Annotated in this window: 55 protein-coding genes (1 of these 55 only partly in view); 23 read left to right on the top strand and 32 right to left on the bottom strand. The window is 47.6% G+C overall.

The window, feature by feature from the left end; genetic code table 11:
* The 4 genes from WCY20_RS07200 to WCY20_RS07185 all read right to left on the bottom strand — a co-directional run.
* Positions 1 to 539: the 5' portion of a TatD family hydrolase gene (locus tag WCY20_RS07200; RefSeq protein ID WP_345978183.1), read on the bottom strand. Its footprint begins 238 nt before the window's first position; the window shows 539 of its 777 coding nt (coding positions 1-539); its start codon is at positions 537 to 539; its stop codon lies off the left edge, out of view.
* A complete protein-coding gene (locus WCY20_RS07195) occupies positions 536 to 709 on the bottom strand; it encodes a hypothetical protein (RefSeq protein ID WP_345978182.1) in 174 nt (57 codons plus the stop codon). The genes WCY20_RS07200 and WCY20_RS07195 overlap by 4 nt, the downstream gene beginning before the upstream one ends.
* Positions 700 to 2,241, bottom strand: coding sequence for an AAA family ATPase (locus WCY20_RS07190; protein WP_345978180.1), 1,542 nt, complete (start codon positions 2,239 to 2,241; stop codon positions 700 to 702). Before WCY20_RS07190 ends, WCY20_RS07195 begins: the two co-directional genes overlap by 10 nt.
* Positions 2,242 to 2,322: 81 nt before the next feature.
* Positions 2,323 to 3,177, bottom strand: a complete 855-nt coding sequence (locus WCY20_RS07185; protein WP_345978178.1) for an NAD(+)/NADH kinase — start codon at positions 3,175 to 3,177, stop codon at positions 2,323 to 2,325.
* A 147-nt stretch (positions 3,178 to 3,324) separates the two neighbouring features.
* Here WCY20_RS07185 and aspS point away from each other — a divergent pair, with 147 nt between their 5' ends.
* On the top strand, positions 3,325 to 5,079 hold the full coding sequence (aspS, locus tag WCY20_RS07180) for an aspartate--tRNA ligase (protein ID WP_345978176.1): 1,755 nt from the start codon (positions 3,325 to 3,327) through the stop codon (positions 5,077 to 5,079).
* Between the two features lie 8 nt (positions 5,080 to 5,087).
* Positions 5,088 to 5,666, top strand: coding sequence for an adenylate kinase (locus tag WCY20_RS07175; protein WP_345978174.1), 579 nt, complete (start codon positions 5,088 to 5,090; stop codon positions 5,664 to 5,666).
* A 19-nt stretch (positions 5,667 to 5,685) separates the two neighbouring features.
* Here the strand turns inward: WCY20_RS07175 and WCY20_RS07170 are convergent, their stop codons facing one another.
* From WCY20_RS07170 to WCY20_RS07155, 4 genes are read right to left on the bottom strand one after another with little or no spacing between them, the layout of a single operon-like run.
* Positions 5,686 to 7,812, bottom strand: a complete 2,127-nt coding sequence (locus WCY20_RS07170) for an alpha/beta fold hydrolase (RefSeq protein WP_345978172.1) — start codon at positions 7,810 to 7,812, stop codon at positions 5,686 to 5,688.
* Position 7,813: 1 nt separating this feature from the next.
* Complete coding sequence (locus WCY20_RS07165; RefSeq protein ID WP_345978170.1) at positions 7,814 to 10,210, bottom strand: acyl-CoA dehydrogenase; 2,397 nt, start codon at positions 10,208 to 10,210, stop codon at positions 7,814 to 7,816.
* A 3-nt stretch (positions 10,211 to 10,213) separates the two neighbouring features.
* The gene (locus tag WCY20_RS07160) at positions 10,214 to 12,328 is read right to left on the bottom strand and encodes a 3-hydroxyacyl-CoA dehydrogenase NAD-binding domain-containing protein (RefSeq protein WP_345978168.1); all 2,115 of its coding nucleotides are present in this window, start codon (positions 12,326 to 12,328) and stop codon (positions 10,214 to 10,216) included.
* On the bottom strand, positions 12,328 to 13,602 hold the full coding sequence (locus WCY20_RS07155; protein WP_345978167.1) for a thiolase family protein: 1,275 nt from the start codon (positions 13,600 to 13,602) through the stop codon (positions 12,328 to 12,330). The genes WCY20_RS07160 and WCY20_RS07155 overlap by 1 nt, the downstream gene beginning before the upstream one ends.
* Positions 13,603 to 13,918: 316 nt before the next feature.
* Between WCY20_RS07155 and WCY20_RS07150 the strand changes: the two genes are divergently transcribed.
* The 4 genes from WCY20_RS07150 (at position 13,919) to WCY20_RS07135 (ending at position 16,984) form a co-directional block, all read left to right on the top strand.
* A complete protein-coding gene (locus WCY20_RS07150; RefSeq protein WP_345978165.1) occupies positions 13,919 to 14,662 on the top strand; it encodes a competence/damage-inducible protein A in 744 nt (247 codons plus the stop codon).
* Positions 14,662 to 15,810 carry a metallophosphoesterase gene (locus WCY20_RS07145; RefSeq protein ID WP_345978230.1) on the top strand — a complete coding sequence of 383 codons (1,149 nt, stop codon included), beginning with the start codon at positions 14,662 to 14,664 and terminating at the stop codon, positions 15,808 to 15,810. The genes WCY20_RS07150 and WCY20_RS07145 overlap by 1 nt, the downstream gene beginning before the upstream one ends.
* Before the next feature lie 116 nt (positions 15,811 to 15,926).
* On the top strand, positions 15,927 to 16,115 hold the full coding sequence (locus WCY20_RS07140) for a hypothetical protein (RefSeq protein WP_345978163.1): 189 nt from the start codon (positions 15,927 to 15,929) through the stop codon (positions 16,113 to 16,115).
* A gap of 56 nt (positions 16,116 to 16,171) precedes the next feature.
* Positions 16,172 to 16,984, top strand: a complete 813-nt coding sequence (locus WCY20_RS07135; protein WP_345978161.1) for a ferritin-like domain-containing protein — start codon at positions 16,172 to 16,174, stop codon at positions 16,982 to 16,984.
* A 49-nt stretch (positions 16,985 to 17,033) separates the two neighbouring features.
* Here WCY20_RS07135 and WCY20_RS07130 read toward each other — a convergent pair whose 3' ends face one another.
* The 3 genes from WCY20_RS07130 to WCY20_RS07120 all read right to left on the bottom strand — a co-directional run bounded on the left by WCY20_RS07130 (position 17,034) and on the right by WCY20_RS07120 (position 18,543).
* Entirely contained in the window at positions 17,034 to 17,519 is a 486-nt protein-coding gene (locus tag WCY20_RS07130) for a rhodanese-like domain-containing protein (protein ID WP_345978160.1), read from the bottom strand.
* A 161-nt stretch (positions 17,520 to 17,680) separates the two neighbouring features.
* A complete protein-coding gene (locus WCY20_RS07125) occupies positions 17,681 to 18,073 on the bottom strand; it encodes a hypothetical protein (protein ID WP_345978158.1) in 393 nt (130 codons plus the stop codon).
* A complete protein-coding gene (locus WCY20_RS07120) occupies positions 18,070 to 18,543 on the bottom strand; it encodes an ankyrin repeat domain-containing protein (RefSeq protein ID WP_345978156.1) in 474 nt (157 codons plus the stop codon). The genes WCY20_RS07125 and WCY20_RS07120 overlap by 4 nt, the downstream gene beginning before the upstream one ends.
* Before the next feature lie 212 nt (positions 18,544 to 18,755).
* Here WCY20_RS07120 and WCY20_RS07115 point away from each other — a divergent pair, with 212 nt between their 5' ends.
* Positions 18,756 to 19,952 carry a tetrahydrodipicolinate N-succinyltransferase N-terminal domain-containing protein gene (locus WCY20_RS07115; RefSeq protein WP_345978154.1) on the top strand — a complete coding sequence of 399 codons (1,197 nt, stop codon included), beginning with the start codon at positions 18,756 to 18,758 and terminating at the stop codon, positions 19,950 to 19,952.
* A 155-nt stretch (positions 19,953 to 20,107) separates the two neighbouring features.
* Here the strand turns inward: WCY20_RS07115 and WCY20_RS07110 are convergent, their stop codons facing one another.
* From WCY20_RS07110 to WCY20_RS07080, 7 genes are all read right to left on the bottom strand, one after another.
* Positions 20,108 to 21,655: an SH3 domain-containing protein gene (locus WCY20_RS07110; RefSeq protein ID WP_345978152.1), complete on the bottom strand. Its 1,548-nt coding sequence runs from the start codon at positions 21,653 to 21,655 to the stop codon at positions 20,108 to 20,110.
* A gap of 6 nt (positions 21,656 to 21,661) precedes the next feature.
* A complete protein-coding gene (locus WCY20_RS07105; RefSeq protein ID WP_345978150.1) occupies positions 21,662 to 22,327 on the bottom strand; it encodes a S24 family peptidase in 666 nt (221 codons plus the stop codon).
* Positions 22,328 to 22,600: 273 nt separating this feature from the next.
* Positions 22,601 to 22,753, bottom strand: coding sequence for a hypothetical protein (locus WCY20_RS07100; RefSeq protein ID WP_345978149.1), 153 nt, complete (start codon positions 22,751 to 22,753; stop codon positions 22,601 to 22,603).
* The gene (locus WCY20_RS07095) at positions 22,750 to 23,220 is read right to left on the bottom strand and encodes a tRNA (cytidine(34)-2'-O)-methyltransferase (RefSeq protein ID WP_345978147.1); all 471 of its coding nucleotides are present in this window, start codon (positions 23,218 to 23,220) and stop codon (positions 22,750 to 22,752) included. Before WCY20_RS07095 ends, WCY20_RS07100 begins: the two co-directional genes overlap by 4 nt.
* Positions 23,220 to 24,056, bottom strand: a complete 837-nt coding sequence (purU, locus tag WCY20_RS07090) for a formyltetrahydrofolate deformylase (protein ID WP_345978145.1) — start codon at positions 24,054 to 24,056, stop codon at positions 23,220 to 23,222. Before purU ends, WCY20_RS07095 begins: the two co-directional genes overlap by 1 nt.
* 69 nt (positions 24,057 to 24,125) lie before the next feature.
* The gene (gene leuB / locus WCY20_RS07085; protein WP_345978144.1) at positions 24,126 to 25,202 is read right to left on the bottom strand and encodes a 3-isopropylmalate dehydrogenase; all 1,077 of its coding nucleotides are present in this window, start codon (positions 25,200 to 25,202) and stop codon (positions 24,126 to 24,128) included.
* Entirely contained in the window at positions 25,202 to 25,705 is a 504-nt protein-coding gene (locus WCY20_RS07080) for a 3-isopropylmalate dehydratase small subunit (RefSeq protein WP_345978142.1), read from the bottom strand. The genes leuB and WCY20_RS07080 overlap by 1 nt, the downstream gene beginning before the upstream one ends.
* Positions 25,706 to 25,963: 258 nt before the next feature.
* Between WCY20_RS07080 and rpoD the strand changes: the two genes are divergently transcribed.
* Positions 25,964 to 27,820 (top strand): RNA polymerase sigma factor RpoD, encoded by a 1,857-nt coding sequence (gene rpoD / locus WCY20_RS07075; RefSeq protein WP_345978141.1) that lies wholly within the window; start codon positions 25,964 to 25,966, stop codon positions 27,818 to 27,820.
* A gap of 5 nt (positions 27,821 to 27,825) precedes the next feature.
* Positions 27,826 to 28,512: a hypothetical protein gene (locus WCY20_RS07070; RefSeq protein ID WP_345978139.1), complete on the top strand. Its 687-nt coding sequence runs from the start codon at positions 27,826 to 27,828 to the stop codon at positions 28,510 to 28,512.
* Between the two features lie 9 nt (positions 28,513 to 28,521).
* On the opposite strand, the gene WCY20_RS07065 is transcribed toward WCY20_RS07070, so the two are convergent.
* Genes WCY20_RS07065 through hemL form a run of 3 tightly spaced genes read right to left on the bottom strand, consistent with a single transcriptional unit; the run spans position 28,522 to position 30,651 of the window.
* Entirely contained in the window at positions 28,522 to 29,043 is a 522-nt protein-coding gene (locus WCY20_RS07065) for a hypothetical protein (protein WP_345978138.1), read from the bottom strand.
* Positions 29,027 to 29,365 (bottom strand): AtpZ/AtpI family protein, encoded by a 339-nt coding sequence (locus WCY20_RS07060; RefSeq protein ID WP_345978136.1) that lies wholly within the window; start codon positions 29,363 to 29,365, stop codon positions 29,027 to 29,029. The genes WCY20_RS07065 and WCY20_RS07060 overlap by 17 nt, the downstream gene beginning before the upstream one ends.
* Positions 29,365 to 30,651 carry a glutamate-1-semialdehyde 2,1-aminomutase gene (hemL, locus tag WCY20_RS07055; protein ID WP_345978134.1) on the bottom strand — a complete coding sequence of 429 codons (1,287 nt, stop codon included), beginning with the start codon at positions 30,649 to 30,651 and terminating at the stop codon, positions 29,365 to 29,367. The genes WCY20_RS07060 and hemL overlap by 1 nt, the downstream gene beginning before the upstream one ends.
* A 180-nt stretch (positions 30,652 to 30,831) precedes the next feature.
* Between hemL and WCY20_RS07050 the strand changes: the two genes are divergently transcribed.
* The 4 genes from WCY20_RS07050 to WCY20_RS07035 all read left to right on the top strand — a co-directional run bounded on the left by WCY20_RS07050 (position 30,832) and on the right by WCY20_RS07035 (position 37,531).
* Entirely contained in the window at positions 30,832 to 31,704 is an 873-nt protein-coding gene (locus WCY20_RS07050; protein WP_345978133.1) for a hypothetical protein, read from the top strand.
* A gap of 132 nt (positions 31,705 to 31,836) precedes the next feature.
* Positions 31,837 to 33,027 (top strand): efflux RND transporter periplasmic adaptor subunit, encoded by a 1,191-nt coding sequence (locus WCY20_RS07045; protein ID WP_345978132.1) that lies wholly within the window; start codon positions 31,837 to 31,839, stop codon positions 33,025 to 33,027.
* On the top strand, positions 33,028 to 36,174 hold the full coding sequence (locus tag WCY20_RS07040; RefSeq protein WP_345978130.1) for a multidrug efflux RND transporter permease subunit: 3,147 nt from the start codon (positions 33,028 to 33,030) through the stop codon (positions 36,172 to 36,174).
* A gap of 148 nt (positions 36,175 to 36,322) precedes the next feature.
* Complete coding sequence (locus WCY20_RS07035) at positions 36,323 to 37,531, top strand: TolC family protein (RefSeq protein WP_345978128.1); 1,209 nt, start codon at positions 36,323 to 36,325, stop codon at positions 37,529 to 37,531.
* On the opposite strand, the gene WCY20_RS07030 is transcribed toward WCY20_RS07035, so the two are convergent.
* On the bottom strand, positions 37,518 to 38,450 hold the full coding sequence (locus WCY20_RS07030) for an aldolase/citrate lyase family protein (protein WP_345978126.1): 933 nt from the start codon (positions 38,448 to 38,450) through the stop codon (positions 37,518 to 37,520). The two genes, WCY20_RS07035 and WCY20_RS07030, sit on opposite strands and share 14 nt — an antisense overlap.
* Positions 38,440 to 38,793 carry a cytochrome c gene (locus WCY20_RS07025; RefSeq protein ID WP_345978125.1) on the bottom strand — a complete coding sequence of 118 codons (354 nt, stop codon included), beginning with the start codon at positions 38,791 to 38,793 and terminating at the stop codon, positions 38,440 to 38,442. The genes WCY20_RS07030 and WCY20_RS07025 overlap by 11 nt, the downstream gene beginning before the upstream one ends.
* Positions 38,794 to 38,854: 61 nt before the next feature.
* Here WCY20_RS07025 and folD point away from each other — a divergent pair, with 61 nt between their 5' ends.
* The 8 genes from folD to WCY20_RS06985 all read left to right on the top strand — a co-directional run bounded on the left by folD (position 38,855) and on the right by WCY20_RS06985 (position 45,606).
* Positions 38,855 to 39,709, top strand: coding sequence for a bifunctional methylenetetrahydrofolate dehydrogenase/methenyltetrahydrofolate cyclohydrolase FolD (folD, locus tag WCY20_RS07020; RefSeq protein ID WP_345978123.1), 855 nt, complete (start codon positions 38,855 to 38,857; stop codon positions 39,707 to 39,709).
* Positions 39,709 to 40,527: a signal peptidase I gene (lepB, locus tag WCY20_RS07015; RefSeq protein ID WP_345978121.1), complete on the top strand. Its 819-nt coding sequence runs from the start codon at positions 39,709 to 39,711 to the stop codon at positions 40,525 to 40,527. The genes folD and lepB overlap by 1 nt, the downstream gene beginning before the upstream one ends.
* Complete coding sequence (locus WCY20_RS07010; protein ID WP_345978119.1) at positions 40,514 to 41,191, top strand: site-2 protease family protein; 678 nt, start codon at positions 40,514 to 40,516, stop codon at positions 41,189 to 41,191. Before lepB ends, WCY20_RS07010 begins: the two co-directional genes overlap by 14 nt.
* An 18-nt stretch (positions 41,192 to 41,209) precedes the next feature.
* On the top strand, positions 41,210 to 41,647 hold the full coding sequence (gene rpiB / locus WCY20_RS07005; protein ID WP_345978118.1) for a ribose 5-phosphate isomerase B: 438 nt from the start codon (positions 41,210 to 41,212) through the stop codon (positions 41,645 to 41,647).
* Positions 41,648 to 41,649: 2 nt separating this feature from the next.
* The gene (locus WCY20_RS07000; RefSeq protein ID WP_345978116.1) at positions 41,650 to 42,198 is read left to right on the top strand and encodes an adenine phosphoribosyltransferase; all 549 of its coding nucleotides are present in this window, start codon (positions 41,650 to 41,652) and stop codon (positions 42,196 to 42,198) included.
* The gene (gene trpB, locus WCY20_RS06995; protein ID WP_345978114.1) at positions 42,198 to 43,397 is read left to right on the top strand and encodes a tryptophan synthase subunit beta; all 1,200 of its coding nucleotides are present in this window, start codon (positions 42,198 to 42,200) and stop codon (positions 43,395 to 43,397) included. The genes WCY20_RS07000 and trpB overlap by 1 nt, the downstream gene beginning before the upstream one ends.
* 112 nt (positions 43,398 to 43,509) lie before the next feature.
* A complete protein-coding gene (locus WCY20_RS06990) occupies positions 43,510 to 44,946 on the top strand; it encodes a leucyl aminopeptidase (protein WP_345978112.1) in 1,437 nt (478 codons plus the stop codon).
* 36 nt (positions 44,947 to 44,982) lie between these two features.
* On the top strand, positions 44,983 to 45,606 hold the full coding sequence (locus WCY20_RS06985; RefSeq protein ID WP_345978110.1) for a methyltransferase domain-containing protein: 624 nt from the start codon (positions 44,983 to 44,985) through the stop codon (positions 45,604 to 45,606).
* Between the two features lie 56 nt (positions 45,607 to 45,662).
* Here WCY20_RS06985 and WCY20_RS06980 read toward each other — a convergent pair whose 3' ends face one another.
* Both WCY20_RS06980 and WCY20_RS06975 read right to left on the bottom strand, forming a co-directional pair.
* Entirely contained in the window at positions 45,663 to 47,585 is a 1,923-nt protein-coding gene (locus tag WCY20_RS06980) for a LapD/MoxY N-terminal periplasmic domain-containing protein (protein WP_345978109.1), read from the bottom strand.
* Complete coding sequence (locus WCY20_RS06975) at positions 47,582 to 48,232, bottom strand: transglutaminase-like cysteine peptidase (RefSeq protein WP_345978108.1); 651 nt, start codon at positions 48,230 to 48,232, stop codon at positions 47,582 to 47,584. The genes WCY20_RS06980 and WCY20_RS06975 overlap by 4 nt, the downstream gene beginning before the upstream one ends.
* A gap of 192 nt (positions 48,233 to 48,424) precedes the next feature.
* On the opposite strand from WCY20_RS06975, the gene ychF reads away from it, so the two are divergent.
* Positions 48,425 to 49,525 carry a redox-regulated ATPase YchF gene (gene ychF / locus WCY20_RS06970; RefSeq protein WP_345978106.1) on the top strand — a complete coding sequence of 367 codons (1,101 nt, stop codon included), beginning with the start codon at positions 48,425 to 48,427 and terminating at the stop codon, positions 49,523 to 49,525.
* A 115-nt stretch (positions 49,526 to 49,640) separates the two neighbouring features.
* Here ychF and WCY20_RS06965 read toward each other — a convergent pair whose 3' ends face one another.
* The 7 genes from WCY20_RS06965 to WCY20_RS06935 all read right to left on the bottom strand — a co-directional run bounded on the left by WCY20_RS06965 (position 49,641) and on the right by WCY20_RS06935 (position 57,137).
* Positions 49,641 to 50,138 carry an NUDIX hydrolase gene (locus tag WCY20_RS06965; protein WP_345978105.1) on the bottom strand — a complete coding sequence of 166 codons (498 nt, stop codon included), beginning with the start codon at positions 50,136 to 50,138 and terminating at the stop codon, positions 49,641 to 49,643.
* The gene (locus WCY20_RS06960; protein ID WP_345978104.1) at positions 50,135 to 51,088 is read right to left on the bottom strand and encodes a hypothetical protein; all 954 of its coding nucleotides are present in this window, start codon (positions 51,086 to 51,088) and stop codon (positions 50,135 to 50,137) included. Before WCY20_RS06960 ends, WCY20_RS06965 begins: the two co-directional genes overlap by 4 nt.
* Positions 51,089 to 51,460: 372 nt before the next feature.
* Positions 51,461 to 52,225 (bottom strand): DUF3137 domain-containing protein, encoded by a 765-nt coding sequence (locus WCY20_RS06955; protein ID WP_345978102.1) that lies wholly within the window; start codon positions 52,223 to 52,225, stop codon positions 51,461 to 51,463.
* Positions 52,226 to 52,357: 132 nt separating this feature from the next.
* Positions 52,358 to 52,891, bottom strand: coding sequence for a hypothetical protein (locus WCY20_RS06950; RefSeq protein ID WP_345978101.1), 534 nt, complete (start codon positions 52,889 to 52,891; stop codon positions 52,358 to 52,360).
* 100 nt (positions 52,892 to 52,991) lie between these two features.
* Positions 52,992 to 53,867, bottom strand: coding sequence for a TraB/GumN family protein (locus WCY20_RS06945; protein ID WP_345978099.1), 876 nt, complete (start codon positions 53,865 to 53,867; stop codon positions 52,992 to 52,994).
* A gap of 37 nt (positions 53,868 to 53,904) precedes the next feature.
* Complete coding sequence (locus WCY20_RS06940; RefSeq protein ID WP_345978097.1) at positions 53,905 to 55,242, bottom strand: SLC13 family permease; 1,338 nt, start codon at positions 55,240 to 55,242, stop codon at positions 53,905 to 53,907.
* Between the two features lie 122 nt (positions 55,243 to 55,364).
* Complete coding sequence (locus WCY20_RS06935) at positions 55,365 to 57,137, bottom strand: YgiQ family radical SAM protein (RefSeq protein WP_345978096.1); 1,773 nt, start codon at positions 57,135 to 57,137, stop codon at positions 55,365 to 55,367.
* A 213-nt stretch (positions 57,138 to 57,350) separates the two neighbouring features.
* On the opposite strand from WCY20_RS06935, the gene WCY20_RS06930 reads away from it, so the two are divergent.
* Positions 57,351 to 57,662: a NifB/NifX family molybdenum-iron cluster-binding protein gene (locus WCY20_RS06930; protein ID WP_345978094.1), complete on the top strand. Its 312-nt coding sequence runs from the start codon at positions 57,351 to 57,353 to the stop codon at positions 57,660 to 57,662.
* Positions 57,663 to 57,671 lie beyond the last annotated feature (9 nt).

Genomic DNA, 57,671 nt, shown 5'->3' with positions numbered 1-57,671 from the left:
ACACCACCGATGCCGAAATAGAAGTTCTGATCTGCAAGCGACAAGAGCTCTTCGTCGGCGTTATAGCAGTGCAATACACCCCCTACTTCACCTGCATCATGTTCTAGCAGCATCATTTTAGAATCATGGCTGGCGTCTCGAATATGGACGATCAAGGGTTTTTTAAAGCGTTTTGCCAATTCTATCTGTGCTGCAAAGACCTTCTTTTGGGCCGCTTTTTCCGCTGCCTTTTCTACGTCGGAGCCTTCTAGACGAAAATAGTCCAGTCCGCATTCGCCAACGGCGATACATTTGGGATGGTTGATATAACGTTCCAGTGCCGCTTCATCATACTGCTCTTTGTCATAGGGATGGATCCCTACGGCAAAGAAGATCGAATCGTACTCTTCCGAGAGCTCGACTGCGCGATCGAGTGTCGTTATGTCGGCGCCGGGGATGATAAAACGTTCAACGCCATTGTGCATGGCACGCTCAAGCACGTCATCAAGGTCATCTCTGTAACGTTCATCATCCAGATGGATATGGCTGTCAATGATCAATTCTCTTCTCCTTTTTTATCTTTCATCTTTTTGACCTGCAGGATATTTCGTATCATCAAAGCTGTAAAAAAGAGTGCGACTGCGAGCGCGATAAAGCCCGGCGTAGTGTTTCCGGCACTGAAGGCCGAAACGGCATAGACAATAGCGATGAATGCAATTATCAGGCACATTTAGAAGCACTTTCGAGCAGCTCTTTGGCAAAGCTTCTGGCTTCGCTTGTGATCGTCTCCCCGCTGATCATCCGGGCGATCTCTTCGATACGCTCGTCATGCGAGAGCTCGCGAACCCTGCTCTCTTCATCTTTTTCAATCAGAAAATGCTGTTGACCCATTGAAGTGAGTTGCGGTTGATGGGAGATGACAAAGATCTGAAAATGCCTGGAGAGCTGTCTGAGGACCCGTGCAACGCTCATCGACTCTTCACCGCTCAGATTGGCATCGATCTCATCAAGCATCAGCACGCCGCCCTGACCCTGCATCGATTCGGACTGCAGGGTCAAAAGAGCCAGACGAAGACGGTTGAACTCACCGGCACTTACCTTTTCCAGTGAGGCGCCTTTAAGATTGAAGTCCAGTCTGTCCTGACCGTTTGCAGTAAAATCGCCGTGACTAAGACTCAGCTCTGCGCCGCTGAGATAGAGCTGCTTCAGATAGCCGTTGATGGCACTGTTGACATCAAAAAGAGCGCTGGAGCGTTTTTGCGAAATCGTGCGGGCAAGGTCCGTCAGATCGGCAAAAAATCTATCGACCTCTTCGGTGAGCTGCTCTTTTTCATAATCAAAATTCTCATATTTTTCAACCTCTTTTGCCTTCTCCTCGCGGTACGCTATTGCCTCCTCTATCGAACCGTAACGACGTTTGAGCTCAGAGAGCTCTTCCAGACGGTTGAGCACCGATTCGATATCCTCATTCTCAAGTTCCTGAAAGTTCGAACGGGCCTGTTCAAAAATAGAACGCAGTTCATTCATCGCATCGTCAAAAAAGGCACTGTCGACGTCAAGGGATGAAAGTGCTTCGGAAACCAGATGTTCATTCTCAAAGAGTTTCTCGGCAAGCGTAATCTTCTCTTCCGCTTTCTCTTTTTGCGAAAGAGTGCGCTTGATCTCCATCAAGGCCTCGTATTCGCCTTCCTGCGGGCTGACGGCATCGATCTTGGAGAGTTCGAACGCCGCAAACTCTTTATGCTCTTCGATCCGTTTTTCCTGCGCTAAAAGCAGTTCGAGTTCATGTCTGCTTTTTTGGTAGGCAGTGAAGGTACGGCGGTATATCTCAAGTGTTTCTGTATGTGTCGGTTCGTTTTTACTGACCTGACTGTCAAGGATACTGAGCATATTGGCCTGTTCAAAGTCGCTGTAGTCTTTGAGACTGAGCAGTCTGAGGTGTTTTTTTGAGATCTCATGCAGCGATTTTTTAGAGATGCCCATTGCGTTTAAAAAATAGCGCACCTTCTCTTTTTTGACCTGTTTGAAGATATTTGTCTCTTCATTTTCAAAGCCGCTCGACTCCTCATCGACCTGCCAGCTGACGGATGATTCGCTCACTTCGGCGAGGGCATCGTCAAAACCGACTGAGCCCAGGATAGAGCGCATCAATACCGACTTACCGCTGCCGCTCGGTCCGGAAAAGACGATAAGCCCGTGTTGGAGTTCCAATGCCACCTCATTGAATGTGAGGCAGTTTTTGAGATAAAAACGTTCAATCATATGTTTATATATACCTGCTGTCTTGTTTTCGTTTTGAAACGATCCGCTTTATACGCTGCATCTTATGGATACATTCAAACGCTACTCGCCCCATCTCAGTTTCTCTTTAAGCACTTCAAAGTAGTTGAACTCTTTTCGGTGGATAAGCCGGGCCGACTCTTTGGCGAGATGGATCGTTATGCTATCGTCCTCGCCGAATTCATACATATCCTGCCCGTCAATAACGGCCAGGGCACTCTTGTCAGGGGTTTTGACTTCAATGGCATATTGGCCGGGAAGAACGACCGGACGTTGTGTCAGGGAGTGCGGCGAGATCGGCGTGATGACAAAGACCTGCGTTAAGGGAAACAGAACCGGCCCGCCGCAAGAGAGATTGTAGGCGGTCGAACCTGTCGGTGTTGAGACAATGACACCGTCACCGTAATAGGTGTTGAATGATCTGCCGTCGACATAGGTCTCAAGGTGGATCATCTTTGAAATAGCGTTGCGTGTCATGACAATATCATTAAACGCGACCACGTTCTTCTCTTCCCCTTTGGAATTGATAGTCACCTGCAGCATCGCTCTTTTGTCGATGCGGAAATCACCGCTTTTAAGTCTTGGGATGAAGGCATTGAGCTCATCCATATCGAAATCCGCCAAAAAACCGAGCTTGCCGGCATGTATACCAAGTACGGGGATCTTGTATTTAAAAGAGCGGCGCACGGCGGATATAAGCGTTCCGTCACCGCCGAGTGTTACCAGGATGTCGGCGTTTTGGCACATCATGTCGAACTCCTGTCCCATCACATTGATCATGCTGCCGCTGATATTGTCGATGATGACTTCGATCGCATGCGCTTCAAAAATAGACTTTAGCTGATAAAACGCATCTTTGAGTTCCGGTGTCGAAGGGCGCAGAATAACCCCAATGCTGTTTATTGTTAATGGTTCCAAATCAGTTGGCCTTTTGATTATTGTTCCCTGATTATAGCGAATTCTTCCAAATGCTTTGAAATAAATGGCACTTTGAAAGCTCTTCTCAATCATGCTTTTAAAGAGTTTTAGCTATAATCGCGAAAATTATTTTTGAGGATTTTCTCGGTGAGAAGTCATTACTGTACAGATTTAGACGAAAAAAATATCGGAGATAAAGTTGAACTTGCCGGATGGGCAAACAGCTACCGCGACCATGGCGGTATCATCTTTATCGACCTGCGAGACAAAAGCGGTCTTATCCAGCTGGTGTGTGACCCTGCTGACAATGCTGAAGCGCACAAAATAGCAAGCGAAGTACGTGACGAGTTCGTACTCCTTGCCAAAGGGACGATCCGTGCCCGCGGCGAAGGGTTGGTAAACCCTCGTCTTAAAACGGGTGCTATCGAAGTCGTTGTCGATGAATTGGTCATTGAGAACCGTTCTGCTCCTATGCCGTTCGTCATCGGTGACGAGAAGGTCGGTGAAGAGACCAAGCTCAAATACCGTTATTTGGATCTACGTGCAAAAAGTTCTTACGATACTTTTCTTCTGCGTTCAAAAGCAGCTATCGCTGCCCGCAATGCGCTTGATAAACTTGGGTTCCTGGAAGTCGAGACACCGATCCTTACAAAATCCACTCCGGAAGGCGCCCGTGACTACCTGGTACCGTCACGTGTCCATGACGGCGAGTTTTATGCCCTCCCGCAATCGCCGCAGCTTTTCAAACAACTGTTGATGGTCGGCGGTTTTGACCGTTATTTCCAGATCGCGAAATGTTTCCGTGACGAAGACCTTCGTGCCGATCGTCAGCCGGAGTTCACGCAGATAGATGTCGAGATGAGTTTCTGTGACCAGGAAGATGTGATCAGCGTAGCAGAGACTTTGATCAGTGAGATGTTCGAGGCATGCGGTCACAAGATCCAGACACCATTTGCACGCATGAGCCACAGTGATGCAATGGAGTTTTACGGTTCCGACAAACCGGATATGCGTTATGAGCTGAAGATGGTCGATGTCATCGACATCTTTGAACGCTGTGACAACGAGATCTTCACCTCTATCGCTTCGAACCCCAAGATGAACCGTATTAAAGCGCTTCGTGTTCCGGGTGCCGACCTTGTCTTTTCGAAACGCGAGATGAAGTCGTTTGAAGATTATGTACGCAAATTCGGTGCCAAAGGCCTGGGTTACTTCCAGCTTAAAGAAGATGGTCTTAAAGGGCCGCTTACGAAGTTCTTCTCCGAAGAAGATATTCAGCTCATTATCGAGCGTACGGAACTTGAAGTAGGCGATGTCGTCTTCTTCGGTGCCGGTGACAAGAAAACAGTCTGGGATTATATGGGACGCTTCCGAACCTTCATTGCCGAGCATGAGAAGATGAACCTTATTCCTGAAGGCAAGTTTGAATTCCTGTGGGTTGTCGACTTCCCGATGTTCGAGATCGAAGACGGCCGTGTGAAAGCCCTTCACCACCCGTTCACGATGCCAAAAGACCTTAAGCATGAACATATCGAAGACATCGAGTCGATCGCATACGATATCGTTCTTAACGGTGTTGAGCTCGGCGGCGGTTCGATCCGTATCCATAAACAGGATATTCAGGAGAAGATCTTCGAACTTCTCGGTATCGAAGAGGAAGAGGCACAGGACAAATTCGGCTTCCTGCTTGACGCGCTTAAGTTCGGTGCGCCGCCACACGGCGGTTTTGCGCTGGGATTTGACCGTTTTATCATGTTGCTGGCGAACAAAGAGAGTATCCGTGACGTTATCGCTTTCCCTAAAACACAGAAAGCGTCGTGTATCCTGACAAAAGCGCCAAGTACAGTAGACAATGCACAGCTTCGCGATCTTCATATCCGTCTTCGCGAATCGGCAAAATAGGTTCCAGCGTGAGTTTTAAAAAGCTGTTTTTGATTATCGGCGCTCCGGGTTCAGGCAAGACGACCGATGCCGAACTGATCACCGAACACAACACCGATACGATCACCCACTACTCGACCGGCGATATGTTCCGTGCCGAAGTCGAAAGCGGCTCCGATCGCGGCAAAATCATCGATTCGTTCATCTCCAAGGGCAATCTTGTGCCGATCGAGATCGCTATCGAGACAATTGTCGCCGCGATCAAAAGAGCACCTAACGATGTCGTCATCATTGACGGCTATCCGCGTTCTCAAGAGCAGATGGAAGCACTCGACAACTTCCTGGCATCAGAAGAGAACGTTTCGCTTGTCAACGTTATCGAAGTCGTCGTCAGTGAAGATGTGGCACGGGAGCGCGTGCTGGGCCGTGCGCGCGGCGCCGACGACAACAACACTGTCTTCGATAACCGTATGAAAGTCTACACCGAACCGCTTTCGCTTATCCAGTCATTCTACGAAGAGAGATCGATGCTTGTCAAGATCGACGGCGAGCGTTCTATTGAAGCGATCGTTGATGAAATGGAATCCTTTATCACCTCAAGAATCTAAATAATTTTTTGCGTCTCTCTTATGAGGCGTGATTCTCCCTCTTATTTATAAAGACGACAACCCTTTTAAAGATCTCTTCGCTTCCCTCCCCTTTAATGATCACATGCGTGTTGCGCAGCGGCATATAGAGCTCTTTATGTTTTGACGCAATGCTATTCATAAGAACCTGCGCACTCTTCGGATCGACGATCGGATCGTATTCGCCCTGTATGACCAAAAGAGGCGCATCGATCTGTGAAAGTGCTTTTTTTGTCTCCAGCATCAACGAACGCAGCTGCGCAAGGGTGCTGATATAGAGCCGGGAATAATTGATCTCGGGGTAGTCGGATTCATGTTCAATATAGTTCACATCGGCGTTGAAGAGCGACAAAAAGTCATTGACGGCGTGCAGCGTCGGCACGACATAATTAACACGGATATCACGCAGCTCCAGCGCCGAATTGATGCAGATGATCCCCTCGACGGGATACTGTTTCTTCGCAGCAGACAACAGTGCGACAAGCCCGCCTGTCGAGAACCCGCCAAGATAGATTTTCTTACAGACCTGACGCATGGCAGCGTACCCCCGGTTAAAGCTTTCCAGCCACTCCGTATACTTGACATCGCGCAGATCCTGCGCCAATGTGCCGTGTCCTTTTAGCCTGACACCGTAGACGTTATACCCTCTTTGATGCAGGTATTCACTGATATCACGTATTTCGCTGGGCGTCGATTTCAGTCCGTGGGCAAAGACGATCCCTGCAGTAAACGTTTCATCATAAAGGACAAAGGGTTCGCCCACTTCCTTGGCTTTGGAGTACATGACGGAGTAGAACTGCTTGTAATCCTCATGGTAGATAGCGAGATCACGGCGAAAGATCGTATAGAAAACATCTAGTGCGAGTCGTTGCGGCTTCAATGCCAGTACCTCGTCGGTGCTTTGGTGCAGATCTTTGAGTAAGGCCACTTCGTTATAGATCACACGCAGTGTATTGGTAAGGCGTACCCGGTGAAAATCGCTGTCGTCGCGGTAGAGCCTGTGGTTGATCTGATAGCTATCAGCGCCGGCCTCTTTCAGGATATTCTGCCGCAGGGCTAAAAAAAGTATATCTTCATACGGTGCGTAGCCTTCATCCGAAAAGAGATGCAGCAACGGTTCGCTGATACTCTCGTGACAATGGTATATACCGGCATCATGAATCTTGCTGGCGAGAAGGTAGAGCAGCTGTTTAAGGTACTCTTTTGTAACTATTGCTTGGGTATGCTTTTCAAGGATGACGCTGAAAAGGTGATCGATGGTCACAAGGACGTTCTGGTAGATCACCTCCATAAAATCGGTGGTCAATCGATGCCGTAGTCTCTTTGCGACATCTTTGTCTGAGAGATCAAAATCGAGCGTATAGTGTGAGATGTCGATAGGCGTGCAGAAGCGGACATGTATTTCGGCACTGTTTAAGAGGTTTCCCTCGATCTCGATCTCTTCGAGTGTCTGTTGGGATGCATCTTCGCCGGCCAGCAGACCGGCGAGGTTCATCAGGGCATTGTGGCCGGGACGAAGCGGATAGTAGGTGATGTTTACCGGGGTGATATGGGTGCTTTGATAGACACTCTCCTCATTGCATCCAAAAAAGAATTTTGCACGAAGGAAGTCAAGCTTCGTGTGGTCCTGCTCTTTTTGGGCGGCTTTGAAACTCTTTTTTCTATCCTCCGCCTCCAGTGCCATCAATGCGGCACCGCTGAAAACAGCACCGCGATGCCTCGGTATATCGGTAAAAAATTCCCCCTCATTCATGGTCACCTTCTTGTTTTTGAGCATAAAACCTTCGGGGTAGATGATCCAGTTGTTCCGACCGCACATTAGATCGCCGATGATAATATCGTTGCGGTCGGCATCTGCAGTGGAGAGTGCTCCCGAGTGTTTCAGGTAGGTACCGAGAAGCCCGATAAAAAGTGAGCGGTCGGCCAGAGAACGTATCTTTCTGTTACTTCTTGCATCGATGACATATGGCATGATCAATGTCTCGAAACGGGTGAAATGGTTGGCAACAAAAAGGGTCGGAGCATTTTTCTTTAGATGCTCTTCTCCGTGGAGACGAATATTGGTCTTTAAGATCGCGTCAATAACTTTGAGCATGAAGCTGGTCGAGTTGTAGACAAGATCGATCATCTTATTTTCTCGCAAGATAATCGTCTATCTTGTAGGTGTCGACCTGAACGACCGCTTCGCTCATCGCCGCTGCTTTTTTAAGCAGAGCATATTCTTGTTCAGTGATGACGTGACGGTTTAAGGCATCCTCGTACAGCGTTGCACTTTTTTGGAGCTCTTTCGTGCTGAGCGCTATTCTGATCTTCGTCTTGACCGATTTGGCTTCAAGTACTTTGGCAAAACATGCATCGAGAGCGCCAAGTGCCTCCTTCTCATCTTCAGGCCGGTAGATCCCCTCCGTCAGGAGATTCCGGCTTTTCATATCGGCGGAGAGCTTATCGGCCAGTCTCCTGTAAAGTGTGTCGGCCGGCATGGATGAAAAGGCGTTGAGCCTGTACGTAAAGCCGAACAAGAACTTAAAGACAACGTTGACAAAGCCCGAGCCTATATTGGCATAGATACCCTCAAAGGCATTTTGTATCTCTTTGAGTGCATAGGCACTGATGAACTCGACATAGACCTTCTCCTCTTCTTTCATCCCTTCCGACTCAAAACGTCTCAGCGTTGCACTCAGGAGGTACATCCATGACAGCACATCTCCGAACCGGGCACTCAGCATCTCCTTTTTTTTGAACCCGCCGCCGTACAGCCCCATCACCACATCGGTCATAAAGGCAAACGCTGCTGAACTCCAGACAAGCTTCTGTTCATAACGGGCCATAAAGCGGTTTCTCTGTGTAAAGTGGAGGTAACCGCGTGTCAACGAAAGCAGTAGCATTCTGACCAGGTTGCGCAGCGCAAAACCGATGTGGGAGAAAAAGAGCCGGTCAAACTTTTCAATATCGTTGGACTCAAGTGCTTCGATCTCCGCGAAGGCATATGGGTGGCAACGGATAACGCCCTGACCGAACTGAATCAGGGTCCTTGTCATGATGTTGGCCCCTTCGACCGTGATCCCGATCGGCGCGCCCATATAGGGGTTGCCAAGAAGGTTGCGTTCGCCGAGAATGATCCCCGCCCCGCCGATCAGATCCATCCCGCTGTTGATCACGTCCCTGAAGCGCTCTGTGGCATGGTACTTCATCACCGCATTGATGACAGCGGGTTTCTCGCCGGCATCGATCGCACCGATGGTAAAAATGCGCGCCGCATCCATCATGTAGGTCGTCGCAGCGATCCGGCCCAGTTCATGCTGGATACCCTCAAACTGGGAGACAGAAATACCGAACTGTTCTCTGATAGCGGTGTATGCCCCGACGACATGCGCCGTCAACTTCATGCCGCCGCTGCTGGTAGAAGGAAGCGAGATACCCCGGCCGACGGAAAGCGACTCCATCAGCATCTTCCACCCTTCACCGATACCCTCTTCAGCACCGACTATCATATCGATCTCCAGAATGACATCTTTGCCGTAAAGTGATGAGTTGATAAAAGGGACGCCGAGGGGATCGTGTCGATAGCCCTGGTCGATTCCCTTGAGTGTATTCGGCACCAAGGCAAAGGTGATCCCTAGCTCTTCTCCTCTTCCGAGAATGTCATCAGGGTCCTTGAGGACAAAAGCAAGCCCTATCAAAGTGGCGACAGCCCCCAGGGTGATGTAGCGTTTTTCAAAGTTCAGCCGGATCTTCACCTTGCCGCTTTCATCTTTGAAAAGGATCCCTTCCGACCTGATCGAGGTCGCATCGCTGCCTACAAGCGGCTCTGTCAAGGCGAAACAGGGAAGTTCGCGTCCGTCGGCAAGGCGCGGAAGGTAGTACTCTTTTTGATGCTGCGTGCCGTGCTCAAGTATCAGTTCCGCCGGACCGATGGAGTTGGGTACCATCGCCGTGATCGCCAGAACCTGTGAACGCGAAGCGAGTTTTTGTACGACCGCACTGTGCCCGAGCGCTGTAAAACCCAGACCGCCGTACTCTTTCGGGATGATCATGCCGAAGAAGCGGTGCTCCTTCATATAGGTCCATACCTCGGGCGGCAGGTCGCGTTTTTGAAAGACCTGGTGGTCGTTGGTCATCGCGCAGAGCGTGTTGACTTCATTCTCCAAAAACGCTTTCTCCTCTTTGCTCAAAGAGGGATAGGGCTTGGAGAGAATACTATCGAAATCCGGTTTGCCCGAAAAAAACTCCCCATCGACCCAGAGTGTCCCGGCACGCAAAGCGATCTTCTCCGTCTCTGATATTTTCGGCATAAGGTGTTTTTTCTGCATCAGTGCAACGATATGCGCCGTAAAGAGCTTCCGGCGCAGCGGCGGGTAGAGCAGAAGCGTATTAAGCGGAAGGTAGATCGTCCAAAAAAGCGGCGAAGGTGTGTACCAGGCCCACAGGACCAGGATCAAAACGGCAGACCAGGTGACAAACCGCGTACCCTTGAACCACAATGTGATCAGGACAAGTGTCAAAAGGGATGCTAACAGATACGCCATGACCTACTCCTCGTAAAATGTTCTTTTTTCTCTTGCCATGGCGGTAAGCAGACCGGAGGGTTTGAACCGTTCGCCGTAGGCATTTGCAAGATTATTGAGTTTCGCGACAACATCGTGGATGCCGCGTTCGTCAGCGTACGCCAAAAGGCCGCCTCGAAACGGCGGGAAGCCGGTGCCCATCACCATGGCCATATCGAGGTAGGACGCATTTTTTACGATCCCCTCTTCCAAAGCTCTCGACGCTTCATTGACCATCACAAGTAGAGTCCTGTCGATGATCTCGTCTTCGCTGAAACTGCGTTTCGCTTGCACGAGGTCCATGACGGACGTATTGGGCACTGTTTTATGACCTCTGTAGGTGTAAAAGCCCGCACCGTTTTTCTTGCCAAGCAGGCCGAGGTCACTGTAGATGCGCTCAAACACCGGGGCACACCGTATGCGTTCGCCGTAGCCCTCTTCGAGTATTTTGGCAACCTTGTAGCCGACATCGAGCCCGACTTCATCTGCCAGCCTGAACGGTCCCATCGGCATACCGAAGGCCAACAGCACTCTGTCTATCTTTTCAAAGCTCTCGCCCTCTTCGAAGAGGTGTATGGCTTCGATGATATAGGGGATGAGGAGGCGGTTGACCAGAAAGCCTGGGCAGTCACCGACAATTATAGGCGTTTTGCCCGCTCTTTTAGCCAGTGCTACCACCGTCGCAGCCGTTTCATCGGCGGTCTTGTCGCCGCGTATCACTTCGACCAGCGGCATGCGGTCGACCGGGTTGAAAAAGTGCATCCCGACAAAGCGCTCGGGGTGTCTCATGGAGACTGCCAATTTCGAAACGGAGAGCGAGGAGGTGTTGGTGGCGATGATGGCATCCTTTCGTAATGTCTCTTCCAATGTTGCATAGAGCTCCTGTTTGGCTGCCATATCTTCGACGATAGCCTCTACGGCAATATCGCTCTTCTCAAACCCGCGCATCCGGGTATCGGCCGATATTCTGTCCATTTTCAGGTCTATCTCTCTCTGGGTCAAACGTTTACGGCGTTTTATTGCCATATAGCTTTTGTTGACGGCATGCAGCGTATCTGCAATCTGTTCGCTGCGCCTTACCTTCAGACGGACCGGCATATCGATCTTGCTGAAAAGCCATGTTATGCCAGAACCCATTGTCCCGCCGCCGAAGACACTCGCCCGGTTTATTGCTTTGAGCGCCGGTAGGTGGTCAACGCCGGTATCATGTTTGAGGGCTTCCGAGGTGAAAAACAGCTCGATAAGATGTTTGGACTCTTTGGTCAAAGCAAGAGTGGCAAAGCGCTGGGTTTCTGCTTCGAGTGCCTCGTAAAAGCCCGTTTTTGCGATCTTTCTATAATGTTCTATTACCGCCAGAGGGGCCGGGTAATGGCGTTTTGTCTTTTTTAGGACCTCTTTTTCCGCAAAGCTAAAGATAAGCGATGGTGCAAACTTTTCCAGCAGTGTAGCCTTGTGGCGTTTGGCGATTATTTTGGTGCGTTTTTTGGCATCCAGAATGTCGGCGATCATCTGTGTCTCTTTAAAACCGAGGTAACCGCTCGGCACACAGCTGTCTACGAGACCGAGATGTTCTGCCTTTTTGCCGTTAAGCTGTTTGGAGCCCAAGATCAGTTCAAGGGCTTTTTGCAAACCGATAAGGTTTCGAAGCCTGACCGTCCCTCCGAATCCCGGCATCACGCCCAGGCTTACCTCGGGCAGGCCGATCTTGGTCTTGGGGTTCTCGGTGGTGAGTCTGAAATCGCAGGCCAGTGCCAGCTCAAACCCGCCGCCGAGGGCCACGCCGTCGATGACGGCAAGTGTTGGTACCTCCAAAGCAGCGATCGTGCTTAAAATGTCCCGTCCCTGACGCACCTTTTCAAGTGCTTTTACTCTTGTATCAAGGGTCTTGATCTCTTTGATGTCGGCCCCTGCGATAAAGATATCTTTCTTAGCACTTTTAAAGAGCAGAATCTTCACCTCTTTTTGCCGCGCAATGGATTCGAGCAGGTTTTCGAGCTCGAGCAGCACCTCGGACGAGAGCAGATTGACCTCAAGCTCGCTGTGGTCAAAGATCACCTCGCCGATGCCGTTGTCATGCACGCTATAACGTATATGTTTCATCACACTACCTCCAGAAAAAGTGAGGCACCCTGCCCTCCACCGATACACAGCGTGGCCAGACCGCGCTCTTTGTTCCGGCGGCGCAGCTCTTTTAGCAGGTGAATAACCAGCCTTGTCCCCGTCATTCCGACAGGATGGCCCAAGGCGACAGCGCCGCCATTGACATTTAGTCTGGACTCATCGATCTCGCCCAAAGGGGCGTCAAACCCGTGGGACGCGGCATAATGTTGTGATGGAAACGCTCTAAGGTTAGCCAGAACCTGCACGCTGAAGGCCTCGTTCATCTCGATAAGGTCGATATCCTTCAAACTCATTTTCATCGCTTTGAAAAGTTTTGAAGTTGCGTAATAGGGCCCCATCCCCATGCGTTTAGGTTCGAGACCCGCGTAGGCAAAAGCGCTGAGATAGCCCAAAGGTTCAATACCCCGTTTTTTGGCCTCATTTTCGCTCATCAACGTCAGTGCCGCCGCCCCGTCGGAGATCTGTGATGAATTGCCGGCGGTCACCGTACCGTTTTCGGGATCAAAGAAAGGGTGTAATCGGGCAAGCGCTTCAAGCGACTGGTTGGGGCGGATCCCGTCGTCATCTTTCATAATCTTTGAAGCGCCAAGATCATAAACGATGGGCACGATCTCCTCTGCAAAGAGACCGCTCTTTTGAGCCATTGCGGCTTTAAGGTGGCTGTTTAGCGCAAAAAGGTCCTGCTCTTCCCTGCTGATACCGAAATCCTGTGCCAGTACCTCTGCCGTAGAGCCCATCATCAAACCGCTGACCGGATCCCGCAGCCCCTGCATCAGACCGATAACGGGTCTGAGGTAAGAGGGTCTGAAGTGCCCCAAGGTCACAAGCTTTTGCTTAAGCGTCCTGGCCCTGGAGAAGGTCTCCAGAAAACTTTTCATCTGGGTACCAAAGAGCAGCGGTACATTGCTCATCGATTCCACACCGCCGCAGAGATAGACGGAACCGCTTCCTGCAAGTATCTTTTCGGCGGCAGAGGTGATCGCCTCCATACCTGAGGCACAGTTACGGTGCACTGTACTGGCTATCATGCTTTCGTTAAAACCGGCTTTAAGTGCAATAACACGAGCGACATTGGCAGCATGGGCAGGCTGCGCAACGTTCCCGATGATCACCTCGTCATAATCGCTGTAGTCAAGGCCGGAACGCAGGACCGCCTCTTGCACCACACGTGATCCCAATGTCTCCGCCTGGAGCGTTTTGAACTTTCCGCCTGCTTTGGCGATAGGTGAACGTACACCTTCTACGATTGCCATTCTTTCCCTCATCTCGCACCTCCCTGAAGCAGTTGACCATTGCGTCTGTACCTCTTATTCCTATCAACACTCATCTGCTCTGTATGCTTCATTTCATAAGATAACGTCTGCACTGTTTCGTTATTGCTGTAATTAAGATAAGATGCTGTTTTGGAATTTTGATTATTACGATTAAAGCGTTTTTGAAGTGTGTTATTGTCAGACATGTTATGCCTTTTATGTGATTCAATTCCCATTGAAACATCTTATAACTTTTTTGAACATTAACATATTTATTAATTTTTATATATAAGAATATTTTATGGAGAGCCCTTTTATGAACCCCCTTCATATCTATGCCGTCATCATCGGTTCGGAGATCCTCAACGGCCGCAGAGTCGACAAACATTTCGACTTTGTAAAGCGCGCGCTTGCGCAGAGAGGCTACACGCTTCATTGTGTCGAGATCATCAAAGACGATGCTGCTCTGATCAAAAGCAGTTTTGAGCGGGTCAGAGCAGATGAGAAAAGCAGAATGTTCTGTTTCGGCGGCATCGGTTCCACCCCCGATGACCTGACCCGCGCCATTGCCGCAGACGTTTTCAGAGGCTCGCCCCTGGTGCGTCATACGAAATTTGAAAAAGATATTATTGAACATTTCGGCGAGGGGGCTTATCCCAACCGTATCCATATGGCAGAACTGCCCGAAGGGGCCGAACTCTTAAAGAATCCGGTCAACAACATGTCCGGCTTCTATCTCGATGAACGCTACTTCTTTATGCCGGGATTTCCCGAGATGGCGCACCCGATGGTCGAAGAGGCCATTGCGCGTTTTTTTCCGCAGAACAGGATACTGTATCGAAAAACACTGCATGCGCTCTGCAGCGAAGAGCGGCTCATTGCTATTATGAAGTTGATGCCCGATGATGTCGAATGCTCATCTCTGCCTATGTTCGTCAACGAAAAAGCGAATGTGGAGATGTCGGTTGCTTCGTATGACGAAAAGATCACGCTTCGATATTTCGGTATGTTTATGGATTTTCTGGAGGCCAACGACATTGGATTTGAGGTAAAAGAGTGATGAGCACTGTTCTTTTCCCCCTTGCTTTTATAAGTGTGATGTACCTGATGAACACCTATATCCACAGACGCCTCTTCAAGCGCCTCCATTTCAATGTTCGGCTCGCAAGCTTCAATTTTCTTTCCGCTATCTTTATACTTGAGATCCTTTTCGTTATCGAGACTCTTTTTCACCCCATCATCGAATCGCCGGCGCTCTATTACATCCTGAGTCTGGCGGTAGCGGTAACCGTGACACTCTTTTTTATCACGCTGCTCTATGATCTGTTGCACACGACCGCCCAGCATGTGCCCTTTGATCAGGGGCGAAGACATTTTATGAAGATCGCTTTTGATGTGACGATGCTGATATTGGCCTTTTCATATCTCGTAAAAGGCTTGATCGGCGGCATCAAAAGGCCCGAGCTTAACAAGGTCGAGATCTTCATCAAAGAGCTTGGTTTTGATGAACTGACGATCGTCCAGCTCACCGATATGCATGTGGGAAATACCATAGGCAAAGCCTTTGTTCAGGAGTGCGTCGACCGCATCAATGCCCTAAAGCCCGATATTGTTGTCATTACAGGCGATCTTCTTGACAGAAAGATCGAACATGCCAAAGAGGAGCTTTCGCCGTTAAAAGAGCTGCAGACACGTTTTGGCACCTTTTTTATTCTCGGAAACCACGAATACTACCACGGGGCGCAGGATATCGCCGACTATATGCCGCAGCTGAACATTAAAGCCCTCCTAAATGAGAGTGTCGTCATCAGAGACGGTGACAAAGCCATAAACCTTGTAGGCATCAATGACCTGCAGTCTATTCGCTTTAAAATGCTGGAGACCGACACCTATAAAGCGTTTGAGAATGTCGACACGACACTGCCGACCGTACTGCTTTCTCATCAGCCTAAAAGTATAAAGATCGTTCAGGAACATCACTATGATCTGATGATAAGCGGTCACACCCACGGCGGTCAGATATTCCCTTTCGGTTTTCTGGTAATGCTTGATCAACCCTTCTTGGCCGGGCTGCATGCTGTAAGCGCGGCAAAACAGATCTTTGTCAGCCGCGGTACCGGCTATTGGGGGCCGCCGGTGCGTGTCTTTGCCCCGAGCGAGATCTCTATTTTAACACTCAAACCCCAGTTTACACTTGCAAGTAACTGACTTTTATGCATAAATCGCTCCAAAACCCCTTAAACATGGCTTTTTGCCATTAAAAACACTTGAAAAATCTCTACAGATTGCTATATAATAAACTATATATTTAATGAGGATACAATTTGAAGCCAAAAGACGAAGTGACGCGTTCGCTTGTAATCGACAGAAAAACGTGGGATGAGGCGATGAAATATTCGCGTTCACGCTATAAGATGAGTCTGAGCAAGGTGACGGAAAAGCTTCTGCAGGATTGGTTGGCCAAAGAGCGACGCAAACCGCTTGAAAATGAGAAACAGGGTCAGTTTTTTTAATTACGACATGACCTGAATGCCCCTATTTATGTCGACTCTGATGAGAAAGGGTTTTTATGGCAAATTGGGATTATCAAAAAGATATCAATTACAGCGCGATCGATGTCGCAAAAGTCAAAGAGAACCGTTTTCTCTTCCACCTGTTGACAATTGCATCATTTATCGAGATTGCTTCCGAAACCTATGCAAAGAATCTTTCGGAATACTATCAAGAGAATGCGGAAGCTGTCGCATGGCTAAACGATAGATGGGAAAAAGAAGAGGTACAGCACGGAAAGGCACTGAAAGCCTATGTGGCGTATGTCTGGCCGGAATTTCCCTGGCAAAAAGCCTATGGCAGGTTTCTTGAGCTCTACCTTCCGCTGTGCAGTGTCGATGCCCTTCAACCGACAAAAGGGCTGGAGATGATTGCACGGATGATCATAGAAACCGGGACCTCCACAATGTACCGTGCCTTCGAAGACTATGCAAAAAGCCTTGATGAGCCCGTCTTCGCCCACCTGTCACATCTGATCTATAAAGACGAAGTCAACCACTACAGCAACTTCAACCGATATTTCAACTATTACAACCAGAGCGAAAATTCAGGACGAAAAGAGATCCTCAAGGTTATCGTGCAGCGCTTGAAAGAAGCCGGTACCGAAGATATAGAGACTGCCTATCAGAGCATCCATGAAACAAAAGACAGCGGCCGTTTCGACCCGGCATCATATGACGCCTTTAAAAAAGAGCTTAACCGGATGGCCAAGAAACATTACCCCTACCCGATGGCGATCAAAATGATCATGCATCCGCTTCATCTCAACAAGGCGGTCGAAGCGACAATGATACCTGTTGTACGCGGTGCAATGAGGGTATTGGGAGTGTGAATCCGCCCGTTTCCCCGTCATGTTAGACGGGGAAAGGATAGTGGGTTCTCTACTTGTCGCTTTCTACCGGAAACTTGTTTGCTTTCCACTCAGGAAATCCGTTAAGCAGCCAGTAGACATTGGTATACCCTGCTTTTCTTACCGCAAGCGCTGCTTCATAAGAGATCGCACAGCTTTCGCCATAGCAGTAAAAGACCAATGCGGCTTTTTTGTCTTCAGGCAGGTTCAAGGCGATATACGAAGCTTTTGATTCATCAAAAACAACAGGAAAAGCCCCTTTGATATGCTCTGCCTTGTAGTGACGGGGTGCACGGGCATCGAAAAATAACGCGTTTGCATCAAACAGCTTTTTGGCATTTGCAACAGATGTGACTTTAACCCCTTTTGCTATTGCTTCATCCACTTCAGGTGGAACCACACAGACGGTATAAGGAACTTCCATAAGGAAACTTTTTTCGCCGCCGTAATCAACAGCATGCAGGTTTATAATGCCAACCATAAGCGCTGATGAGATCAAAAGTAATAACTTGTGCATAACATCTCCTTTCTTCGGTATATATAATCATTCTACGCCCGGATCACTTTGCTTAATATAAGAAAAAATATTATTCAAATGATTTTAATTCGATTAAAGAATGTTATATAAAAAGATGGGATAGAAGGGAGCAGCAGGGACAGCCTCCTTGCAAAAGGCTGTTATCGGAGAGTGAACGTTGTCGAGATCTTTTCGCTATCTAGTCCAACCGTGACAGTCCATCTCCCTTTGGCGCGTCCCTCTTTGTTGCGGCTGTCAAATAGACTGGCGTGATTTGCAGGCAGTATGAAGGTACGTTCCCTGTCATCCCTGGGTGATGTCGGCGAAAACCAGTTGAATTTGACACTGCGCTCACTATTGGCGCGTTTTGTCATCAGTTTGCAGATGATCTTCTCATTCTCCTCGAGACAGATCAATGCACCGTCTTTATCACTGCTCTTTTCAACGATTTTCTCAACTTTAATGATCTGTTCATTATGCTGCTCCTCTGCGCTTTCTTGCGAACAAGCAGCGAAGAAAACTCCAAACAGTAGAGGTAATACAAAGCTTTTCATTCAAGGGGCTCCAGCAATTCGATCATGCTTTTTTTGTGCATCTTCTTGGCAAAAGCCAAAGCAGTCAAGCCCTTGGAATCTGCCGCATGTACATCTGCTCCTGCATCAAGCAGCATTTTGACAACGGTGTTTCTGCCGTAACAGACAGCGGCCATCAAGGCGGTAAAACCGCTTCTTCGGGAGGTTTCGTTGACATCGATCCCCTTGTCCAGAAGCAATTTGATGACGTACATGTTGTTGTAGGTGATCGCAAAGTCAAAGATGCTCACACCTTCATCGTCCTTGTAAAAAATATCGGCACCGCTTTCTATCAGAAGTTCCAACATATCCTGATCGCATTTGCACTTGAGGGCATAAGCCAGTACCGACTCCCCTGCTTCCGTGCGATCATTAAGATCCGCACCGTCTTTGATCAGTTTTTTGGCAGCCAAATAGTCATTGTCCTGTAAGATCGAGAGCCATTTTGTCATGCTATTCCATTGCAATTTTAATTAGTATGGAAAGTATAACAGAGATGACTAAGAAAAAGTGAGGAAAGCGGGCCCGAACAATATGTTTGAGTTTACTTTAAGGGGATGAAGTATTGGGAGGTGTTAGTCACGGCTAAAGGAACTCATGGTACTATTTCGGAATCTTTAACGGGCACTGTTTACAGCCCAAAAACCAAAGAAAGAGAGAATGAATGGAAACTATTCAAACTGCTGATGCATTTAAAACACTGATCGAAACGATTAAAAAAACCGAAGGGTATAAAGATCCTTTGGCTTTTGGTATCTGTCGCGTCGATTTTGGCCAGAAGAACAGCGATAAAGTCCTTCAGGCGACTTACCCGGTAATCAACTGGAATGAAAACTTCGGCAGTGCTGCTATTTTTATCGAAGCGCTTCGCGAGCAAGGTGTAGCGGTGGATTTTACCGAAAATGAAGTGGTTTGCAATGTCAACCTGCAGTTTTTGGAGTCATGTCTGAACGCATTTACGCCGTATGCTGACGAAGCCTATGGTGATGCGCACAAAAACATTCAGGTCATCTCGGCTCTTTACGGTCAACTCAAGTCGCAAGGGTGCCGTGAAGGCGAGTTCCGTGTTGTCTTTATCTTTGATGATGCCGCCTGTGTCAGCGTTGAAGCGACCTACTTAAAACTTTATGCGCTATCACTGGCTAAAGTAGCTCTTCGCAGTATCAATCTCAACGGTGCCTTTGGTGCACTTCCAAACGTAGCCTGGTCAGATGGTCAGCCTATCGAGTTGGACTGGTTGCGTGAAAACGAGATCGAACTCAAATTTGCCAACGCCTACCCGCATGTCGATTTTGTAGACAAATTCCCACGTTTCCTGCAGCATATCATCCCTGCGGACAACACACGTATTTTGGAAACATCCAAAGTACGTTTCGGTGCCCAGCTTCATGCCGGTACAACAGTAATGCCGGGTGCTTCGTACATCAACTTCAATGCCGGTACAACCGGTGTCAGCATGGTCGAAGGACGTATCTCCAGCTCTGCGATCGTCGGCGACGGTTCTGACGTAGGGGGCGGCGCTTCGATTCTTGGTGTACTCAGCGGAACAGACGGCAACCCCATCTCTATCGGACGCAACTGTCTTCTAGGTGCCAACTCTGTCTGCGGTATTCCGCTTGGTGATGCCTGTATCATCGATGCAGGTATTGCTGTTTTGGAAGGGACAAAAATCAGCATCTATCCTGACCAGTTGGCCAAGATCCAGGAAGTCAATCCGGATGTAGCGATGGAAGGCGAGGTCTTCAAAGGTAAAGATCTTGCGGGTCTTAACGGCCTTCATTTCCGTCAAAACTCGATGACAGGCGAGCTGACTGCGAGCCGTTCAACACGCGAGATCAAGCTTAACGCCGATCTTCACTAAACCTGAGGTGAGACCTTTGGTCTCACCTTGCTGTTCCCATTTATTCCTCTTCCTTCTATCAATTAAAACGCAATCAGTCTGCCTCAATATTTTATGACTACATGCATTCGAAGTATCGAAAAAAGACGGATACATAGTGTTACTGAGAGATGATCCTATCCATTTGCCTTCTTTTTCCCTTTGTCTCTTCGTCTCTTTTTTTCAGGATCAGCTTTGTAGGTAAAGATATTCATACGGTCCAGGCTCGGCAAAAGTGAGCTGTTGTAGTCGTAGCCGTTTTGTTCACTGCCTATCTCCAACGTGCTTATGACGACTTTGCCGACGATCACGCGCCCCTCTTTATCATTATCATCGACTGTCTTTATTCCCCACATATTGTGCAAGATCATGATGTTGTCATCATAGGTACCTAGATAGAGCATAATATGCCCTTTCCTATGTAAAAAAGTTTCAAAAGGAATTGCTTTTTCTCTGATGAGCTCCTCTTTTGCCGTACTATTAAGGTCTTCAAGCGAGATAACTTTGCCTATGCGGGACTGCTGTCTGGAGTTACGCGGCATCCAGACACCAAACGGTGCGAAGATGTCTCGAAGCGTAGATGAACAGTCCCTCTCTTCATACAGCCCGCCCCAGCCGTAATTACTTTTCATAACATCCGCTGTGATCTTCATAAGATTGTTTTGGTTGATAAATAGCGGTGTCGTTGCCACCTCTGAATTTTTCATCCTGATCGTTACAAAAGTCGGTCTGTTAAAAGCACCGGGGGCAATCGCACGAACATAAGTATAAAGGCCTCTCTTCTTTATAAAGCTCAGGCGCATACCGACGCGGCTGTAAAAAAGAAAGTGACCGTTTGTGTCGCTCAAGGCCACCTTCTCTTTTAACAGGTAAGCAGGTTTGGCCTTTTGCCATTTTCTACGCTCTTTTTTACCCATAAATGCGATGGTGTGGCTTGGCAGCCAACCCGAAGCATAAGAAGTATAGACATAGACCCAGGCCTTGTCGCTTGAATAGTGTGAGATATAGAGAGGCTCATTGGCGTGAATAGCACTGTTTTGCAGATAGTCAAACGGGAACCCTTCACCTGCCTGATCAGGGTCTCGAAAAAGCGGTTTCTGTGTCGGGAAGTTACGCAGTGATGAGAAATGAAGCGTTATGCCGTAACTATTGACCTTTCCGAACTCTTTGAAGTTGGCTTTATCAAGCATCTCTTCAAACCAGGAAGGTTCCAAAAGCTGCAGGTTCTCACCATACGAGTTACCCTCACTGTAAACACGGAATGGCCAGCGAGCGGTAAAAGAGGATTCAGGCGGTCTTTTATACTGCCAGACGGAGAAATAGTTTTTATCAAACGCTTTTTGTATGTCGTAGAACCGTTTATGCGACAAGGCGTTCTTTTGCACATAAACGCCGATATCCTGCGGAAACCGGTACAGATCTTCGACAAAGTTCGGATAGACAGGGGGTATACAAAAGCCTCCTGATCTGCTTTTGCGTTTAAGCTGCGTGCTGTTCAGATCTTGTGAAGTCGAGAGATTGAGTTCTTGCAGATTTTTTTGGCTTTCGCTGTTTTGAATACTTTTTAGCACTTCACTGCCGCCAAGCGGTATGATCTCTATGCCAAAAACGTTAAAGAAGAACAGCGCAGCCAATGTAGCCGTTACGATGCCCAAGCGAAAAACGTTGATCTGATGCAAACGCATCTCCTTCTATTCTACGCCCCCGTAACGCCCTACAACACGACCCAGAATATTGATCTGCTCCGGTGAAGCGACTTGTGGCAGGTAGAAATCTTTATTATCTGAAATAATATCGATTTTACCATCTATACGCTTTTGTAATCGTTTAACAAGCAGCATATCTTCTGTCTGGATGGCAAAAATACCACCGCGAGATATATCGCTCTTTGCGGTATTCAAAAAAATGATATCCCCGTTTAAAAAAGTCGGTTCCATCGAATCGCCGGTGACGTTGATGGCCTGGATGTTTTTAAGCTCATGTTCACCGCCCAGTGTAGCTAAAAAATGTGGCTCTATTGCAAGCTCCTCAAATTCTTCACCTTCATCGGAAAAGGCGCCCCCGCCGGCTGATGCATTGACCGCGTTAAAATAGCGGACCATATAGACCTGGTTTGTCGGCTCGATCAGGGACTCCGGGGTTTGACCGTAGAGCAGCCAGTTAATTGCAATAGAGCGCTTGGCGCAAAAGTTGAGCAGCTCCTCATAGGGAATCTTGTCACGCTTTTTCATGGTGGCAAAATTCATCTGTGTTATATCGAGTGCTTTTGCCACATCTTTGTCAAACACTTTTTTGCCCGGGATATCTGATGAGATAATATCTTTGATCTCTTCGACGATCTCGCTAAAACTTTTCATGTCCCATCCTTCTACGTAATTTTTTTTCATGTCACAATAATAAATAGTTGTCATACTTTATCAAAATAATATGTCATATTGCAATATTTTTAGATCAATATGGCAATAACTTCTAGAATATTTCCATAACGTTGATCAAAAGGATGACAAATGGCAAAGATAATTGAAAAAGCAGATTCATTTTTGGATAGATTTGAGAAGTCACTCAGCAGATGGGCGGACAAGATTCTATAGTACGGTGTCTTTGCGCTCTTGCAAAAATACCGTAAAGTATTATTCTATAGGCGTATCACCTTTTTGTACAGGACCGTTTTCAGAGTTTTTATTTTCGCGCTCTTCGAGTTTGCTTTGGTGATAACCTCGAAAGATAAAGAATAAAAAAAGAATAAAAAGTGTTAAAACAACAATATCAATAAAGCTGTTCACATTAGCTCCTTATATGCACTGAAGTTTTGTTTGATCGCCTCGTAGAGGATGATCCCTGTGCTTACGGCAAGGTTGAGACTGCGTCCCTCTTTTGTCATGGGTATGGTCATACACTGCCGCGGGTTCTGCGCAAGCAGTTCAGCCGGAAGTCCCTTTGTCTCACTTCCGAAAAAAAGGAAATCACCCTCTTGAAACTTCTGCTCAAAATAAGGGGTATCAGTCTTGGTTGTACCAAAAAAGTAGCGCGACCCCTCTTTTTGGGCAGCAAAAAAACTTTCAAGGTCATCCCAGACATGCAGATCCAGTTTATGCCAATAATCCAGTCCTGCTCTGCGTACCGCTTTTTCATCAATGTCAAATCCGAGTGGCTTGATCAGGTGCAAAGAGGAAGCGGTATTGACGCAAAGTCGACCGATACTGCCGGTATTGTTGGGAATCTGGGGGTTAACAAGAACGATGTTGAACATTAAAAAATAACCGTCTTGTTGGCATAGACGAATATTCTGTCTTCCAGTGCCAGTTTCAAAGCTCGGGAAAGGACGATTTTCTCAACATCACGACCCGAACGCTGCATATCGCGCCAGCTGTAGGCATGATCGATATGCTTGATCTCCTGCGAAATGATCGGCCCCTCGTCAAGGTTGTTGTTGACAAAGTGCGCTGTCGCGCCAATGATCTTGACACCCCGTTCAAAGGCTTGTTTGTAGGGGTTTGCCCCGATAAACGCCGGTAGGAAAGAGTGGTGAATGTTGATGATCCTGTCTTCATAGGCCTCAACAAAACGCGGCGTCAAGATACGCATATATTTGGCAAGCACAATATAGTCTATATCGTTATATCTGCCAAGAACCTCTAATACCGCTTCTTCATGCGCCGCTCTGTCCAGGCCTTCATGCGAAACAGTGATAAACGGAATATCAAACTTGCTGACCAGTGACTCCAGAATGTCGTAGTTGGAGACAACGGCCAGTATATTTGCGTCTAATTCGCCTGCTTCATAACGGATCAGAATATCCCCTAATGCATGTGACTCTTTGGTCACCATCAAAATAATGTTTTTCTTGCCGGGCTTAATAATCTCGACACTTGACTCATCAGGGAGTACGGCCTGCAGTTCACGCTGCAGCTCATCGGCATCCACTTTTCCTTCAACAACACTGCGCATAAAAAATTTATTGTTATCTTTATCTACAAACTCATTATTGGACATGATATTGAGTTCATGATTGTAAAAGATACTTGCTATCTTATAGACAAGCCCTTTCTCATCTTTGGCATCAATTAAAACGCGGTACTGTTTCATATTTATCGGCTCTCTTAAAAACTGTTTTATAAAATCTGCACATAAGGTGCAGATTCGAAAAAGAGTTTTTTACTTAGAGCACTTTACCGCGTAGTTGGCAATGATAGAACCCATTTCACTGGTTGAGCAGATCTCTTTTGCGTCAAATTGAGCAAGATCCTGTGTGCGGTAACCCTCGGCAAGCGCCTTTTTGATAGCGGCGTCAATACGGTCAGCGGCATCATTTTCATTTAAAGCATAACGAAGCATCATCGAAGCACTCGAAATGGTCGCAATAGGGTTGGCGATCCCCTGCCCTGCAATGTCCGGAGCTGAACCGTGGATCGGCTCGTAGACACCGATCTTGCTGCCCACCGACGCCGACGGAAGCAAGCCGATAGAACCCGAAAGCATACTGGCCTCATCGCTCAATATATCGCCGAAGATATTACCGGTGAGCATAACGTCAAACTGCTTCGGATCACGGATAAGCTGCATCGCTGCATTGTCGACATACATGTGTGTCAATTCGACTTCAGGATACTCTTTTGAGATCTCAGTGACCACGTCGCGCCACAATTGCGAGACGTCGAGTACATTGGCTTTATCGATAGAGCATACACGCTTGCTGCGCGTCATAGCGATTTTGAATGCATTGTGCGCGATACGTTCGATCTCCGGTCGCGTATAGACCATGGTATTGAAACCGCGGTTTTCATCGCGTCCTTTCGGTTCACCGAAATAGATGCCGCCGATAAGTTCACGCACCACCATCAGGTCTACTCCCTGAACGATCTCTGGTTTAAGTGAGCTTGCATTGACAAGCTCATCATAGACAACTGCCGGGCGCAAGTTGGCATAGACACCCAACTCTTTACGAAAACGGAGAAGACCTGACTCCGGACGTTTTTCACGCGGAAGTGAATCCCATTTTTCACCGCCGATCGCACCAAAAAGGACCGCATCAGAGTTAAGAGAGACATTGATTGTCTCCTGTGGCAGCGGGTCGCCTGTCGCATCGTAAGCGCATCCGCCCATCAAGACTTCTTCATATTGAAAATCAAAATCTTCGCAAGAGGCAACAGCATCCAGTACTTTTACCGCTTCGTCAATGATCTCGGGACCGATTCCATCGCCTTTGATCAGTGCAATTTTGTAGTTTTTCATTATTTCTCTTCCTTCGCCACTTCTTTGGCTGCATAGTTCATTAGTCCGCCTGCATCGATCAATTCTTGCATAAATGGAGGGATCGGTGTAAATTTGTATGTTTTACCGCTTGTCTTGTTGGTGATAGTGCCTTCATCCATATTGATACTTACAACATCACCTTTTTTGATCTCGTTACTCTCCGGAAGTTCAAAAATCGGCAGCCCCATATTGAAAGCATTACGATAGAAGATACGGGCAAAAGTCGGTGCGATTACCGCAGCAACACCGGCGGCTTTCAGTGCTATAGGTGCGTGTTCGCGAGAAGAACCGCATCCAAAGTTCTCATCAGCAACAATAATGTCACCCGGTGTCATATTTTTGACAAAAGTAGGATCAGCATCTTCCATAACGTGCTTTGCCAGCTCTTCTGGTACTGATGTATTTAAATATCTTGCGGCGATAATAAGGTCTGTATCGATATCTTTACCGAAGTTCCAGACTTTTCCTTCAATCGTTTGCATTGAAAATCCTGCTTCTTTTAAATTTTGTCGGATTATATCCAAAAAAGCGTCACAATTTTATAAAAGCGCTTTTTTCTTTGTTTGATATTATTTAGTATTATACTGTTCTGTGGGCTTTTCTTGTGCGGTTTATTATAGTAGAAGAGTGAATAAAATAATCCTGAATCCGGAACAAGGTCAGAGGTGCAAAGCATTTTCTCAGAAGATTTCGGTATAATCCGATTTCTTATTTATTACTCGCTAGGAGCACATTCGCATATGACCGCAAAAGAATTGAACAAATACCTAGATGATACCTTCAGCTCACACAAATCACCAGATTGTATGACTTATGAGTCTTTAGTGGATGTCTTTGAAAAACAACCGACGGCTGCTCAGGCAAAAAGTATCCTGAAACTCGCACAAAAATACAATGTCTGTCTTTTTACTGCCTCTGAACACGCCAAAATGCTTAATGACAAAGAAGCCGCCCAGCGTCTGGCTGCCCAGCGTAAACTGATAGAAGAGTCAAAAAGTGAAGAGTTTGACATCTTAAAACAGCATGAACTGATGGAGTGGTCACGCTCAGATTCTCCTGTGCGTATGTACCTCCGCGAGATGGGACAGATCCCTCTTCTCACCAAAGATGAAGAGATCGAGATCTCTAAAAAGATCGAATACGGTGAAAGTATCATCATCGACGCAATCTGTTCCGTTCCCTACCTTATCGACTTTATTCTAGACTATAAAGATCCTCTTATTAACCGTGAGCGTCGCGTAAAAGAGCTTTTTAAGAGTTTCGAGGACGAAAAAGAGTCTGACAGCGATGATAACGACAGCGACAGTGATGATGACAAAGCGGCAGAAACACTCTCGGCAAAAGACAAAAAACGTGTCGAGGCGGTTGTATCAAGCTTTAAAGCCCTGGAAAAAGCAAAAAAAGATTGGCTTAAAGCTGTTGAGAAAGAGGTCATCCTTGAAGAAGGCGAAGCAATGACCGAAGAGTACATCCAGTTTCATTTAACAGCCAGTTTTAAGAAGAAAACACTTAAAGAGCGCCTGCTTGACCTTGGACCGACCTCGAAGTTGATCAATGAACTGGTCAAATCGATGGAAACGGCGCTAAGAAGCGATGACGGTTTTGATAAAGAGCTTAAACGTCTAGAGTATAAACTGCCGCTTTTTAATGACGCGCTGCGTAGCAACCATACACAACTCGTCAGTGAGATCTGTGACCTGACGAAAGAGGATATTGCTGCCCGTGTTCCCGAAGCGACAATGGTCAGTACCTATATGGAGATCAAAAAACTGATCCAGACAAAAGAGGCTTCCAAAGGCAGTTTTGACATGGAACCTGAAAGACTGCTTGACATCCTCGAGCAGATCAAACGCGGTAAAGAGATCTCGGAGATCTCTAAAACACGTATGGCCAAATCAAACCTTCGCCTTGTTGTCTCTATCGCAAAGCGCTACACCAACCGCGGTCTGCCTTTCCTCGACCTAATCCAGGAAGGCAACATCGGTCTGATGAAAGCTGTCGATAAGTTTGAATACAAAAAAGGGTATAAATTCTCGACCTATGCAACCTGGTGGATCCGTCAGGCTATCAGCCGTGCGATCGCCGATCAGGCACGTACGATCCGTATTCCTATTCACATGATCGAGACCATCAACCGTATCAACAAGATCATGCGTAAATACCTTCAAGAGAACGGTAAAGAGCCGGATGTCGATACGATCGCCGAAGAGGTCGGTCTCTCTATCGAGAAGGTCAAAAACGTTATCAAGATCACAAAAGAGCCGATCTCGCTAGAAGCACCTATCGGTAACGAAGATGACGGACGTTTCGGTGATTTCATCGAAGACAAAACCTCTCTCGCACCGGCAGATGCTGTCTTGAAAGACGACCTCCGTCTTCAGATAGAAGGTGTCCTTGAACAGCTCAATGAACGTGAAAAAGCGGTCATCAAAATGCGTTTTGGTATCATGGACGATGAGAGTGACCGTACACTTGAAGAGATCGGTAAAGAACTTAACGTTACACGTGAACGCGTTCGCCAGATCGAATCGTCTGCTATCAAAAAGCTCAAACACCCTAAGGTGGGACGTCGCCTTAAAAACTATATTGAAGAGTAACCCCTTTGACTTTCGAACAGCAGTGGATTGAATACGATTACAACCCTTTTATCTTATTCAGTTCCTCAGGAAAGATCATCTCTCTCAACACCGAGGCGCAATACCTGTTGGGCAGTGTTGACAAGAACATTCTCTTTGAGATCGCCACAACGCATGCCAGCACCAGTTTCGGGTTTAAAACCACCTTTTTGGAGCTTGAATTCGGACGATACCGGTTTTTTGGCATTACCATCGGCTACGAAAATGAGGCCGAGATCGGTATTCGTTTCTATCAACAGCCGACCGTTAACTTTTCGGCTCCAAAACCGACAGGTGAACTCATTAACGTCTATACCCTGATCGATCTCTGTATCAGCACCAACTCCATCGGGTCTGACGTTACCTACATTAAAGAACTCGATCCGACCATACCCGAAATTCGTCTGCACCCCGACAACTTTATCAAACTGCTCAATAAGATCTACGCTTCCTATAAAGAGAATGATACGATCACGACGAAGCTGTTCTACCGCGTAGGTGAGCACATCAAGTTTGAGAACAAAAAGTATTCACTGTTCACGATCGAAATATCAGCCGATCAGTTTTGTAAGAAATTCTCTTCGGAGATCGAGCTGATCGCACATAAAAACAACCTCTACTCCTCTTTCACGGAGAACTGTGTCACTGTAAACATTCCGATGATCACGGATTAATACGCCGCGTCACCTGTTCTCTACAAAAAGCGATCTCCCCATATAGAGCCCGGCCAAGATACCGAAACCGAGGCCGATCAGGTAGGGCATCAAGCTTAAGAGTGCATTGTTCTTAAGCGCGATGAAACCCAGGATCAAAAAGAGATACGGAATAACTCTGAACATAGAGAGCAGCGCCGGTGCACTCTTTGCCGTGTTTTTGACATTCTGCACCTTAATGCGCTTTTTCTCCTCTTTGACAAGAGCTTTGATATCGACCGTTTCGTCGCGAGTCCCTTGCTCTTGTGTGATCTCATCGCTATACAGATCAAAAGGGTCATCAATCTTCTCTATAACGTCGACGTCATCAGGTCTCTCCTGGGAGGCGACACGCCTGTCAACAAGGCGTTTATAGCTATAGGTAGAGCCAAGCAGAATCAGGAGTGAGGAGAGAAAAGCGATCTGAAAATTGATAAAAAACGTAAAGGAATAGAACCAGAGCGCTAGGATCACAAGCTCACTCAGGAGCGCTGTTTTAATAGTTTTTTGCACTCTCATCCTCATCATCGTCATCATCTTCAAGATGATCTTTAACTCTGTAGCGACGCTCTTTCGCCAACTCTTCAAAGGCTTTGTACTGTTTCGAATAGGCCTTATAGACATTTAAAAAGGCGGCGGCGATCCCGATAGCCACACCGATCCACAAGGTCCAAGTAAGACCGGTCAGGTGTTTGAGACCGAGACCGAGACCGACGCCGATAAGTACGGCTACGACCATTGAAATACCGAGTGAAAGCGTCTCGGCACCTTCAATAATCGGTTTTAAGCGCGGTTTTTCGTTCTCTTCATTCGGTGTTTTTTGCATTTCAGCCATTATTTGACCTCTGCAAAGATTTTTTCGGCAGCTTTGATCGTATCGTCTACCATCGCATCGGTGGTTGCTGTCGAGATAAAACCGGTCTCATAACCGGAACAGGCGAAGTAAAAACCTTCGTTGAGCATCGCTGCATGGAATTTGGCAAAAAGTGCATGATCCGCCTGTGCGGCGTCATCAAAGTTTTTGACCGGACTTTCACTGAAAAAGAAACCGAACATAGAACCGCGGACATCTGTCACCATTGCAATGCCGTTCTTTTGTGCCGCTGCTTTCAATCCATTGACCAGGCGCTCGGCGCGCTCTTGAAGGATCGGATAAAGACGGGCATTTTTCTTCAGTTTGCTGACCGCTGCCAGACCGGCAGCCATCGCGATCGGATTACCGCTGAGAGTCCCTGCCTGATAGACCGGCCCCTCAGGTGAAAGCATCGCCATCACCTCTTTTCGTCCGCCAAAAGCCCCTACCGGCATACCGCCGCCGATCACTTTCCCAAGTGTGACCAAATCCGGTGTGACACCGGTAATGCTCTCGGCACCGTGCAGTGTCGCACGAAAACCGCTCATCACTTCGTCAAAGATCAACAAGGCGCCATGCTCGTCGCAAAGCTTGCGAAGGCCGTGCAGGAACTCTTTGTCCGCAGGAACAAGTCCCATGTTTCCGGCGATCGGTTCAATAATGATGCAGGCGATGTTGTCCGAATCTTTGAAACACTTTTCAACACTCGAGAGGTCATTGTATTTGGCCAGCAGCGTGTGTTTTGTAAAGTCGGCCGGTACTCCCGGTGACGAAGGGTTGCCGAAGGTCGCAAGGCCTGAACCCGCCTGGACCAAAAGCGAATCGCTGTGACCGTGATAGCACCCTTCAAACTTGACGATGTCGTCTTTGGCGGTAAAACCGCGTGCCAGGCGGATAGCACTCATGACCGCTTCGGTGCCTGAAGAGACAAAACGGACTTTATCGATTGAATCAAAGATGGAGACCACTTCATGGGCAAGCTCTGTCTCGGCCTGCGTCGGCGCCCCGAAGCTGAGACCGTGCCTCACCGCTTCGATAACAGCGTTCTCTATGCTCTCGTCACGATGGCCGAAGATAAGCGGTCCCCATGACTGGACATAATCGACATAGCTGTTGCCATCGATATCCGTCATTGTGCCACCCTTGCCTTCTGTGATGAATAGCGGTGTGCCGCCGACACTTTTAAAAGCACGTACCGGTGAATTGACACCGCCTGGAATATAGGTTTGCGCTTCATCAAAGGCTTTAATCGATGCTTGTGTGTTCATATATTTTCCTGATCATTTTGTAATGGCGTTATTATAGCGAATGCACAATTATCCCTATGTTTTCTCATGCCTATCTCCGAGCAAACGCTATTACTTATGCTTTGATAAAGAGTACCCTCATAAAAACGATCGTTAATGGCGGTATGCTATAATCTCGAAAATCATACATTATTGGATCTTATGAGTCGTTCAACCGCCGCTTTTCTCATTGCTTTGATGTTTCATCTTTTGATCATACTCATCTTCGTTCTTCTGGGTTTTTACACGCCTGCTGCCGAGAAAACGGAGCCTCCAAAAGAGCACCGCATCAAAGTCTCTCTGAAAGAGCGTCCCGAGGTGAAGAAAGATGCGGCTGTTAAAAACAAGGCGATACCGACGGAACAGAAGCTCATGCCCAAAGGTAAACAACTCAAAGAGATCACGAAAAAACCGTTCAAGAAGTACGAGCCGAAACCGCCGCAACAGCCGCAGCCTCCGGTGACAAAAATCGAACCGAAAGAACCGGAGCCGAAAAAACCGAAGAGCGAGCCGCTTCCGCCTGAAAAGCCCTACATCCCTGTTGTCAAAGAACCCGTTGCCAAGACAGATGAAAACGTAACAAAAGAGCACGGTAAACTCTACTCAATGCTGTCAAAAAAAGTTGATACGCCTGCACAAAAACAACAGACAACGCGTTCAAACAAACGTGAAAGCAAACTACTCTCCGACATCAAAGAGGCGTACGGTGAGACATTCGGCGAGCTGAGTCCAGGCGAACAGAAGTATATCCTCGACAACCAGGAGATCATGCGCCGTATCACCCAGCAGGTCCTGAACCGTGTCGGACGCGTCAACATTCCCAACGATCTACGCGTTAACAGCACCAATATTGTCGAGTTCTACCTCTATCCAAACGGCGACATTTCCGAGATAAAATTCGTTGAAAAAAGCGATTTCTATATTTTGGATGATACGACTAAAGAGACGATCGAGTACGCCTACAGCAAATATCCCCGCCCCGAACAGAAAACACTGATACGATACAAGGTCGGCTACTACCTGAGAGGTTACTGAGCACTTTGGTATATCGAAGTCATCCTCTCTTTACTGTATAGATAATCACCACTTTCATTGAGTTACTTAAGAATACCTAACAATTATTTAGCTACGATTAATACAGTATGAAATAGTTGTTCAAGGATCATCATGTTCCATCCTAAAAAAGTTGCCATTTCCGTTGTTTTGTCGGTTTCACTCTTCGTTGTCGGCTGCGCGGAAGAGAAAACAGAGACTGCAGCAAAAACACCGCCGCCGCTCAATGTTGAGACGGTAACTGTCCACAAAAAGAAACTTCCGCTCTGGATGCAGTATACCGGCATGACAAAGGCGAGCAGCGACCAGGAGATCCGTGCCCGTGTCTCAGGTCGGCTGGAAAAAATTTATTTCAGAGACGGTGCCTATGTCAAAGAAGGTGACAGACTCTTCTTAATTGAACAGTCTGAATACAAAAGCAATCTGCGTTCCGCCAAAGCCAAGAAACAGAGAGACCTTGCTTCACTTGCATTGGCCAAAGCCGACATGAACCGCTACCGGCCACTTGTCAAAGACGGCCTTGCCCCGCGCGCCACACTGGAGGAATACGAGGCAAAATACGGTGAGCTTCTCGCAACGGTAGAGGCGGACAATGCTGCTATCCAAAATGCCGAACTCGCGCTCAGCTACACACGCATCACTGCGCCCGTGTCGGGTCAGGTCAGTGCCCGTCGCGTCGATGTCGGCAATCTGGTCGGTTACGGCGAATCGACCTTGTTGACAACCATTCTTCAATCGGACAAGATCTACGCGTATTTCAGCCCTTCAGAAAGTGACGTGCAAAAGATCTACAAATTCCGATCGCGTAAAAAGCTGCCTGCTTTTATCGAAGTCCGCGGTCAGGGTGAAGATGTGTTGAAACGCAAACGTCTTGACGGCTATGTCGATTTTGCTAACAACACCGTTGACCCTTTGACGTCAACCATCTCCATGCGGGCAACCATTGACAATAGAGGGCGCTCCGTTTATCCCGGCACCTTCGTCTATATCAATGTTTTTGTCACCGATGAATTTGATTTTATCATGGTGCCGCCGCAGGCTGTTTTTGAAGACCAGTTGGGTAAATTCGTCTATACGGTCGACGCCGACAGTACGACAAAACGGACCAGTGTCACGACCAATTACTCATCGCGCTATTACACCGGTATTGCCGAGGGGCTTCACGACGGCGACCGCGTTGTCATCTCCGGCTTGATGAAGGTCAAAGACGGCCGACTGCTGGAACCGACGGATGTCACCGAAACAAAAGGGATCGTGGCCGTGATGAAAGCGCACAAGCTCATTCCGGATGAGGTCACAGAGTAGATGTTTTCCGTAACCTTTATCAAACGTCCTATTTTTGCGATGGTTATCTCGCTGCTTATCATCGTCGGCGGTCTTGTCTCCATGGTCGTACTGCCGGTACAAGAGTTTCCCGACGTTGTTCCGCCGACCGTTCAGGTGTCAGCGACCTATACCGGTGCAAATGCCTACGCAGTCGAAGAGTCTGTCACTCGCCCTATCGAAGACAAGCTAAATGGCATACAGGGATCCATCTACATCGATTCGTCCAGTACCTCGACGGGCCAGTCCATCATAACGGTCTATTTCGAGCCCGGCTATGACCTTGATATCGCCGCAGTCGATGTGCAGAACAAGGTCTCAATTGCTACCCCCTCTCTTCCGGCTGAAGTACGACAACAGGGTGTTGTCGTTGACAAACAGAGCCCTAATATTGTCTGTATGGTCACACTCAACGGCGACGAACGTTTTGATGATGCCTTCCTCTCGAACTTTATCAACATTAATATTCTTGATGAGTTGAAACGTATTCCCGGTGTCGGAAAGGCCGAGAACATGGGGGAGAAGAAATACGCGATGCGTATCTGGCTTAACCCCGACCGGATCGCTGCCCTGGGCTTGACACCTGATGACATCATCAATGCGATCAAATCCCAGAACAAGCAGGCTGCTGTTGGAAAGATCGGTTCTGCGCCGACGTACCGTGATCAGCAGATCGAGTATGTTCTGACAGCAGAAGGGCGTCTGACGCAAGTCAACGAGTTTGAAGAGATCGTCATCAGATATAAGGAAGACGGCTCTTTGATCTACCTGCGCGATGTTGCACGTGTTGAATTGGGTGCTGAAAAATATGACTGGAATGCAATCCTGAACAAAAAACCGACCGGCCTTGTCGGCATCTATCAGCTTCCCGGCAGTAATGCACTGGAGATCCGTGAAGCGGTAGGCAAGGTTATGGAAAGGGTGAAATCCCGTTTCCCCGCGGGTATCACCTACTCTATCCCCTACGATACGACAAAGTATGTCAACGTCGCTATTGACAACGTCGTCACCAACCTGTTTATCGCCGTCTTGTTGGTCATTATGATCATCTACATCTTTCTGCAGTCATGGCGTCCGACTGTAATCGCGGCGGTTGCTATCCCGGTTTCGCTGGTCGGGGCCTTTGTCGCCATGTACATCGTACCCGGTTTTTCTATCAATTTCCTGACGCTCTTTGGTCTCATCCTCGCCATCGGAATCGTCGTCGACGACGTCATCCTGGTCGTTGAAAATGTCGAAGTCATCATGTACAGGGAACCTGATCTCACGCTGCCTCAAGTCGTCAAGAAGGCAATGATAGAACTGATCGGTCCGATCATCTCGACGACGCTCGTTCTTGTGGCTGTTTTTGTCCCGGTCTCCATGATGCCCGGTATCACCGGTTCACTCTATCAGCAGTTCGCCCTGACGATCTCGTTCGCCGTCATGGTCTCATCGCTCAATGCACTGACGCTTTCACCTGCTATCGCTGCGATCATCATCAAAAGACGCGGTGTTGATGAAAAGGTCTTTGTCGGTTTCCGGCTATTCGAAAAAGGCTTTTCCTGGCTTACCGACAAATATACAGCCGCCATCACCCTGCTCGTCAAAGCCCGATATGTTGTATTGACTCTCTTTTTCGGACTGCTGGCCCTCATCTATTACATGTTTGCAACGACACCGACGGGGTTTGTCCCTGCTGAAGACAAGGGCGTCATGATGGTCGCGCTGAACCTTAAGCCGGGCAGCTCCATCGAGCGTACCGTCGATGTCCGCAAAGAGGTCGCAGAAATCGTCGCCGGTATTCCCGGTGTCTCTGATGTCGTCGCTTTCGATGGCTATAACGTCGTCACAAAGACATTGGACGGCAGCGCCGGCGCAATGTTTTTGACGCTGACTCCCTGGGACGAAAGAACGGCACCGGGAATGGATGTCGAGAGTATCATCACAGAGGTGTTTAAACGGACAGCCCATATTTCCGATGCCAACGTCGCTGCATTCAATATGCCGGGGATTACCGGTCTTGGCAGCGTCGGCGGGTTTGACTTCAGGGTTCAGGATTACCTGTCGGGCGATGTGGACACCTTCTTGGCATACACGCAGGAGATCATCAAACAAGCCAACGCCGATCAGAGAATAGAAAGAGCATTTACGACCTATGACCCCAACTATCCTATCTACTCGATCGATATCGACCGTAAAAAGGCTAATGCACTTGGCGTTGACGTCGCTACGCTGTTTGGAACGATGCAGACCTATCTTGGCTCTTTATACATCAATGATTTCACTAAGTTCGGGAAGGTCTTCAGGGTCTTTGTTCAGGCGGAAAAAGAGTTCAGGAGCGATAGAAGCGACATCAACAAACTTTATGTCAAAAACAGACAGGGGAAAATGGTGCCGATGTCTGCACTGGTTACCATACACGAAGGGACGGGACCGCAAAACATCGCCCACTACAACCTGTACCGATCCATTCAGATCAACGGTTCCGCCGCACCTGGACACAGCTCCGGCGAGGCAATGGCCGCAATGGAGGAGATTGCTGAACGTGTATTGCCGATCACATACGGATACGATTGGTCCGGTATGTCGTTTCAGGAAAAACTTGCGGGTAACGCACAGTCTGTCATATTCATCTTTGTCGCGCTGGTCGTGTTTCTTGTCCTTTCGGCGCAGTATGAGTCCTGGATCCTGCCGCTGATGATCCTTCTCTCCGTTCCCGTCGTCATGATCGGAGCGATGGGGGCGCTTAAACTGGCCGGGCTGCCGCTCAACGTCTATGCACAGGTCGGTCTGGTGCTCCTGATCGCCCTCGCCTCCAAAAATGCGATCCTTATCGTCGAGTTCGCCAAAGAACTTCGAGAATCCGGAAAAAGTATCGTCGAGTCGGGTATTCAAGCCGGCAGACTGCGCTTTCGCGCCATTATGATGACCATCCTCTCTTTTGTGTTTGGTGTGCTTCCGTTGGCCTTTAGTACCGGTGCCGGTGCCGTTACGCAAAAGTCGATCGGTATAGGCCTACTCGGCGGGATGCTGGCGGCGACCATGGTCAGCACCCTACTCGTGCCGGTACTCTACGTACTGTTGGAGACGATGCGTGAAAAATTTATAAGCGTCGAAGATGAGATCGCCAAAAGGGAGTCTATCTGATGACAAGCGTTACAACACAGTGCCGGCAGCACTATATAGGGGATCACTAATGATGAATCGCGCAATGCCTAGTCCTAAAAAACTGTTGTTATTCACCATTGCAAGCTTGTCACTTTACGCTGACAGCGGACTATACACAATCGACATAATGATCGAAAAAGCGCTCGTTAACAGCCCCGATCTCAACATCTCCCGCGATAATGTCGGGATCGCCAAAGAACGTACGAATCAGGCAAAAGCCGATTATCTGCCGCAGGTTGATCTCTATGGCGGCGCCGGTCTGACCGGTATCAATGCCGTGGGCGGCCGGGAGAGCGGAGAGCTCATAACCGGCAAACTTACCGCATCACAACTTATTTACGACTTCGGCAAGACCGGCGGGTCGATCGACTACTATACACAGGAGACCAACGCCAGTTTCGCTTCCTACAGTCAGGAGATAGCCAACAAGATATACACTATAAAAAGAGACTATTACGACCTGCTTCGCAAAACGAGTCTTATCGAGGTCTACAAAGAGAACATCACACTGACCGAACAGCAGCTAGAACGCGCCAGCCGGTATTTTCAAGCCGGTATCAGGACCAAGATCGACGTCGTCGATGCCCGGGTCCGACTCATCGAAGCACAGCTCGATTATGAAAATGCGACGTATGACGTCAAACTTGCCTACGTTCAGCTGGACAAAAGTATCGGTAATATCTATGAGACGGTTGAAGGTAAGGTCTATATACCCGACCTGAACATCTCAAACAACCTCTATGATTCGCTGCCGAGAGAATCAATGTCACTTGAGCAAATGGAGGCATTTGCCTATGCCCACCGCTATGAGCTAAAAAACTTTGAACAGAAGATCAAAAGTGCCCGAAGCAATGTACGGCGTGAGAAGGGCGGGTATTATCCGGGTCTCTATCTCGGCGGTGATTACCAGTACAGCAGTGTCGAAGATGCACTCCAGGGTTATATACCGCAACAGCAGTGGAATGCGAACGTCAACCTGAAATGGAATCTCTTTGGCGGGCTGCGTACGCTTGCGAGAACCGAAGAGGCTAAGATTGCGCTGCTACAGGCACGTTCGGCCTATGACGAAACCAAACTGCGCATCCGTCAGGAAACCAGCAGCGCCAAAATAAACCTGCTCAAATCCGAAGCGAACGTCAAACTTTCCGAGGCGCTCTCGAGGGCGGCGAAAGAGAAGTTCGGCCAGGCACAGCGGCGTTACGAGAACGGACTTTCGGATTATATCGAACTTGAGGAAGCAAGACAGAGCTACATCAGTGCCAATGCTACCCTTGTCTCGTATTACTATGACTATTACATCGTCTTAGCCGCGTTAGAACGTGCTATTGGGCGTTGAGAAGAGCTAACGCCCCTTTATAAATCGGCTCGTCGATAAACCCGTATCGCTTGTCGCTAAATCCTGTAACGCCTTGCGCACGTTTCTCTTCAAAACACTTGACGATATAGCGCGCTCTTTCAATCTTTTCATCATCAATACCGAACACCATCTGGGCCTGTTCCGCTTGTTTGGGCGAGATACACCCCTTGGCATCAAAACCCATCTTTTTCTCAAGACGCAGCCAGGCGTGAAAATCCGCTTCGTTTTTATAGTCCTGATAGACAAAAGAGACCGGTTTGACTCCTATCGTCTTGGCCGTTAGTAAAAAGTGCGACAGAATATGGTGCATCAAAGGGTTGTCAACCTGAATAAGATCCTGCGAGAGATTCAGGTCGGCAAAAAGATCCAAAATACCCAGATAAAATGCCGTAACCCTGCCGTTCGGCTTCAGTGTAGAAAGATTTGACCACGCCTCTTTTGTCTCTATGGAAAGATGCAGCTCGATATCATCATCACAAAGTGACAGAGCTCGCTGCACATCCGCCTGCGTCTTGACCTTGGGGACACGGATGGCATCGGGTTTGAAACTGTTCAGCAGTTCGATCTCCTCGGCACCGCCCTCATCCAGGGCATTGACACGGACGATGATCTTTTTTTCGGATTCACGCAGGTTGCTCAGTGCCAACATTACCAGACGCAGTGCAAAGGGCTTCTGCTCAGCCGAAACGCCGTCTTCCAGATTTAAAACAACGGCATCGGTCTGAAGTTCCGGTATCTTGTTGATGTGGTTAAGGTTGTGGGCTGAAAGCATCAGAGGCGATTTGTAGCCACTGCTTCTGTTAAGGGTGCGTCGTTGTGCAAAGACGAACTCATCGAGAAGATCGAGGTTTTTTTCTTCAAGTGCCTGGGCAATAATGGATGAATTTTTAATGAGCATTGTCACTCTCCTTCTGATGCAGATAAAAAAAGAGTGCTTTGATCTCATTTGCGGTCAAAAAGTATCTCGGCATCCCTTTTTGGCGCTTTTTCATCGCGTCGACAAAGGCATCGTAACCGATCTGATTGATAGCCGGGGGATGGAAGACTTTATCTTCGCCTTTGTCTTTGTATGAAGCGATAAGCCTGCCCTCGCCTTGGTCACCGTGACATTTATGACAGCCGATGCCTCTCGGACTGTGATAAAGCTGCGAAGCATACTCGGCTTCGGTGATGAACGAGACTTCCGCCTGCAGTGAATCAAAAAGTAAAAAGAGAGCAGCAAATGCCGACAAACGCTTCATTCAAAGCACCTTATAATATATTTGACGATATAGTAACGCAATTTTAATGTAGAGGGCATAAATGCAGATTCTTGATGGTAAAGCACTTGCAAAAAAGATAGAAGACCGAGTCGCAGTCGATGCTAAAACGCTTAAGGAGACGACAGGCCGTACACCCGGTCTGGCCGTTATTTTGGTCGGCAACGATCCTGCCAGTCACGCCTATGTGAGCATGAAGAAAAAAGCGTGCGACCGTGTCGGTTTCTACTCGGTAACGCATGAGATGCCGGCTGACATCTCGCAAGATGCCATAGAAAACACCATCAAGATGATGAACCAAAACACAAGTATTGACGGTATTCTGATCCAGCTTCCTCTTCCGCCGCAGGTCGATACGACAAAACTGCTTGAGCTTGTCGCACCTAACAAAGATGTCGACGGTTTTCATCCGTACAATGTCGGTCGCTTGACCACGGGGCTTGAGGGTTTTGTACCGTGCACGCCGCTGGGTGTGATGGAACTGCTTAAAGAGTACAACATCGATCCGAAAGGGATGAACGCCGTTGTCGTCGGTGCCTCCAACATCGTCGGAAAACCGATGGCCGCCCTGCTTTTAAACGCCGATGCGACCGTGCAGATCACGCATATCTATACCAAAGATCTTAAAGCCTGTACCCTGAACGCCGATATCATCCTTGTCGGAGCCGGTGTCATCAACCTGATCAAAGAAGACATGGTCAAAGAGGGCGCTATCGTCATCGACATCGGTATCAACCGCGCGCCAGACGGCAAGCTTGTGGGTGATGTCGACTTTAAGAATGTCTCGTCTAAATGTTCTTTCATCACACCGGTCCCGGGCGGTGTCGGTCCGATGACGATCGCTATGCTTCTGCAAAACACCCTTCGTGCCGCACAGGCACACGCTAAAGAGAGTTAATGAAACAAAAAATATTTAACGCGGCGGGCAAAGCCTACCGCTTTTCCAACTCCTGGACGGGAACGATCATCATCGTTCTTTTTATCATTTTTTTTATTGCCCAGGCCTTCCGTATTCCCAGCGGTTCGATGAAAGACTCCCTGCTTGTCGGTGACCATCTTTTTGCCAAAAAGTTTGCCTACGGCATACCCACACCCCACCTTCCGTTTCTGGAGATCCCCGTTATCCCGGGTACAGACGGCCACATCTATGACGGCGATACGCCGCAGCGCGGTGACATTGTGATCTTCCGCTATCCGCACAACCAGAGTCTGCACTATGTCAAGCGTTGTGTGGCCCTGCCTGATGATGAGCTTTTTATCCTGAACAAGGATCTCTTCCTGCACCCAAGAGAAGGCGATCAGTTCATTAAAGAGAACTACAGCGATTATGAGCTGATGGTATTCGGCGGAAAGCTCTGGGTCAAAAACCCTTACGCCAAAAACCATCCCGGTATCCATCACGATGAGAAGATCATCAACAACGGGCGCTACCCGCAGCCGCTCTTCAACTTCGGTCCCATACGTGTTGAAGCGGGTACATTCTTTATGATGGGCGACAACCGTGACCACTCTAACGACAGCCGTTTCTGGGGACCCGTCCCTTACGGACTCGTTGAAGGGACACCGTGGTTTGTCTACTTCAGCATGGATGACAACTACATTGTCCGCTGGGACCGCATCGGCAAAACCCCTACCGACCTTGAAGAGGCGGAATACCTTGATAAAGCTGTAGCCGAACGTATCGAACAAGACAAAAACGATCATGGACTTTATTGATCTGTTAAAGATAGCTGCGTCTGTTTTAGCGCTGCTGGTTGCTATTATCGGCCATGAGATCATGCATGGCTGGGTTGCCTACAAGTACGGTGATATGACTGCAAAAAACGCCGGACGCCTTACCATTAATCCTATTTCTCATATCGATCCAGTCGGTTCTATCCTTGTTCCGGCCTTGATGTATTTCATCCCGATGTTATTCGGTTCGGACGGTGGGTTTCTCTTCGGTTGGGCAAAACCTGTGCCGATCAACACCCGAACCGTTGTCAACAGCGGCGGCTTCAACGCTGCCATGCAGGTCAGCCTAGCCGGTATCACCTACAACTTCATTGTCGCGGCCCTGGCTTCTGCCCTCTTATTGGGCATGTCGCAACCGACTATGAATGATACGCTGTTCTACATATTTGCGTATCTCTTTGTCATGCAGCTTGTTGTCATCAATGTTGTATTGGGGGTTTTCAACCTTCTGCCTATACCGCAGTTTGACGGTGCCCATTTTTTGATGTATCTTGCGCTAAAATTTCATTTTAACGCTGTTGCGGAGTGGTTTTACAAGATGGAACGATACGGCATGATCATTGTGCTGATTGTCCTGGTCACCCCGATACACAAATATGTGCTTTTAATGCCGGTACAGTTCGTATTGCAGTTATTACTTACTTAAATATAACAAAGGAAAAAAATGAAATTTTATGTTGCTACCGATCATGCAGGAATCGATCTAAAGGACCTAACTGTAGAGATGCTTCGCGCCAAAGGGCACGACGTTGAAGATCTCGGACCCTTCTCTAAAGAGAGAGTGGATTATCCCGACTATGCGGTCAAAGTGTGCGAAAGTGTTTTAGACGACAATGCGGCGCACGGTATCCTGATCTGCGGTTCGGGTATCGGCATGAGTATGTCGGCCAACCGATTTCACGGCATACGCGCGGCACTTTGCCATGACGCCTATACAGCTTCAATGGCACGCGCCCATAATGATGCCAACGTGCTATGCTACGGCGAACGTGTTGTCGGGCCGGGTGTTGCCGAATCGATCATCGACGCGTGGATAGCGGGTACATTTGAAGGCGGTCGCCACTGCGGTCGCGTTGAAAAGATCGAAGCCATTCAAGGATAAGCATGCAACTGAGCAAAGAGCAGCGCGACATTATCGAAGGGGCGGTCCGTGATATCCCCGATTTTCCGAAACCGGGCATCGTTTTCAAAGATATAACGACCATTCTAAACAACCCGGAAGCTTTTAAAACCCTGCAGGACCACCTGTATGAGCGCTACCGCTCTTATGAGCTTGACTACGTCGCTGGTATCGATGCGCGCGGTTTTATTTTCGGTTCTGCACTGGCACGCGATCTGGGTATCGGGTTTGTGCCGATCCGTAAAAAAGGCAAACTCCCGTACACGACCGTCTCTGAAAAGTATGTTTTGGAGTACGGTATCGATGAAGTCGAGATCCATATTGATGCGTTTACTGAGAAACCAAATGCACGTGTACTGCTTATTGATGACCTGATTGCTACAGGCGGAACTGCTACGGCGGCATCCACACTTATCTCCAAAGTCGGCGCCGAGTGTGTCGAAGCCTGTTTTATCATGGGGCTTACCTTCCTTGAAGGCATCAAAAAACTTGAAGAAAATACCGCTGTCTACAGCGTAATAGAGGTTGATTAATGTATATCCCTTCCCCGTCTAAATTTGATCCGGACGAAAACGGCCATTTCGGTATCTTCGGCGGACGCTATGTCCCCGAGACCCTTATGCCGGCTCTTCTGGAACTTAACGAAGAGTACAAAAAGATCCGTTTCGACAAAGATTTCTGGGCGGAGGTCGACTACTATCTGAAAGACTATGTCGGCCGCCCTTCGCCGCTCTACTATGCCCACAACCTCTCCGAAGAGCTGGGCGCCAGGATCTACCTTAAACGTGAAGACCTGAACCATACCGGTGCACATAAGGTCAACAACGTCATTGCACAGGGACTGATGGCAAAGCGTCTCGGCAAGAAAAAGGTCATCGCAGAGACAGGTGCCGGTCAACACGGTGTGGCAACGGCAACCATCTCCGCACTGCTCGGTCTAGAATGCGAGATATTCATGGGTGCCAAAGATGTCAAACGACAGGAGCTCAACGTCTTCAGGATGAAACTGCTCGGCGCCAAGGTGCATGCGGTCGAGAGCGGTTCAAAGACCCTCAAAGACGCGATGAACGACGCTATCCGCCACTGGGTCACCAATGCGCGCGACACCTTCTATATCATCGGCACGGTTGCCGGCCCGCACCCCTACCCGATGATGGTTCGCGATTTTCAGGCAATCATCGGCAAAGAGGCGCGCGAACAGATACTTGAGAAAGAGAACCGTCTGCCTGACCATGTTATCGCCTGTATCGGCGGCGGATCAAATGCGATCGGGACCTTTCAGCATTTCCTCGAAGACGAAGAGGTTGAATGCATCGGCATAGAGGCCGGCGGTCACGGTGTCGGTACCGACAAACACGGCTGTTCGCTTCTGATGGGGCGCCCGGGTGTGCTGCATGGCCAGATGTCCTATCTGCTTCAAGACAGTGACGGTCAGATCATCGAAGCACACTCCATCTCTGCAGGTCTCGACTACCCCGGTATCGGACCGGAACACGCCTTTCACAAAGAACAGGGCAATGTCACCTATGACAATATAACGGACGAGGAGGCACTTGAGGCCTTTGTATGGCTCTCGCAAAAAGAGGGGATCATCCCGGCACTTGAGAGTTCACACGCCATTGCTTACCTGAAAAAGATGAAAAACATCGACGGCAAACTCATCATTGTCACCCTCTCCGGCCGCGGCGACAAAGACATGATCCAGGCCAAAGAGCTTCTCCACTTTGACTAAAACAAGGTGAGTACGTCTCACCTTGTCTTTTTTTAAGCACCCTCTTTCTCTACTTCATAAGAATATTGGTTAGAATACTATTTAAACTACTATATAAAACCATGGAGCATCAATGCAAGTCATATTGAAAAACGAACCACTATCTGCGATCAGTGCCGAACTTACAGTACTTTTTTTGACCAAAGAGAGTCTGGAGACGAGCGAATACAAAGAGAAGCTCTCCAAGACAGGTTTTAAGGCGGAACAGGATGAGTTCTGCATCCTGCATGAGAGTGCCCTGGCCGTCTGCGGTATCGAGGGGTACGACGCTGCATCCCTTCGTTCAGCTGCCGCAGCCGTCATTACAAAGGTCAAGACCTTTAACTACAGCTCACTTAAAGTGGCACAATACTTTCTTAACAACGTCGCTGCGCTGGTTGAGGGTTTTGTGATGGGTGGCTACAGCTTCAGGATGTACAAATCAAAGCCAAAGCCTGTCGCTTTGAAAGAGGTCATCTTCTCCAATGACAACTTCAACAGCGATGCATTCGATTTTAAAACGCTTGAAAAAGATTTTAACGATGCACTTATTGTTGCGACAGCAACCAACTTCACCCGTGAACTGGTCAATACGACGCCGCAGGACCTCACACCGGCCACGATGACGGTCATCGCTGAAGACCTCGCTTCCGACAACGGTCTTGACTGTTACATCCTTGATGAAAATGCGCTGGAAGAAGAGAAGATGGAGGCTATTTTGGCTGTCGGCCGCGCCTCTGCCCATCCACCGCGCCTTATCCACCTTGCCTACAAACCAAAGAACGCTGAAAAATGCGTCACGCTGGTCGGAAAAGGCCTGACCTACGACAGCGGCGGGCTGAGTCTCAAGCCTGCCACATCGATGGTGACCATGAAGATGGATAAAGCGGGTGCCTGTGCGGTTCTCGGCATGATGAAAGCGGTCAGTGAGTTAAAACTCCCTGTTGAAGTGCACGGCTTTATCGGTACCGCTGAAAACATGATCGACGGTTCGTCCTACAAACCGGACGATGTTTTGAAAGCCCGTAACGGCACCACCATTGAAGTACGCAATACCGATGCCGAAGGCCGTCTTGTCCTGGCCGACGTCCTCTCGTATGCACAGGACAAGGTGAAGTCGGACTACCTCTTTGACTATGCCACACTGACCGGTGCCTGCATGGTCGCTCTCGGGCCGTATACAACCGGCATGATGGGCCACTCCGATCAACTCAAGCATGATCTATTTAAAGCAACATCGGATTCGGGTGAGCTGCTTGGTACATTGCCCTTCAATGACCATCTCAAGAAGCTGATCAAAAGTGATATTGCCGACGTCTGCAACATCGGATCGAAGCCTTACGGCGGTGCGATTACCGCAGCACTCTTCTTGGACCATTTTATCACCGAAGAGATGAAACAGAAATGGATGCATTTCGATATAGCAGGACCTGCCTACACCGAGAGCCCTTGGGATGTCTACGAACACGGTGCGACCGGTGCGGGTGTGCGCATGACCGTGAAATTTCTGTACTCCCTGATTGAAAAGTAGCTTCAGAAGCCGTAAAGCGTCTACAGAGAGATTGCCATGAGCCGGACAGGTATGATCGAGTCGCTCATTGCAGAGGGGGTCTTGGAGACGCCCTCACTGATCAAAGCCTTTGAACGGGTTGACCGGGCGGATTTTGTTCTGCCACCCTTCAAAGAGGATGCCTACGAGGACTGTGCTCTGCCGATATGGTGCGAGCAGACGATATCACAGCCCTACACCGTTGCCTTTATGCTTGAACTGCTTCAGCCGCAGCCTGTCGACCGTATCATGGACATAGGATCGGGCTCGGGATGGACTACGGCCCTGTTGGCATCGGTCTGCCAACATGTTGATGCCGTCGAACGCCATGAAGAGCTCCTTGCTTTCGCGAAAGGCAATCTTGCAAAATACCCTTTCAACAACATCACCCTTCACAAAGCCGGGCGGACGCTGGGGCTCAAGGGTGAACACTTTGACAAGATACTGGTCTCTTGTTCTGCTGACGAAATGCCGCAGCAGCTGCTCGATCAGCTTTCACCGGGCGGAACGATGGTCATTCCTCTGCAGAGCAGTATATTCAAAGTCATCAAGAACCTTGACGGTTCACTGCAGAAAGAGGAGCACCCCGGCTTTCTTTTTGTCCCTTTGGTCGAGGATGATGACTACTCGGGTTTGTTCTAAGCAAGCATGGATAAAAGAGAGTGAGAACATAACGGCTTCAGCCGACCCGGAAAGAATCAAGCGTTTATCAGATTTGATTCAGTGCCTTCACCTTGAATCAGAAAAATCCCTTTTTCATACAGTTTTTGTACCGCCTCTTCATTGGGAACATTGCAGGCGATGACGGTGCTGCCTATGCTCTCAGTAAGAAGCCTCAGTGTTAATAATGATTGGTCGCTTTGACTTAAAAAGTAGTTCATATCGCCTTTTATATAGACGGGGTGCAGTTTTTCCAGATAATTGAAGTTTTCGTTTTCACCGATAAAATCATACAATGCTATACCTATATCGTAGCGTTCAAACAGCTGTTTATACTGCAGGATTTTGTTAAGGTTTTTAGCGGCAACTCTATCAGGGATTTCAATGACCATCTTAAACGGCAAGCCAGCCATGTGTGTTTCAAAAAATGCAGACAGCTCTTCGTACATCTTTTGTCTCTCCAAGCTGTTCATAGACACTTTAAAGCTACAGGTATTGCCTTTTAATTGATGCGGAGGATTCTCAAAAAGCATCTGTATGGTTTTGTGATGAATGCGTGAGCAAAGACCTATCTGTGCTGTAGGCGGAATAAAGTGGTCATAGCTGTAACGGCTTCCATCTGCTGCCTTCAGGACAACGTCAAGCGCATAATAGCGACGGCGTCCCGTTTTACTGTCGATGACATCCAGTAATTTAAAATCAAATGTATTATGATCAATGGCATAATTGACAACTTCCCGCCAAGCATCTTTGCCTAAAATTTTTGAACTGCTTGTCCCTTGGTTGAAATAGACATTTTTGTACTGGAACTTCGCAACGGCAAGAACGGTGTCAACACGCATTAGAAGCTCTGAAAGCGTGCATTTTTTACTGTTTTCATAGAGCCCCATAACACTGTACGTCTGTTTTGTGTCAATGTTCAAAGCGGCGATCTCCTGCTCAATGGTTGCAGAGATTTTATGAGCCATTTCCAAAGTGTCCTGCCCCAAAATACCGGGTAGAAAGAGAAAGAACTCTGTTTCATTCAGCCGTGCCAGCATCCTGTTTTCGAAACCAGCCGTCTCATGCGTTAAGATCTCTGCCGTTTTCACAAAAAGAGTCTCCATTGCTTTATACCCTATCTGCATTACATCGACACCGTTCAACTCTAACAACAACACCGTACCTTCATACGAATTTGTCTCTTTTACAAAATAGTCCATAAAATGCTCTGTCAAAAACTTTCTGTTTTTCATCTGTGTCATCGGGTCAAGATAGGCCAACTCTTTTTGTCGTTTCATCTCTCTATTGGCCTCAACAAAAACATTTTTCAGCCGAAGCACCATCTGGTTAATCGCCAATACCACCTCTTTAAACTCCCTAGTGCGCGGTATCTTTTCTTGAATAATGAACTCATTTTTGATAATAGACTCGGCTTGTTGACGAATCCTTCCAAGCGGTCGTAGAACGATCAAAAAAAGACCATATAACGCCACGAATCCGAACAGAAGAATAAACCCGAAGGAGAGCATCAGGTTTTTAAATATTTCGTAAAGCCGGGTTTCGATGCGACTGCTGTCACTTTGTACCTGCAGTATACCTATCTGTTTCCATCCGGTAAATACGTTGGCCGAGGCGATCGGTGCTTCTATATTGATTAATGCCAAGAACCACGCCGGTGTCGAAACACGCTCCGGCTTCATAATTTGATGACAAATGGTGTTGTTGTCAACATCAAGCAGGCGTATCTGATGGTAACGCCCGCTGTCAAAATTTGCCTCGATCATCGTCTTTAACATCACCGTATCACCATCTGTGGTAGCAAGAGAGAGGCTCAGCGACGTTGCCGTATTTTTTGCATCCTGGTACAACTCATCTTCTGCAGCACTGCTGGCGCTTGCAAAGTTAAGCACTAAAACAGTGACAACAATAGCCACCATCAAGAGCATAAGAACAGCAGCCGTCTGCTTAAAAAGTGTCATATTTTTTTCCTTTTCATATTGTCTTGCAGTATCTCCCACTCTTTATGCGACCGATAGTCGATTTGATGACCGATACTATCATCCCTTGCCTTATAAAGCGTATCACCGTTAAAATAGTAGATCGGTGTCAAATCTGTACGTTTTGATGCGGGTATAACCCTCTCACTATTATTATCTAAAACCAGGGGCTCGCTCCGCGGCGTTTTAAAATAGGTCAAAACCATGTGCGGTATTTTAGAATTCCTGGGTCTGACATAAGTGAAGAAAAGCTTCTTGCCATCGACACCAAGGTAGATCAATGCGTAATATTTAGCAATGACATAATCCTCGCAATCGCCTCTGTTTTGACCTAAAAATTCCCAAGGCGTCGCCCAGTAATTTTTTACCCCATAGATCTCCATATCGGAGCCGTAGTGGACACTGTTATAAAACCTGTTCACCACAGAGAGCTTTTTGACGTCATCAGCATATTTGACGCGGTCTAAAATCTTCTGTAAATTTTCAAATCTTTTTTGAGCATTTTGGTTGTATTTTACCGTTATTCGCTTTAGCAATGCATCGTCGACATAGGGTCTGCCGGCATCGGTTTCATCGGCTTTTAACAATAAGATCAATAAAAAAACAAAAAACAATAATAAAGCTTTCATCAGGCTATATACTAGCACAAAAGTACTGTTTAGAGCTTCTGAAATAGGCAGTTTTAACGTGGGATCTATACAGCCGTTATAGCGACGTCTATAAAACCCTTACCGCACTTTGGATTAAGTCAACCCCCTTTTTGAAGCTAGATTGAGTATAATTGCGCCATTAAAACAACTTTTTATCTACAAGGAATCACTATGGGTTTAGCTATCGGCCTCGTCGGTCTGCCAAATGTCGGAAAATCAACTACTTTCAATGCGTTGACTAAAGCGCAAAATGCAGAGGCTGCAAACTACCCTTTCTGTACGATAGAACCAAACAAAGCGGTCGTACCGGTACCGGACAAACGTCTCGATGAACTGGCCAAGATCGTCAATCCTGAGCGTATTCAGCACTCCACACTCGACTTTGTCGACATCGCAGGTCTGGTCAAAGGCGCCAGCAAGGGCGAAGGGCTCGGTAACAAATTCCTATCCAACATCCGCGAGACAGAGGTGATCCTGCAGATCGTCCGCTGTTTTGAAGACGAGAATATCGTTCACACTGAAGGCTCCATCGACCCTATCCGCGACATCGAGATCATTGAGACGGAACTGATCCTCGCCGACGTCGAAGCGCTCAACAACCGCATCGAACGCCTTAAAAAACAGGCAAAGGCTGATAAAGACGCCAAAGCACTGATGGAGTTCGCGCAGGAGCTGGCCGAATACCTTGCCGACGGCCAACTTGCCCGTAACTATCCCGAAGCCGACAGCGAGATGTTCGCCAAACTCAACCAGGATCTCCGCCTCCTTACGGCAAAAGAGATCATGTACGGTGCCAATGTCGACGAGGACGGCCTGCTTGAAGACAATGACTTCGTCAAGGCTGTCAAAGCGCATGCCGAAGCGAACAATTGTGAAGTGATCAAGCTCTGCGCCAAGTTCGAAGAGGAACTTGTCGGCATGTCCGACGAAGAGGCGGCCGAATTCCTCGGCGAAATGGGCGTCGAAGAGTCGGGTCTTGCGCAGATCATCCAGAAAGGGTTCGACAAACTCGGCCTGATGAGCTATTTTACGGCCGGTGTCAAAGAGGTCCGCGCCTGGACGATCCGCAAAAATACCACTGCACCGAAAGCGGCAGCCGTCATCCACAACGACTTCGAGAAAGGGTTCATCCGCGCCGAGGTGATCAGCTACGAGGACTTTATCGCCAACGGCGGCGAAGCCGGTGCCAAAGAGGCCGGCAAGATGCGTCTTGAAGGTAAAGATTATATCGTCCAGGACGGCGATATCATGCACTTCCGCTTCAACGTATAACAGTTTACGTAAAGATCAAATGGACTTTTTCCATTTGTATTCCAGTTCTTATTTTCCTATTTAAGATCAAAGTGAGATACGTGTAAAGTCCATTCGCTGTTTCTACAAGGATTTATTACAGATTTTTTGCCTGATATAGACTGATGGCAGATAATGTAAATGAATCTTGCAGTTTGCCGTCTTTTATATAATGAAAAATATCATCTTTTCGTATTTTAACTACTGCTAAAACTTCTGAATCCGCCTCTTTGATTTTGTCGTTTTGTGCAACATGTGCAAAATAAATATCGATGTTTGAAGACAATATTGCAGAATTGGGATTAATAGTTCCAAGTTTCACTATCTTTTTTTTATCGATTTTATACCCTGTCTCTTCATATGCTTCCCGTATTGCGGTATCGGCACTGCTTTCATTGTCTTCGCCATACCCTCTAGGCAATTCAATCACTGTTTTACCTATAGCTTTTCTATGGTTTTTTACAAAAATAAAATTTTCATTATCTTCCAACATCAATATTACGGCACCATTGTCTGAGTTTTTTTCAATTAAGTAATGCCATCTGCCATCTTTTAAAACTGAAAACCACGCATTTTTATAAACAATCTCTTTCATTTTACCTCTAACCCCATTTTCGTCGCCAGTTTCGGATAGAGACCATACCAGTTTTTGCGAGATGAAAATGACAACATTTCGTCCTCAATAAAACTTATCGCTTTACCTGTGATAAATTTTGCCAATTCCAGTTGGCCCAATGTCGATATGAACTCAAACTTGTCGTATGCGTATTTAATCAATTCTATTTCATTTCTTAATGCATTGAATGTGACACCGGCAGATAATATCTGTGCAGGAATTTTATCTAACATTTTTATATTGTCCTGAATAAAACCTTCGCCGCTGTATATAAACAGTGAATTATAGGCGGGGTCGATGATTTCATTTTTTATGGTATTGATTTTTAGTAGTTCATTCTTAAAAAAATCACTTAAAAATTGGTACCATTCGGATCTGGAGATCAATTTTTGGGATTTAGACAGAAAGTCCAGATACTCCTCATTATTGAAAAAATAGCTTCCATACAATCCCTTCTTCTGCTCTAAATCAGACAATCTTTTCTGTATCTCCAAAGTTAGACTGTTTGTTACGATGGAGGCATTTTCATATTTTGGGTTAACTTCTTTGATAACATTATCAAGGGTATGTATTTGATATTTTAGTGTTTGCAATTCGCTGCTTGTTAATTCGCCTTTTGTTTTACCATTAAAGCTGGAAACTTTGTACGTGTTTGGCAGGTTTTCAAAGTATTCCGCAAACGACTTAGTATTTTCAATATTCAGACCCCTGATAACAAAGTTACCGTAGCCTTCTTCATTAAGAAATTTTATTACATTTTTTTGTTCCAATACACTCGACACGCCGAGACTGTCAAATACAATATTGGGAGACAATATCACACCATCTCCAAATACCAATCCAATCAACATCCTTTTTCGCACTTCATTTAAAGGTTGTTCCCTCACGGAATCACAATTCGACAAAAATATTTTTTCTTTAAACAACATATAAATCACCTCTTGATGATAACTATAACTAGTAACACCCTACATGTATATGAATAAATCTGAATTCATAAAATAAATATTTTACTGCACTGAGGCATATCCTATATTGCATATTTTTACTTTTTTCCAACACATCGCTTCTTGAAATTCACTTTTTTTGCAGCAGACCGATAATATTTTTCACCTCAGTAATCATGTCAAAACTCTTTTCTATAAGTTCGAAAGTATAACCTTGCCTATTAAGTAGATTGACATAATCGGGATGAAAAAAACGAAACGACAATCCTTGGTCTTTTACTTCAAAATCTATATATATTTTTTTGTCAATGAGTGTAACAAAGACACCCCAGCCTCTCTGACTTGAAAGAAATGTCAACCTCTCCAAACATTTTGACGTAAAATTCGACCTGTAGCAGTGCCATTGTCCGTGTATACCGCATAGTGTTTATCGAATGACGGATCATCCATCAAGATCTTTTTCAGGTCTTTATGATGGCTATGCAGTGAACCTTTGCCCAAATACCCGAAATGCCGTTGTGCGGCAGTTGACAAAATACAAATAGAACCGTCTGTGTGAAAACTGTTCTCGACAACGGTAAAGAGACCTTCAAAATCGGTATAGCTGCGGCCACCCGTTCCGCCAATGGAATGAGATGCCACAGCGTACGCAAGTTTAATACGGGAATCATTCTCTTGTATATAGATCAGATTATTGCTTTGCAGAGTAAACGTATCACGCCATATAAACTTGGAGTTCAGCAACTCCTCATGGCTGACACCGTTCATTGGTTCATAGACAAGACTGGCGTCCCACTCACGGAGCAATGGTGTAACAACCTTGTTTTGGTATGTGCGGATAATATTTTTTTCATTTAGAAAAAGAAACCAGATTACAAAAAGAGACGGGAACCCGATAAAGAAGATCTTTGTCGATCTTTGAAATACTTCATCAAAATCAAAACTGCCCGTGTAAACATCGACGCCTGCCCAGACAAACGGCATCACAAACACGGCCAGAAATGCCGATAAAAAGAGCAGGCTTCCGATTCGCTGCCGGTCCCGTACAGTTACACCGCCATAGAATTTCGGTTCTATGTATGCAGTAAAATAGTTGTAGATCTTTGTTCTATTTTTCAAAACTGCCCCATATGTAATTATTGAGATGAATCGCATGTCTGTTTCTTTGATAGATAAACAGCCCTCTCATTCTATTAAATTCAAAAAGCCCGGTTATCTTCATATTTGTGCGACTGCGAACAATGATTCAAGCTACATTGCACCCGGTACCAAAAATATCGAGAACGAATAGACAAAGAAACTGTCACCGCCGAATTGATACCAATGAAAGTCAAACATGTGCAGTCGAAAGTCTTCAGAACCCACCATAACGCCTATACCTACAGCTGTCCCGATATTGCTCGCATCTTTATCTAACGTATAATAGTTGGCATGGACCATGCCGGCATTGAACTGGACCCACCAATTTTCCGGGCGCGCAGTAAGATAAAGTGCCTGCGAGTCAAAGGCCAGGATACTGTTCCCCTCAGAACCGTTTGCCCTCTCGTCATCAACATCGCTCTTGGATGTCAAGCCGTTGATCGCATGCAGCTGTGTGCCAAAGTACCAGCTGTTAATTTCAGGCAGCTCATATCCGAGCTGTATATCAAAGCCCTTGTCCGATCCCTCCGATGCACCGGGATTAACAAGTGCGAACCCAAGACCGGCATCAAAACCTTCGGCCTGTAGTGTAGAAAACGTGCCGGATATCAGAAAAAGTGCGAAGCAGATCAACATCTTTTGCATATGATTTCCTCATTCGCTATATATCTTACTGTTTAATGTATAGGTATATGCCTGTTATATTTCTGAGATTGGACAAAAGAGCCTATCCGATTTTTTTCCGTTATTTTTGCAGGACGTCATAGCCTTGAGTCGCCAACAGATCGACTATCCCCTTCTTGCCGACGACATGCCCTGCTCCGACAACGACAAAGTAGTCTCTGTCTGAACCTAAGTAAGCCATAATCTTCTCTGCCATCTTGTAGTTGCGTCTGGTCACAAGGTCATCATAGATATCTTTCAAATCCGCATCGTTCTGCATGGGGAGAAGAAACATCTTCTCCATCGCCTCAGCATCACCGTTTTTCCAGCTTGTGAACAATCTGTTCAGCATCGTTTCCATCTCATCCATCGATGCCAATGTGTAGCGCAGCAGCTTCTCCTGGTAGGCCCTGTCCTCTCTGCTGAGCAGTGTCATCTGCTCCTCAATGGTCTCGAGCGCCACAATCGCTTTTCTCTCCACTTTGGCGCGGTCAAGAAAATGTTTGTCTATGCCCAGTTCGGGAGCGTAGCCCAAACGCAGCATCTCCGTCATACTGAGCTGCATCATCACCACCCAGGGGCGCATCGGCTCCAGGGTCTCCAAGGGTATGCCTCTCTTGCGGGTAAAGCTCCTTAATGCCCTGTACGTTGTTTCCGATAATTCACTCCGCAGCGTTCTGCCCTTAGGATAGGTTCCCAAGGTCTTCATAGCATTTTGCATGGCGATCATCGATTCACTGCTTTCGGCATCGACTTCAACAACCAGCACATCGCTCTTGTTATAAGACTCTTCGATCACACTCCTCAGGGGGTAGAGCTCCGGTTTTGCCAGATGTATGGAGCCCAGTATATAGACGGTACTGCTTGGAGAACTGACTTGATAAAGCAGGCTTTTGGCATCCAGGGGCAGTGCGAAGATCAGAAAAACAATGAGAATAGAACCTGTTCTTTTAAACACAGTTTTCCTTTGAGAATAGACTATTTTCTACTACCGATTAGGGGATCGGTGTCGAAAAATAATCAAAAAAGATCACCATCAATACGGAAGAGACCAGCAGCGAAAGCAGCATTGCGGGCGTCCCTTTTCTAAACCACATTCCGGGTTTGATCGCCAGAGAAGGATCACTGTACTCTTTTGCGATGCGTTCTGAGAGCGTCACAACGTACACATTGGCCGTAGAGCCCAGATGCGTGCCGTTACCGCCCATGCCGACACCGATAGCCAATGCCCACCAAAGAGGCGTTATGTTGATGCCGTGCGCTTCCAGCCCCAGAAGCACAGGGATCATCCCCACGGTAAAAGGGATGTTGTCGATCAGAGAGGAAAGAAGCGCGGCAATCCACATAAGCAGGATCGTTGAGAGCAGCAGATCATGCTTAACGAAAGGGAGAAGAAAAGTACCGATAAACTGTAAAAAATGGCTCTGTTCTGCGCCGCCGATCAGGATAAAGAGCGCAATAAAAAAAGTCAAAAGCGTGATCTCCACTTTTGCAAAGGTGCTGTCCAGATCGATCGTTGGTGCGATAAAGAGCAGAAACACAAAACCGGAAGCGGCAACCATCCACGGCTCCCATCCAAGCAGGTGGTGCACCATAAACAAAACGACAATGATGCTCAGAGCCAAGATCGCAGCTTGCCATGTCCTGCTGTCTTCGAGCACAAGGGATTTTGAGAAATCAGGTATCAACGGTATTTCGCTCAATTCTCTGCGGAAAATAAACCGAAGCGCCAGCATGATCGTTATCCATGCGACCATGACGACGCCTCCCATATGCATCAGAAAAGTACTGAAATCAATATGTGCTGCAGAACCGATCATCAGGTTTGGCGGGTCGCCCACCAAGGTGGCAACACCGCCGACATTTGAAAGCATCGCAGCGGCGATGAGGTAGGGAACAGGATTGACCTTTAATGCCTGGGTGATCAGTACGATCAGGGGGCCAAAGATTACAACAGTCGTCACATTGTCAAGCATAAGAGAGAAAAGAGATACCGCCAAGCCGATTAGAACCATCAGTAAAAAGAGTCTTCCGCGACTATAGTGGGCGACATTGTAGGCAATAATATGAAAACCGCCGGTGGGGATCATGATGGCCACAATAGTCATCATCGTACCCAACAATAGCACGACATTCCAATCAATCGCCTCTATAGCGTCTTCGGGAGAATAGAAGTCCAGCATCTGTCCCGCGATCACCATCGCCATGGCGCCAAGAAGTGCAAATTTCGTACGATGGAAGCCGTGCAGCCCCTCGGTAAAGATGCCTATAAACGTGATTGTCATGATGAGAGCAGAAACCAACATGGGCGTGTCAAATACTAAAATGTTCATACGGGATTTTAGCGTACAGACCTTTCACAGAGGCTGTATTAATAGAAATACATATTCCAGGTGGTATTATGTTTCTATTGGTATCGAACATACGCTATGGATTTGATCAGGAGTGTAGTAAGTTAACTCGCAAATCCTCTTTTAAAAACCTGCTTTTTGACCACGATCTCTTTTTGCTTCTCTTTACGGCGTGTGTCTTTCTCGACAAAGATCTTCTTGCGTGTTACCGGGTCCATTTCGGTATAGTACATCACTGCTGAGTAGGTTCCAGGTGTCGGCGTAAAGACCTGTGCCTGTTCGGGGTTCATCTTGAGCTCCTCCTGCGTAAAACGTTTCAGCTCGTGCATGTCTTTCTCTTCGCAGCCGGGATGCGCCGCGATGAGGTAGTAGGTCAGAAACTGCTTTTTTCCCTCTTCCCGGTTGAGCTTGTCATAAAGCTTTTTAAAGTCGATCAGCGTCTGCTTGCCCGGTTTGCCCATAAGGTCCAGCACGTGCTGCTGCGTATGCTCAGGCGCTACTTTCATCTGACCGGAGATGTGGTGGCGCACCAGCTCTTTGAGATAGGAGTAGCCGTGTTTCGGGTCCTCGTTGATCAGGTCGTAACGGATCCCGGAAGCGACGAAAGCCTTTTTGACTCCCGGCACTTCTCTCACCTGCTTCATCATGTTGATGACGCGGCTGTGGTCAACGCGCATCGATGAACAGAGATGGCGGGAGTCGACACAACGCTGATGGTCGCAGGTGCCGAGTTTGAGCTTCTTCTTACATTCGTAGCCGTACATATTGGCCGTCGGACCGCCGACATCGGAGATGATCCCCTTGAAATCTTTGTAGGTGGTGAACTCCTTGGCCTCGGCGACGATGGATTCTTCGGAACGGGTGCGGATGGTACGGCCCTGATGAACGCCGATGGCACAGAAGTTACACTCGCCCCAGCACCCCTGATGGGTCATGATGGAGAACTTGATGGTCTCAAGACACTTTACCTTCCCCTGCGGTCGGTGGTAGGGGTGGAGTTCGCGGGTGAATGGCAGGGCCGAGACGGCATCCATCTCACTCTCATCCAGGTAGTCACACGGCGGGTTCTGGATGCTGTAGCGCGTATCGACCTTCTGGCATAGCCCCTTGGCCGAAATGGGATCGTTGTTGTCGTAGAAAAGATCGAAGAGGTCAATGAACTTCTCTTTCTCCTTAAGGCACTCGTCATGTGACGGCAGCTGGTGGTACGCCTCAACCGGCTCTTTGGCGATGTAGCAAAGCCCCCTGATGTCGCGGTACTCTTTCCCCTCGTCCAGTGCATGTACCAGTTCACGGAGCGCAGTCTCGCCCATGCCGTAGATAAGAATGTCGGCCTTGGAGTCAAAAAGGATCGGCTTGCGGAGCTTGTTGGTCCAGTAGTCGTAGTGCGTAACGCGGCGCAGGCTCGCTTCGATGCCGCCGAGAACGATCGGTACGGTGTTCTTGAAATAACGGCGTATCAGATTGCTATAGACCAGCACCGCGCGGTCGGGTCGCTTGTTGTTTTTGCCGCCGGGAGTATAATCGTCACTGTTTCTAAACTTCTTCGTGGCGGTATAGTTGGAGACCATTGAATCGATGCTCCCGCCGCTGACACCCCAGAAGAGGCGCGGTTCGCCCAGGCGGCCGATATCTTCACCGTTTTCAATGTCAGGCTGGCCGATGATGCCGACCTTGTAGCCCATCTGTTCAAGCATGCGGCCGACAACCGCTGTACCGATGAACGGCGAGTCGATGTAGGCATCACCCGAGATCAGGACGACGTCGCACTGTTTCCAGCCGCGGCGCTCCATCTCCTCACGGGTAGTGACAAGAAAGTCCTTCTCACTAAAAGCAGCTTCGTCTGTATTGTTTTTAATAGGTTTTTTTCTGCTCATAGGTGATCTTTCAAGGCATTATTGTTTTGAAATTATATCGAAAAACAGGCCTCTCTTTATCAATATTATATAATATAACTTCGTTTTTCCTATCAATATAGAACCATATAAAGGTGGTATATGCTGCATGTTTACTTTTTAAACATAAAAGTGATTTAAAAATATTTCTACTACGATATATTTATAGATACCCAAATATGATAGGAGTCAGTTATGATTGCAATTCCACTCGACCGCAGAGAAGCGACAACGATTTCTCAAGAGTACATCAAAGCGCCGTTTTTTGCATTGCTCGATACAGATACGGGTTATTACAAGGTCATTGACAACACAAAGAAAAGCAGTCTGGTCGTCGAACTGATCAGCGATCACGGTGCTGATGCAACAGTCTGCCATACGTTTGATGATTCTGTCTGTACAATCTGCGAGCAGCATGGCATGTCAGTTTTTGAACTACCAAAGGGTTCAGTCACTATTGATGATGTCTATATGGAAGCACGTCAACACACCGAACTTTTTACCTGATATTTTTTA

The organism is Sulfurimonas sp. HSL3-7 (assembly GCF_039645985.1).
GTDB classification, from domain to species: domain Bacteria; phylum Campylobacterota; class Campylobacteria; order Campylobacterales; family Sulfurimonadaceae; genus Sulfonitrofixus; species Sulfonitrofixus jiaomeiensis.
This window is presented reverse-complemented; position numbering and strand designations above follow the sequence as displayed.

Bases quoted from the DNA above. Each gene is read 5' to 3' on its own strand.
- WCY20_RS07195 (WP_345978182.1), bottom strand. From the start codon at position 709: ATGTGCCTGATAATTGCATTCATCGCTATTGTCTATGCCGTTTCGGCC.
- WCY20_RS07190 (WP_345978180.1), bottom strand. From the start codon at position 2,241: ATGATTGAACGTTTTTATCTCAAAAACTGCCTCACATTCAATGAGGTG.
- WCY20_RS07170 (WP_345978172.1), bottom strand. From the start codon at position 7,812: ATGATCGATCTTGTCTACAACTCGACCAGCTTCATGCTCAAAGTTATT.
- WCY20_RS07165 (WP_345978170.1), bottom strand. From the start codon at position 10,210: ATGGCGTATCTGTTAGCATCCCTTTTGACACTTGTCCTGATCACATTG.
- WCY20_RS07160 (WP_345978168.1), bottom strand. From the start codon at position 12,328: ATGAAACATATACGTTATAGCGTGCATGACAACGGCATCGGCGAGGTG.
- WCY20_RS07155 (WP_345978167.1), bottom strand. From the start codon at position 13,602: ATGGCAATCGTAGAAGGTGTACGTTCACCTATCGCCAAAGCAGGCGGA.
- WCY20_RS07150 (WP_345978165.1), top strand. From the start codon at position 13,919: ATGAACCCCCTTCATATCTATGCCGTCATCATCGGTTCGGAGATCCTC.
- WCY20_RS07145 (WP_345978230.1), top strand. From the start codon at position 14,662: ATGAGCACTGTTCTTTTCCCCCTTGCTTTTATAAGTGTGATGTACCTG.
- WCY20_RS07135 (WP_345978161.1), top strand. From the start codon at position 16,172: ATGGCAAATTGGGATTATCAAAAAGATATCAATTACAGCGCGATCGAT.
- WCY20_RS07130 (WP_345978160.1), bottom strand. From the start codon at position 17,519: ATGCACAAGTTATTACTTTTGATCTCATCAGCGCTTATGGTTGGCATT.
- WCY20_RS07125 (WP_345978158.1), bottom strand. From the start codon at position 18,073: ATGAAAAGCTTTGTATTACCTCTACTGTTTGGAGTTTTCTTCGCTGCT.
- WCY20_RS07120 (WP_345978156.1), bottom strand. From the start codon at position 18,543: ATGACAAAATGGCTCTCGATCTTACAGGACAATGACTATTTGGCTGCC.
- WCY20_RS07115 (WP_345978154.1), top strand. From the start codon at position 18,756: ATGGAAACTATTCAAACTGCTGATGCATTTAAAACACTGATCGAAACG.
- WCY20_RS07110 (WP_345978152.1), bottom strand. From the start codon at position 21,655: ATGCGTTTGCATCAGATCAACGTTTTTCGCTTGGGCATCGTAACGGCT.
- WCY20_RS07105 (WP_345978150.1), bottom strand. From the start codon at position 22,327: ATGAAAAGTTTTAGCGAGATCGTCGAAGAGATCAAAGATATTATCTCA.
- WCY20_RS07095 (WP_345978147.1), bottom strand. From the start codon at position 23,220: ATGTTCAACATCGTTCTTGTTAACCCCCAGATTCCCAACAATACCGGC.
- purU (WP_345978145.1), bottom strand. From the start codon at position 24,056: ATGAAACAGTACCGCGTTTTAATTGATGCCAAAGATGAGAAAGGGCTT.
- leuB (WP_345978144.1), bottom strand. From the start codon at position 25,202: ATGAAAAACTACAAAATTGCACTGATCAAAGGCGATGGAATCGGTCCC.
- WCY20_RS07080 (WP_345978142.1), bottom strand. From the start codon at position 25,705: ATGCAAACGATTGAAGGAAAAGTCTGGAACTTCGGTAAAGATATCGAT.
- rpoD (WP_345978141.1), top strand. From the start codon at position 25,964: ATGACCGCAAAAGAATTGAACAAATACCTAGATGATACCTTCAGCTCA.
- WCY20_RS07060 (WP_345978136.1), bottom strand. From the start codon at position 29,365: ATGGCTGAAATGCAAAAAACACCGAATGAAGAGAACGAAAAACCGCGC.
- hemL (WP_345978134.1), bottom strand. From the start codon at position 30,651: ATGAACACACAAGCATCGATTAAAGCCTTTGATGAAGCGCAAACCTAT.
- WCY20_RS07050 (WP_345978133.1), top strand. From the start codon at position 30,832: ATGAGTCGTTCAACCGCCGCTTTTCTCATTGCTTTGATGTTTCATCTT.
- WCY20_RS07045 (WP_345978132.1), top strand. From the start codon at position 31,837: ATGTTCCATCCTAAAAAAGTTGCCATTTCCGTTGTTTTGTCGGTTTCA.
- WCY20_RS07040 (WP_345978130.1), top strand. From the start codon at position 33,028: ATGTTTTCCGTAACCTTTATCAAACGTCCTATTTTTGCGATGGTTATC.
- WCY20_RS07035 (WP_345978128.1), top strand. From the start codon at position 36,323: ATGATCGAAAAAGCGCTCGTTAACAGCCCCGATCTCAACATCTCCCGC.
- WCY20_RS07030 (WP_345978126.1), bottom strand. From the start codon at position 38,450: ATGCTCATTAAAAATTCATCCATTATTGCCCAGGCACTTGAAGAAAAA.
- WCY20_RS07025 (WP_345978125.1), bottom strand. From the start codon at position 38,793: ATGAAGCGTTTGTCGGCATTTGCTGCTCTCTTTTTACTTTTTGATTCA.
- folD (WP_345978123.1), top strand. From the start codon at position 38,855: ATGCAGATTCTTGATGGTAAAGCACTTGCAAAAAAGATAGAAGACCGA.
- lepB (WP_345978121.1), top strand. From the start codon at position 39,709: ATGAAACAAAAAATATTTAACGCGGCGGGCAAAGCCTACCGCTTTTCC.
- WCY20_RS07010 (WP_345978119.1), top strand. From the start codon at position 40,514: ATGGACTTTATTGATCTGTTAAAGATAGCTGCGTCTGTTTTAGCGCTG.
- rpiB (WP_345978118.1), top strand. From the start codon at position 41,210: ATGAAATTTTATGTTGCTACCGATCATGCAGGAATCGATCTAAAGGAC.
- WCY20_RS07000 (WP_345978116.1), top strand. From the start codon at position 41,650: ATGCAACTGAGCAAAGAGCAGCGCGACATTATCGAAGGGGCGGTCCGT.
- trpB (WP_345978114.1), top strand. From the start codon at position 42,198: ATGTATATCCCTTCCCCGTCTAAATTTGATCCGGACGAAAACGGCCAT.
- WCY20_RS06990 (WP_345978112.1), top strand. From the start codon at position 43,510: ATGCAAGTCATATTGAAAAACGAACCACTATCTGCGATCAGTGCCGAA.
- WCY20_RS06985 (WP_345978110.1), top strand. From the start codon at position 44,983: ATGAGCCGGACAGGTATGATCGAGTCGCTCATTGCAGAGGGGGTCTTG.
- WCY20_RS06980 (WP_345978109.1), bottom strand. From the start codon at position 47,585: ATGACACTTTTTAAGCAGACGGCTGCTGTTCTTATGCTCTTGATGGTG.
- WCY20_RS06975 (WP_345978108.1), bottom strand. From the start codon at position 48,232: ATGAAAGCTTTATTATTGTTTTTTGTTTTTTTATTGATCTTATTGTTA.
- ychF (WP_345978106.1), top strand. From the start codon at position 48,425: ATGGGTTTAGCTATCGGCCTCGTCGGTCTGCCAAATGTCGGAAAATCA.
- WCY20_RS06965 (WP_345978105.1), bottom strand. From the start codon at position 50,138: ATGAAAGAGATTGTTTATAAAAATGCGTGGTTTTCAGTTTTAAAAGAT.
- WCY20_RS06960 (WP_345978104.1), bottom strand. From the start codon at position 51,088: ATGTTGTTTAAAGAAAAAATATTTTTGTCGAATTGTGATTCCGTGAGG.
- WCY20_RS06950 (WP_345978101.1), bottom strand. From the start codon at position 52,891: ATGCAAAAGATGTTGATCTGCTTCGCACTTTTTCTGATATCCGGCACG.
- WCY20_RS06940 (WP_345978097.1), bottom strand. From the start codon at position 55,242: ATGAACATTTTAGTATTTGACACGCCCATGTTGGTTTCTGCTCTCATC.
- WCY20_RS06935 (WP_345978096.1), bottom strand. From the start codon at position 57,137: ATGAGCAGAAAAAAACCTATTAAAAACAATACAGACGAAGCTGCTTTT.
- WCY20_RS06930 (WP_345978094.1), top strand. From the start codon at position 57,351: ATGATTGCAATTCCACTCGACCGCAGAGAAGCGACAACGATTTCTCAA.